Raw genomic sequence first — 57,671 nt, 5'->3', positions numbered from 1 at the left:
CAGAGCGACGGAATTACCGCGATAACCCAGGATACCGGAATAAACATCATGGTAATAGTCTGCCGTCAGTTGCAGGTGGTCATGCATAAACGAAATGTCTGTACCTACATCAAACTTGCTGCCTTTCTCCCATGAGATATAAGGATTAGCCAGCGTACCTTCATACTGGTAATACACGTTGGTATAACCTGTGCCTACCTGATAATTCTTTCCGATGTTACTGGAAGCATAGGTTTGTGAGTAAGCATAGTACAAGGCCGCATTCAGGTCAATATTGGCATTGCCTGTCTTTGCATAGGTAGCTCTCCATTTCCATCCGTTGATCCAGGAAAGATGCTCCCTGATGAAATCTTCACGTCCCATTTCCCAGCCAAGGCCGGCACCGTAAAACAGTCCCCATTGATTACCGGGTGGGTAACGGTTATTACCACTTCCGATAAGGGTTGCATTGATAAAATATTTCTGATCATAATCATATCCTGCCCGTATACCTGCATTCGTAGTATTGGAAGCCAGATCATAATTAGCTACAATTGATTTCCTGTCGTACATCGCCTGTGCATTCACACTGCTTTTGTTGAAAGTTCTGTCATAATTCAGACTAAACTGTGCGTAGGACTGCCGGGATGTGAATACGGTACGAAAAATATTGTTCTGGGCCGATGTTGATCCATAAACAACATAAGAGCTGTCGATGTAAGCATAGGAAGGGTTTTGTAAACTCCTGTCCAGCCCTGTAATGGACTGATAAGATAAATTCCCTTTCAATTTTGCACTGAGCCCCTGCAATACACTGTTGAGGTTATAATTCAGATCTACGTTCGCAAGGATATCATTGGTATTGTTCTGCGTGTATCCTGAGAACTGCGATCTTGACAACAGGTTATTACTATATGGGCCGGTATTACCTCCTATGTTATTACCTCCGAAAGAACCATTCGGATTATAGACAGGATATGCATTGTTTGGCGTAGAATATATTGCAGATAAAAGACTCGTATAGTCGTTGCCGGGTTCTCTTGTATTCTGAACACGGCCAAACAGTTGCAGGTCTACATTCAGGTTCTTATTTACCTGTACCGCAACATCGGAGTTGATGATATAGCGTTTTAAACTGTTGTTGGTACTGTAATTAACGGCAGGACTGGTCTTAAAAATACCTTCCTGGTCGAAATAGCTGAGGGAAACGGAATAGCGGGCGATATTGCTGCCACCGTTTACATTCAGTTTATAATTCGAGATAGGAGAATTATCCCGCAGCAGTGTTTTAAACCAGTTCACGTCCGGATGACCGTAAGGATCCGTATGTTGTTTATAGGCATTGAAATCGTCTGCGGAATACAATGCAGGCTTGCCATCACTGGTCAATGTTTCATTCAGCAGGTAAGCGTACTGATAGGCCGGCAATGGTTTAGGCATGCCCAGGGGCTGCTGTGTACCTGTCTGCGCGGTAAAGGTGATATGCGGGCGACCCGGCTCTCCCCTTCTGGTCGTAACCAGTATTACCGGGTGAGAACTGTTATTGCCCAGCAATAATGTAGATAAACCATCTTTCAGTACAGAAATGGATTCGATAGATTCCGGGTCGATGGAAGATATTTCTCTTTGTACCCCATCTATCACTGTAATGGGAGATTGTCCGCGAACGTTCAGGCTGATTTCTGCGTTATCTGTAGAACGGTTGTTGTTGGAATTTCCGTTCACCAATGTTTGCCCGATGACAGATGGAGAAGATATGTCACTCAGATTGAAGGATGTGAACCCGCTGTTTTGTTTGGTGTACACACCTGCCAGTTGCCCGGGGAAAGCGTATACATACAGGGATGCAGGCGTAGTGGTCAGTTGGTTGGTATAAATGGTAGATACGGAACCCAGTACTTTCGAACGATCTATCCGTTCGTACAACATATCCACCTGCTTCGGTGATTTTAGAAAGGCATCTGTCAGTTGTACGGTTATACTGTGATCTGCTTTTACTTCTTTTGTATAATAATCCTTCCAGGTAAATACCAGCATGCTGCCAGCCGGAACATCTATTTCAAAATGCCCGTTCTTATCTGTCAATACGGTATTGCTGTTATTTTTAGCACTGACCTTTACGCCGGCCAGTGGTTCATTGAATTCATTGACAACAGTCCCATTTGCCCATCCGGGATGGACAATCGTATCTTTGGGGGACTGAAAGGCGAATGTGGTTTGCGGAAGCACCCACAGACTGATAACACCGATCAGGCATATATTGTAGTACCAATAGCGCATAGAAATAATTTTGGTTGTCATCCACATTTAAACTTATAAGTAAAAGGAGCCGCGGTGTTCCCGTATCCGACCTGCTTTGTACCGGTTTTATCCGTAATAAAGTAGGTCATGTTGGTAACAGTCTGGTTATCGCTTACGCCAAAGAAAGACCGTGGCCAGATGGTAATCCCAAACCTGCCACCACCTAAGGGTTTCATGCGTGTTCTGTCTGTCTGCTCACAGATAGTGATGGTCTGACCATCATTGGTCGTACCTGTAGCGCACAGATACAGTTCATCATTTCCTGACAGCCCGGTTTGTACTACATTGGAGTCAAATGTGAAGGTAACCAGATCATTATCCAGGGATTTTGGCGGAGAGATCGTTGTCAGTTGCGGATTGCAGAAGTCAACCAGGTCGCCGCTGCCACCGGTTACCGAGAAACAGTCCCCTACGTATTCATTATAATATTCTGCCGTAGCGCCATAACCTCCATCAGTGAAATTATCAGAAGTAAAACCATTGGTAGTATTGGCCACCACATAGGCCAGCTTTACGATGGTGGGGTTATCGTCCGCACCTACTTTCAGATTAAGATTGACAGAACCGGTGATCTTGTCATTGTTAGCATAGGTGAAGGGCACATCCGACTGCATCACCACCCATTCCATATCATCTATCAGGTTGCCGGCAATACCAAAAGTAGCCCTCATATAATCCGGCCAGTTCTTCCCATCACTATGCGGGGCCAGGGTGGTCAGCGGAGTCATAGTGAAACTGCCATTCCCTTTGCTGCTGTTATAGGTAGCCGTCATGTTTTGTGTGCCTTTCCAGCCTTTAGGCATCAGTACCCCTATGATAAGTTTGTCCGACCCATCTGAATTACAGGAAATATCGAGGTCCAGTTGGATGGGAACAACATCCCCCACCTGGGCTGTAGCGGGGATGGTGACTTTGGTAATCTTTATATGGCAGAAGCTGAAGACTATTGCTACTATCAGCAATGCGGACAGCATCCAGATCTTCCGTCCTTTGATATTTAAACGTGGTAGCATATTATTAATCAGGTTTAATTTTCCCTTTCCAGTGTATAGATATAGGAATTCAGTTCACAGCCGGGAATGAAGGTGAGGCTCAGTTGCCTGATGCCTGCAATCGTCGGATAATTAAAGGAGGTTGATACAGCAGAACCTCCATCAGGCGTCATTGTCAGTTTAAACGGATAGGCCGGATCATCCAGTTTATATTTTCCGTTCTTATTCACAAGAAAAGGCAGCTTGTTTATCAGTATATAATTATCTGTAGAATCAAATTTTAGCCTGAACTGTGTAAAGTCGAAAGCAGTTGTAATATCTGTACCGTTCCTGGTAGCTTTAATGACTTTCCAGCTCCCGGTGACATTCTTTGGCGCTTCTGCTAGGGGCGCAATCTCTTCTACTCTGCAGGATGAGAACAGCCAGATGGCTATTATGAGTATGTAACGATTCATAACGTGAAATGATTAAAGATTAATAACCGGGATTTTGTATCAGTTCCGGCGACTTACCCGTTTCTGAAAGCGGGAAAGGCCACAGGTACATTGCCGGACGGAAATTATGTTTGGTAACATTGAACAGTTTATAGGTAGCAGCAGTTCCGTTGCGGTTCACTTCCATTCCCTGAGACTGGACGTTTTCCGTTTGCAGGGCTATCTTCCATCTTCTCACGTCCCAGAACCGGTGTCCTTCATAGGCCAGCTCTAAGCGGCGTTCATTTTGTATCCAGGTCCGCATGTCATCCTTTGTGAGCCCTATGGGCAGTTGATAGGGATCTAATCCTGCACGCTGGCGTATAGCCTCCACTGCTGCATACACATTGCCTGTAGGCCCTTCATATTCATTGGCAGCTTCTGCATAGTTCAGTAATACTTCAGCATAGCGCATCTGCGGTAATACCCTGTTGCTGCCAAAGCTGAGCGTACCGGCAATTGCCGCAGGGTCCAGCATTTTGTTATTATAAAAACCCGTGATGGTACCCTGATGTACAGCATCCTGTCCGGTCAGGACACCATTATAGTTACCTACATAGATGTTTACCGGTGCGGAGCCATTTGTTTGCCCGTTGCCTGTACGTACCAGTAGCACGGTCTGATCGTGGATGATACTGTAATCCAGTCTGGGGTCACGGTCTTTATAAGGGTTATTGGGATCATAGCCGGAAGCAGGGTCTGTAATAGGTTTACCGTTCTTCATGGGGAATGCATCTACCAGTCCCTGATAAGGGAATGAACCGGTACCGTTACTTCCTCTTGAAGGCGGCAGGCACATATTCTCCAGGTCACTGTTACCACCAGGCCGCATCAGTTCAAAAATATATTCTGTATTTACCCGGAGAGGAAACAATCCCTGGAAACTGGGATTCAACGAATAAACCCCTAATGCGATCACTGCCTGTGCAGCAATTTCTGCCTCTTTCCAGCGATTGATATCATAAGCAGGATAGCCTACCAGTGCCGGATCTACTCCTGCACCGCCAGCGTCGGAAGGCAGCGTAGTACCATTAAACAAAGGGCTGGCGGCATACAACAGCACACGAGCTTTTAATGCCAGGCAGGCGCCTTTGGAGGCTCTTCCATAATTGAGGCCCGTCTGTGTTGCTGGCAGTGTCAAAGCCGCCGCATCACATTCAGACAGGATATAATCTACGCAGTCTGCATAAGTGCTTCTCTTTGCCACAATGGGCACATCATATGTCAACAGGGTATCGCCTACCAGCGGAACGCCGCCGTAGTGTTCTGTCAGAATAGCATAATACCAGGCCCTCAGAAAGTGAGCTTCGGCAAGCATCTGGTTTTTGTAGGCTTGTCTTAACGGTGCGTTGGGAAGGTTTTTAATAAGCACATTCACCGCGCGGATGTTGCTGTAGCAGGTCTTATAAGGTTCTTCCCCGATAATGCCCGCATTCACCGTACCGGTAGCGAACTGTGTGGCCGGTGTGGAAAAAGCATGTGATGGCTCTGCCTCGTCGCAGGCAGCTTCCAGTCCTCCGCAGACAATATAATTATAAGAAAAGCGGCTGAGGCTTGTACTAAGTCCCACATTGGAGTAGATATTGGCAAGGAAACCAACCGTCCTGGAACTGTCGGAAAATACGGTTTTCTCATCCAGGTTAGTGGTGGTTGTTGCAGCCAGGAAGCCTTCTTTTCTGCATGAGGACCAGACCAATGCTGATGCCATAAGTACAAAAACAGGAAAGCAGCGTTTTAACATAAATAACGTGGTTTACTTGTATCAGTGAATAGTGGTATAGTGCTGTTTTATATATCCGTTCGGTCTACTGGTAAATGAACCGGTTTAGCAAATTGACATGACGTGTGTTCCCTTTTTCTGAATTCTTCTGCTGACTAGGTTGAATAACGTGTTATGACACTAAAAATACGACTGTTAAACCGGTTTAGCAAATTAAAATTTGCTATTTATTTTTCTCAAAAAACTGATGGAAGAACAAGGTGTGATACCTGATGGAATTCGACCAGTATTCCCAGGTATGTCCGCCTGGTCTTACGGTATAATCGTGTGGAATTTTACGTTCCAGCAATTTTTCGTGCAAATTATTATTATACGTATTGAAGAAATCATCTGTTCCGCAATCGATAATCAGATCGAGTAAGTTGGGCGTAAGGAGATACAGCATGTTGATCACGCTGTTTTCTTCCCAGCGCACATGGTTTTCACTGTATTTACCCAGTACCTGGTCGAGGTCCCAGCTTTCGGGGAATGGGCACAGGTCTACCCCGCCACTCATACTACCCGCCGCACCAAAGGTACCGGGATGCCGGAAAGCGAGATACAACGCACCATGCCCACCCATGCTCAGACCGGTGATGGCCCTGCCCATACGGCTGGCAATAGTGGAATAATGCCTGTCGATCCAACTGACAAGTTCGGAGGATATATATGTTTCATACTTTGAGCCGGCTTTTACAGGACTATCGAAATACCAGCTTGCAAAATCCCCGTCCGGGCATACAATGATCATATGATATTCATCGCTCAGGTGGGTCAGTTCCGGATCTTTTTTGATCCAGTCGCTGTAATTCCCGCTAAACCCGTGCAACAGGTAAAGCACGGGAAATTTACGGCCGGAATTATAGTCGCCCGGAGTGATCACCACCGCTTTGATATCTTTGTGCATATCCTTGCTGGAAGTGCTGACGGTATCCACTTTCGCGGCCATCCCCACTGCGGCTGCCAGTACGAAAAGCAATAATAAAAATGTTTGTTTCATATTTCCGGTTATCTGGCTGAGGCAATGGTAATTTTATGTAGCTGTGGTTTATTGATCTCATAAATTTTATCCGTCAGCACGTTCATTTCCTGTTGCCATGCCTCACGGAGCGCCTTATAACGGGCACGGGAAAAATTATCCCTGTTACCTCCAATAAATATATTAGTGGCCGCGTAGGCATTTACGGTATCCATGGCAGCATTATTATCTTTGAAGAGCATTCCTTTTTCTCTCAGTACATTGAATTCCATCCAGGCATACATTCTCAGTCTTCTTTCAATTTCCCAGCGTTCCTCGTTCAATTCACTGATCTGAATAGCCTGCTGGTATTCCGGTGTACGGGGATTCTCTGCCAGGTTTATTCCTGTATTTAGTTGTCCCGCATCATAAGTACCAACCTTTTCACCATCCATCAGCAGGTCATACCGACCAGCTTTCAGTCCGCTCACCTGCAACACTTCCTGGTTGAATTCTTTCATGAAAGGCACTTCTTTCATTGCATCCGACTGTTTACGCTTATTACCCCATCCACGGATAACAGTATCCAACGGATAAGGCAGTGACTGCGCAAGGTAACCGAAGCTGACACCATCAGTCGTACCCGTTACAGTACTGATCTTACAGTTTGCCGCCTGTTTCACTTGCTTTGTACCGGCATCAATATGCATCGTGGCCACAGGCTGACCCACCAGACCCTGTGCTTTCAGGAACAGGTATGCCATTACCATATGTCCGTCATTATCCGGATGGATACGGTCGCCCGGCGTGAGGCTAAAAGTAGAATCCTGCTGTTGTTCACGCTGATTGATAGCCATCATGGGATGGTAAAAATCAACAAAAGGCCAGTTGTTCTTTTTAGCCGCCTGTTCCTGAAAAGTCACCACTTCACTCATGGCCTGTGTTTTTCCGGGAAAGATATTTTTATCATTGAATTTTGCCGTCCCATCGTAAGGAGAGCCGCCGATGAAAATCTTCTTAATATCGGAACGTTTTTTCAGCTTATCCTCCACTATGCCGTAATTGTTATAGGAACGCTGTATCCTTTTCTGCATAGTGTCCTTTCCATCTGAGCGGTACCATTCAAAATAGCCGGTATCATTCATGCCCCAGGTAAGGGTGAGTACAGTAGGCTTTTTTGAAAGCACATCGTCTTCAAAACGATCATTGATCTGACCGATCACGTCCCCTCCTATTCCTGCATTCAAACAGGTGATCCGCCTGTCGGGGAAACGGGTCATATAATACAGCCAGATATAGGAATGGTAATGCCCACCATCGGTAATACTGTTACCAACGAAAACGACACGGTCGCCTTTCTGAAAAGGTGCAGGATGTTGCTGCGCATTTGCCTGTAAAGTGGTTGCAGCGATAAACAGAAGCAGTAGTTTCTTCATTTGGTTTAGATTAATTATTGATACCCCATTGCTGATTCGGCGTTGGACCCATTACCAGTTCCAGCACGCCTCCTTTGGCAACATCCCTGAAGTCTATGTGACACTTGCTGTATGGTTTGCCATTCAGCCGGGCACTTTGTATATAAATATTCTCCGCTGAGTTGTTGATCGTTTTGATAGTAAACTTTCCCATTTGAATTTTATCAAATACGGGGCTGGTAATTTCCTGACGGGTATCCCCCGGGCATACAGGATGTAAGCCAATAGCTGCCAGTACATACCATGCGGACATCTGTCCAACATCCTCGTTGCCTACCAGTCCTTCTACCTTATCATGATACGCCCTTCGGCAGATGGCTCTTGTCCATTTCTGTGTCAGCCAGGGTTGGCCAAGCCTGTTAAACAGGAAGGGCACATGATGTACCGGTTCGTTTGCATGATTGTAATAATCGTTCCACATCATATTCTCCGGCGCCTGTTCAAAGAAGTGTTCCAGGTCACTGATTACCTTTTGTTTCCCCCCCATCAGCGCCACCATACCATCCACATCCTGCGGCACGAACCATCCCTGCTGGTAAGGATTACTTTCCATGGTACCATACCAGGGTTGCATCCTTCCGGAATCCGGCCAGGGGAGCCATTTACCTTCTTTATCCCTGGGTCTGAACCAGCCTTTCTCCGTGTCAAATACATTTTTATAATTCTCTCCTCTCCGGGCGTACTTCTTTTCATCTTCCGGATGATGCAGCCATTGGGCCATGCGGGATACGCACCAATCGGTGTATGCATATTCCAGTGTATAGGAAAGACTGAGATCACCCGGTGTATAACCGAGGGTGCCATTGCCAAACTTTTCCTGGGAATTTACAGAAAGCCTGTAAGCCTCCGGCACGTTATAATTACGGATACCCTTTGCATAAGCATCTGTGATAACAGATACGGCGGGATTTCCCAGCATACAGCCGGAATAGGCATTCAGCAGTTCCCAGCGCTCCAGGTAATCCTTTTTTTTCTCTTTAGCCAGTGTAATAAGGGAATTGATCAGATCATTGATCAGTGATGGATGAATGAGTGTCTGCAGCGGCATCTGGCTGCGGAACACGTCCCATCCGCTGAAGATAGTACGTTTATTGAAAGTACTGCTGGTATGTACTTTTCCATCTCCCCCCATATATTTCCCATCTGCATCCTGTATGATACGGGGGTCTATCATTGTGTGATACAAAGCCGTATAGAATACCTTCTTTTCTTCTGTCGTACCACCGGATACTTTAATGCGGGCAAGCTCCCTGTTCCATTGGTCATGCGCTTTGTTGCGGACAGCATCAAAATCCCAGTTACGGATTTCCTGTTGCAGGTTATGAGCCGCTCCATCCATGCTGACGAAAGAGATACCTGCTTTCATCTGTACCTGCTCCCCTTCCTTTGTATCGAATCCGGTAAAAAAGCCCAGGTGTTTTCCTTCCTTCTCCTTTATTCCTTTTAATATCTCCGCCTTACCTATCTGCTGCTGATAACGATCACTCTCCACATCTTCCAGTTTGCGTGTCCAGCTATCCGGGATGTCTGCGCTCCAGACGCCATAGTTACGCAGGGGCTTGCTGAACACCGCATAGAAATACACGGTATAATCTGCATGTCCATCGCCATTCCCCCATCCACCGCCATCAGGGGTACATTTCATCCAGCCTGTGATAGTACTGTCGTTCAGCACCTTTACATACTGGCGTGTGGAAGTCCCACCTACACGACGGGCAAGATCGATCTGTATCCCCGACTGCCGACCGGCAGGGAAAGTAAACCTGAGCATGCCACTATGCGGAGCAGCAGTCATCTCTGCCTTAATATTATAACCGGACAACAACACGGAGTAATATCCGGCAGCCGCTTTTTCGCTCGATTTAAGGTAGTCTGAACGGTATCCTTCACCATGTGTACCCTGTTTGCCCGCTTTGGTCTTTAAAGGGCCCGTAAATGGCATTACGAGGAAATTCCCGAGATCTCCATTCCAGCCAATACCGCTCATCTGCGTAAACGCAAATCCTTCAATACTTGTATGTTCATAGCTATAGCCGGAACCGTTGTCGCCACCGGTAATCGTATTCGGGCTCACCTGCACCATACCATAGGGAGTGGTAGCCCCGGGGAATGTTTTACCCAGCCCATGATAGATACCCGCAGCACCCGCACTTGTACTGGCCCCGATAAAGGGATTTACCAGGCCGGCGGGCGACTGAGCCCTGCTTATCGTACAAATAAGTATACATCCTGTAATTAACCTGATCATAATACTCTTTTAATTTTAACGGTACGGATACCGAAAGGAGGCAGTTCCAGCAGTACCTGTTTTTTAATCACGGCAAGAGACGCACGTTGTTTGCCGTTTAGTTCCACCAGGGCAGCGCTGTTGATTTCCTTTGTAAAAGAAAGACTGGCATGACTATTCTTTGCAGAAGGATTGAACAGCCTGATCAGCATACCATCCCCTTCCCATATCACAGCGCTCACCTGCGCTCCGTTTGCCTGGAACATTGACTGCCCGGCCATGTTCCCGTTGAATACAAGCAATGGTTCATTCCATTTATTATTCTCCATGCTGATATGGCCCTGTTCCCAGTTGCCGGCATGAGGTACGATTGCGTAATGGACAGTGGTAGGTCCGTCAATGGTATAATTACGTCCCCACAAGCCCATGCCTGAATACTGAATATCCAGTCCCAGCGGGAAATCCGTACCATGTGTATAACTGGTCGTATGATCGCTGAACAGCGCCATTCCGTATTTACCATCCGTAGCATCTACCCAGTTCAGCAAAACGTTATTCCTGATACTATCCCAGCTATTGTAAAATGTATTTTCCAGTTTACTTTCCGTTACATCAAACGGCGCATCTTTAGACACGTGTTGCTGTTTGAATGCAGAAGGGAACACTGCCAGCAGTTTACAGGTATCGTTATAGAAAGGCTTGGCCGGTAATTCCCATTTATACCTTTCTTTCGCAAACGGCTGCCCTATACCGGTATTCTCTTTCCAGTCTATTTCCAGGTTATAATCGATCTTAGGGTCCCCTGCCGTCAATGTGATCGTCTGTTTAAAAGATTCACCGGCAATCAGTCCTTTGAGCAACAGTTTAATCCTTAGCGGGCCGGCCTCCTGAATAGTCACATTTACAGGTGATTCCATTGATGACCTGAAACCGCCTTTATCATAAAAATCCCCTCTTAGTTCATTAAACTTTTCAGCTGCAAATTCTTTGTTTTGCAGATGTTTGGCAATGAGGCTTTTAATGACACCACCATGTAACGTGTCTATCATTATCTTGTAGAGGTCTGTTTCCAGCAAATAACCAGTACCCGTTCGTCTAAGGGCGGGAGTTACTTTCTCCTGCTGTGTATGCAGAAGATGGTATACGGTACTCCCCATCGCAGGAACAGTTGCCAGGAATAAAATACCATCCTTTACCAATTGAGAAATTATCTTTTCCCCTTTGCTATCAGTAACCTGTGCATCATTCCATCCGGCAGGGAGGTTTGCAAAAACAACTTCTTTTCTATTTTTCCCCAGTGTATTATAAACCGTTATACCGGTAGAATAGTTCAAACCTGTTTTATTAATGCTATCGCATATTTTACGTGTAGACATTGTCCAGTCAGCCGCTTTATCCGCCCATGTATTTCCAGGGTTACCGTTATAAGGTACGATCCAGCAATCATGATGTTCCGCCAGCAGCAAGGTACGCCATGCCCTGTCAAAAAGCTGTTGGGGCCATGTTATACTGCCATTCCATACTTTCATAGCAGCCAGTTTTTCTGACTGTATAATTTTATTTTCGGCAAGCCGTACACGCTGCGCAAGCTGTTGTGTAATCTGTGAGCCCCAGACAAGGCTTACAAGTATATCTTCCTGTGATACCTTCCATGTAGTTGCACTATCGTGAAGGGTTATATTTTCAAAATAGTTGCGCCAGGTTGTATATGTAGCATTATCTCCCAGAAAAGGACCACCTTTCCATCCGGCATCCTGCAGCGTCATTCCAACAGGATGGCGAATGCCGTATCGTTGTGCAGCAGAAAGGTATTCCGGGCTATTATTCCATGCGATGGTCTGCCAGGTGGATTTATCAGACAGTGCTTCTATCGCATAACGGGGAGAAGTAAGGATAGCAGTACCATCCGGCCCTGTCCAATTTACCAGCTCTCCGCCGTGTGCTCTTGTATATCCGCCAAAACAGGTATTCGGATTTTTCAGAGAAGCATATCTGAAACCCAGTGATTTCAGTATTTGCGGCAGAGAACTGGTAAAACAGGGTTCTTCAGAGGAATAGGTAGAAAAAACGATATCTGGAAAATGTTGTTGTAATTTGTGCATGCCATACTGGAACTGCCGGATAATGCTTTCGCCTGAGATATTGAACATGTAACCCTGGGCATAGGAAGGATTGACATATTCGATCCTGCCTTCAGCAAATAACTTCCTGAAATCCTGGTAAGCTGTAGCATCTGCAACCATGGCACTATCCCATGTCTCCGGTTCAATTTCAATATTTATATTCCATTGAGGATGTTTGCGTAACTGGTCTGCCATAAATCGGGTGTTCCAGGCGGGGTAATGCCCCCAGACACCGCCGTGATAGCCATCGATATACCAGGCTTTCTGCGCCATTGACTGCGAGGAAAAACTGATCATTATCAACAGCAGATATTGTAATGTTCTGCCCATGCTTAATTAGGTGAAGGGTTGTCTGTTATTGCTAAAATCCCTAAAACACCCGCCGGTAGCAGAGAAAGGATACTTTTCATATACGTGAAATATGCTAAACTGATTTAGCAAATAAAACACAAAAGAATGTCTCACACAAGACCATTAACAAATTATTATAATCATAATATATATACGGCTATTCATAAATTGTTTAAAGCGCCGGCGAAACTTTATTTTTGTTATTACTAAACCGGTTTAGCAAAATATTATATTATTGTGGAAACATTTACCACTTATGAAGTCAACTGTACTGTTGCTAATATTCCATGTTATCGGTAGTTCTCTATATGGTCAGCAGCTTCATTGGAAAATAAGTCCGCAACAGAGTCTTCCTTCACTGATTGCCACTGCAGGCTTTCCTGATAAAGACTGGGTCCCCGCAGTGGTGCCTGGTACCGTATTCTATTCCTATGTGAAAGCAGGTAAGGAAAAAGACCCGGATTACGGGGATAACATCTATACTGTTGATAAAGAAAAATATAACCGGCCGTTCTGGTACCGGGCCGAATTCCCGGCCATGACGGTTAAAAATAATCAGCGGGTATGGCTGAAATTCAATGGGATCAATAAATACGCTGACATCTGGTTCAATGGAAAACAGATTGGTTACCTGCATGGGCATATACAGCGGGGAATCTATGATATTACTGACCTGTTGAATACCAAAGGCGCCAATGCCATAGCGGTATTGGTTTCTCCTCCCAGGTCCGATCATGATCTTGCCAACCGGGAAAGCCCTACCTACATTTGCAGTGGCAGCTGGGACTGGATGCCGGCAGTACCCGGACTAAACAGCGGGATTACCGATACGGTAGCGTTGACGGTCACTGGTCCTGTGAGTATCTCTGATCCGTGGATACGTGCAGATATGCCGGATACTACTGCAGCGACTATCAGGGTATCTGCACAGGTCATTAACTCCTCTCCTGTTACTGTTACAGGGAAATTAAAAGCAGTGATTTCCCCGGGGAATATTATCATTAGCAGCGACGAAGTGAGATTGGCGCCTGGAAGTAGCCAGGAGATCAGTCTACAGCCCCAGCATATGCAATATCCGCATCTCTGGTGGCCCAATGGCTATGGTCAGCAATTTTTATATAATTGTAAATTATCGTTCGAAACAGCAAGGATCAGTCAGTCGTTCGGTATCAGGAAAATATCTGCTGATACCACTTCTCTGAATGGTCCTATGCGGGTATACGTCAACCAGGTACCTGTATTGTTAAAAGGCGGCAACTGGGGTATGTCTGATTATATGCTGAAAGCAAGAGGAAAGGATTACGAGACCCGTATCCGCCTGCATCAGGCCATGAACTTTAATATGATCCGCAACTGGACAGGCGAGGTAACGGACAATGCGTTTTATGAATACTGTGATCAATACGGTATCATGGTATGGGATGACTTCTGGCTGAATAACATGGGCGGTATAGACAGCCTGCCTATGTTTAAGGATAACGTGATCGAAAAGCTCAAAAAGTTCAGGGACCACCCCTCTATTGTCATTTGGTGTGGTGCTAATGAAGGCGTACCCGGAGGCAATCCGGATGGAGATCTCAGCAATGCTATCACCACGGCCATCCATACTTATGACGGCGATTACAGGCTATATCTGCCCCGTTCCAATGCCGGCGTAGCAAACCCGAATTTCTCTATTTATGGTGGCAGCAGGAATCTTTCGGGTAGCGGTATATGGGCGAATACAGATCCTAAGACCTATTTTACCGATCCGCATAACGGCTACCTTTTCTCAGCAAACAGCTGGGGGATGCGCAGTGAACTGGGCATGGCCACTTTTGTAAATCCTGAGAGCTTCAAAAAATTTATGCCACCAAATTGTTGGGTAGCCCCTACTCCGGATTCCGTAAAGAGCAAAGATAACATGTGGGCAAGGCATTTCTTCAGCACAGACGGAGCAATGGGTGGCGGAGCAGATCCCGTAAAATATATCAATGATATTAACAGAAGCTATGGACAAGCAGTATCATTGGAAGATTTTTGTAAGAAAGCACAGTTGCTGAACCTCGAAACGATGAAAGCCATGTTTGAAGCATGGAACGATCATATGTGGCAGGATGCCTCCGGTATGCTGATCTGGATGAGCCAGTCGGCCTATCCCTCCATGATCTGGCAGACTTATGATTATTACTATGATCTCACCGGCGCTTATTTCGGGGCCAGGTCCGCCTGTGAACCGGTACATATCCAATGGAACCCTGCGTCCGGAATGGTGAAGGTCATTAACAATAAAAACTATTCACTTCATCACCTCACAGCATCTGCAACAGTTTATAATGCAGATGGCAAAGCGGTGAGCCAATATGAGAAAAAAACGACTTTACAGGTAAATGCGAGTTCTGTGAAAGATGTTTTTACCATGCTTACTGATACTGCGGGTCTTTCTGACGTTTACTTTCTTCGTCTGAAACTATACGCAGCCAATGGACAGTTGTTATCAGAAAATACTTACCTGGCAGGGAAGTATACTTCGCTGAATACACTGCCGGCAGCAGAGATTTCTATCAGTGCACCGTTAAAAACCAGCAAGGGGGTTATTTATACTGTTTCGAATCGATCAACACGATCAGTCGCTGCAGGCATACGGGTACAGCTACTGGATAATAAGGGGAAACAAATATTACCAGTGCTGATCAATGATTCTTATTTTACACTAATGCAGGGAGAGAAAAAGCAGGTGGAGATAGAGGTTGCTTCAGATCAGTTAAAAAACGGGTACAGACTTGATGCGAAAGCATATAATGAATAAAAATACTTTGTAATGAAATACTTTCTCATTGTAATATTAATTTTACTGACAGGAAACGGTTATGCCCAATCTCCCGACAGGCCATGGAATTCCAGTTGGATAGCTGCCCCCAATGATCCCGGCACTGAATACGGCGTTTATTATTTCCGCAAAAGTATTCACCTGGATAGTAAGCCAGCTTCTTATATAGTGCATGTATCGGCAGACAACCGTTATAAACTATATGTGAATGGCACCCTGGTTTCACTTGGCCCGGCGCGTGGTGACACTTATTTCTGGAATTACGAAACAGTTGATCTCGCACCTTATCTCTCTACAGGAAAAAATATAGTAGCCGCACTTGTCTGGAATGAGGCCCAGTACCGTCCCGAAGCGCAGATCAGCAATCGTACAGGTTTTATACTGCAGGGCAATTCGCTGACGGAAGAGATACTGAACACTGACAATACGTGGAAATGCATGCGCGATACAGGACATGTGCCTGTTCCGGGTTGGTTTTTTGCTGCCAGCAAAGGTGAAATGGTAGACATGAACCAGGCGGTTAAAGGCGATTGGACAGCCGCAGATTATGATGACAGTAAGTGGCCGCTTGCAGCGAAGCTGATGGACGGAAAGCTGAAAGGCACCGCATGGGGGATCGACTGGGCACTGGTGCCTTCAACACTGCCACCAATGGAAATGACTTACCAGCGTATTCCTGTATTACGCAGCGCTGTTGGTGTCACCGTTCCGCCAGCCTTTCCCGGAAAAAAGACGTCAGTAACTATCCCCGCCAATACAAACATTGCGATATTGCTTGACCAGACTTTTGAAACAAACGCTTACGTAACACTTAATTTCAGCGGTGGCAAGGACGCAGGTATTTCATTAGGTTATGCCGAATCACTTTTCGATAATAACAGCGCTAAAGGGAATCGTAATGATATAACCGGCAAACAGTTCATAGGGCGAATAGACAGCCTCATCGCAGACGGTAGCAAGGGACAGACCTTTACAACGCTGAACTTCCGTACCTATCGTTACATCAGGATACTGGTACAAACCAAAAATGATCCGCTGGTGCTGGATGATATTTATGGCACTTTCACCGGTTATCCTTTTAAACCGGCATCCGCATTTAATACAGATAACAACGAAATAAAACAAATACTGGATATTGGCTGGCGTACAGCGAGGTTGAACGCCTGGGAATCCTATACGGACTGTCCTTACTATGAGCAGTTGCAATACATTGGCGATACGCGTATACAAGCTCTGATATCTTACTATAATACCAGCGATGACCGGCTGGCACGTAATGCCCTCACACAGATCGACCATTCACGCCTCGCCGAAGGCATTACCAGAAGCTGTTACCCTACCAAAGGCACACAGATCATATCCACCTTTTCGTTATGGTACATCTGCATGTTGCATGATTACTGGATGTACCGGGGCGATAATGACTTTATTAAAAATAAACTGGTTGGTGAAAGGGCCATACTGGATTTTTTCAGCAAATATCAGCAACCCGATGGTTCCGTAAAAAACACCCCTTACTGGGCGTTTGTAGACTGGGCCGGTAATCTGGCCGGCGATGTTAAAGGTGAGGATGGCTGCGCGGCTGTTTATGACCTGCAACTACTTTGGGCGTACCAGTGGGCGGCGGAAATGGAAGCAAAAATCGGTATGCCCGATTATGCCAGGATGTATAATCAAAAAGCCGCACAGTTAAAGGCTACCATCCAGCATAAGTACTGGGACCCGGTTAAAAAACTGTATGCTGATACTAAAGAAAAGACCGGGTATTCACAGCATGCTAATTCACTGGCCATACTTACAGGCATAGTGCCCGCTACGGATATGCCAGCTGTCGTTAACGGGCTGTTGAACGATAAAAGTTTAACCCAATGCACTGTTTACTTTAAATACTACCTGAATCAGGCGCTGATAAAAGCAGGCCGGGGGAATGATTATATGAGCTGGCTGGGTATCTGGCGTGAAAACCTAGCCATGGGCCTTACTACCTGGGCTGAGTATTCCGACATCAACACTACCCGCTCTGATTGTCATGCCTGGGGTGCAAGTCCTAATATCGAGTTTTACCGTACCGTTTTAGGCATCGACAGTAATGCGCCAGGTTTCAGTAAAATAAAGATTGAGCCTCATTTAGGCACTTTGACAAATGTAGGCGGCGAGATCCCCCACCCTGATGGGAAAGTTGCTGTCAAATATCTTTTAGAGGGTGGTAAGTGGAAAATCAATATTAGTCTGCCGGTGAAAACGTCGGGTGTATTTATGTGGAAAGCTAAAACATATGCGCTTAAGCCTGGTGCTAATTCATTTGTGATTTAAGTACGATGGTATTTTAGGAGGCTGATTCCGGGTTTATATAATGAGTTTTTGAACAAAAAGAGAAATATTTAGTTATTAAGAGACGAACGTTGATAGTAACAGGATGTTATAATCGGTACAAGTCAAAACGCCTTGAAGTAACTAGTATTTCTCCCAATTTCTCAAATAAATACATTACACCATGGACCTCAAAAAGAAGTTAGCACAACTTGGCAAACAGCCAGACATGATCCTCATCATTACCGACGAGCAGCGGGCTACACAACATTTCCCTCCGGGATGGGAGGCAGAAAATCTGCCAACGCTTACCTTTCTCAAAAAGAACGGTTTTAGTTTCGACAGGGCTTTCTGTAATACCTGTATGTGTTCACCCAGCCGGACAACTTTATTTACAGGGATTTATCCCGCTAAACATAAGGTTTCCCAAACACTGACCATAGGTGGTCCCTTATCGCCTTCGGAACCTACTATCAGTACATCGTTGCCCAACATAATGAATGTACTCTGGAATGATGGCTATGATGTGCAGTACCGCGGTAAATGGCACATGAGTAAAGGTGTTGCAGGCAACGGTGCTGTCACCAATTACGATACCCTGACACCTGCGGATATTTCTTTATTTGGCGCCATGGGCTGGGTAGCGCCGGATGCAGGAGAAGATGTGAACCCTTTAAATTTTGGAGGAGGATTTGCCAATCATGACGCCAGGTATGTGGCAGAAGCGATCAAATACCTGCAGACGGTAAAAGCGCAAAGGGCAGCAGGCAACCACAAACCCTATTGCCTTATCGTATCGCTGGTGAACCCTCACGATGTGTTGGCTTATCCCAAAACAGCAGGAACCTCAGGGTATCACGCTGATACCTGGTCGGGAAGAAAAATCGGGTTGCCCGACACTGTGAATGAGCATTTACTGGCTAATAAAAAGCCGATGGCGCAGGAACAAATCTTATTGGGGATGGATGCCTTGTTAGGACCTTTGCCTACAGTAGAACAAAAGTTAAATTATATAAACTTCTATGGATACCTGTTAACCCTGGTTGACAAAGAGATCGGTAAACTGATCAAAGAATTGTATGCCAAAGAAGGGAACGGAAAAAGCCTGGCTGAAACTGCCATTGTTACCTTTACCTCAGACCATGGAGAAATGGGACTTGCACACGGAGGACTGCGTCAGAAAACCTTTGTAGCTTACGAAGAAGCATTACGGGTTCCACTGGTCATATCCAACCCTGTTCTGTTTTCAGGTCACCCTATTCAGAATTCAATGGCCCTGGCTACGCTGGTAGATATCATGCCTACGTTCATGGAGATTGCCAATGTATCAAACCCTCCAACAGGACTTGCAGGCACCAGCCTGTTGCCGGTCATGGAAGATGGCACTCCTGTACAGGATAGTATATTATTTACTTACGATGATACAAAGGCAGGATCCAACAGTCAATGGTCTGCAGTAAATGCAGCAAATCGTATCCGCTGTATCCGTACAGAGAAATGGAAGTATAGTTATTATTTTGATGCAGCGGGCGCTTATTACAACCAGTATGAGCTGTATGATCTGGTAAATGATCCTTCTGAATATACCAACCTCGCATATGATCCGGCATACAAAGAAGTACGGACCGAGCTGCAAAAACAATTGCATCAGCTGGAAATAGATAAGTTAAGGGTGTTGACATCCAAGGAAACGGAAAACGTTCAGGAACCACAGTTGGACAATATCACGGCTTAATCATTTCTAATTAAAAGAGCTTTCAGGTCTTTGGACTTGAAAGCTCTTTTAGATTTTAGTTAGGGAGAGCAGACACTTATAATTGGATTTAACAGGGTTTAAAAAAAGTCATTTAAAGTTACCGGTTTTACGGGACTGCACTATAGTAATAAGATCTACTGTTTACTGGATAATAATTTTCTGCCCCAGCCATACAGAACCGTTAAATACCTGTATAATATAAATACCCGGCCTTATACCGCTTACATTTATACTGGTTGATCTGATACCTTCGCCATATATAATCTGCCTGGTTATTTTACCCGAAATATCAATAATTTTCACCTCTTTAATAGACTGGCTGGCGGCGGCCGTTTTAATCGTATTATTCAATAAGATGTTCAGGTTATCAGTCGCTGGAACAGGATACACTTTAAAAGTTTTAGTGGACGTTTCAATGGACGCTGTCCCTTTAAGAGACAGTATGCTATCCTCTGCAACTCGCTGCCCATGTCCCGGAGGGAAGCATATCTTATCGCTAAGCGCCCTAACATTCAGGTGATAAGCTGCAGATACATTACCCGAACATCCTACGGCCCTGATATAAACACTCAGGCTCTGATCACAGGCAACATAAAACCTGGGGGGAAGAGACATACTGGTCCAGGTTGAATTATCGTAAGAATACTGGTAAGTTACCCCAACAGGAACATTTATTGCATAATAAGTGCCGGAATTTGCGCAATACCCAATAGTTCCCGGGCAATCGCCTTTCCAGGAATATTGTGGTATGGGTGGATTCGTAATACTAACGGTAATAGTTTTGGAAAAATGCATGGTGGTACCGCATGATACGGATTGGGATTTTGATACAGTGAATAGGATTACATAAATCGGGCATATAGAAAGGCTAACTATCCGGTTATAAGGAGATTAAATGGTGATACTAATTAACGTTTTTTTTTTGACACTGCAAGCCAGGTTATATACATATTTTAAGCTTGTATAAATAACGGTGTCATCAGGGATTAATTGATAATTTGTTACAACCCTGATCATATCAGACCTTGAAAAGTATTATGTGATCTTGTTCAAAACCGGACAGTGCAACATCAAAATCTTACCGGTTCATTTCCTCTGTAAATGCTTTGTACTTTGCAGGTAAGCCAGGATCAAGTCGAAAATAAAAAGGGATAGGCTATCCCTTTTTATTTCAATATAGAAAATATAATTACTTATTGTGCTCGTTTAACAATACATTCCAGTTCAGCCATAAAGTTTTCAGCGTCCTTTTGAGAACGGATTACCTGAGCTAAACCATCAACATGAACAGGCTTAGATGGCACAGGCTTTGAATCGCTGCCCTGATCTCTCTGTGCAGTTTTCTTATACTGATCTATCTTCTGTTGAATATTTTGATTCATGATTGTGCGAATAAACTATTGCTGAAAAGTAATAAAGCTGTAAAATTTCATGGCAGGTGTTAATGAATGAGCAATAAATATAATAAAAAAGACCCCAATTTTTTAAATTCAGTATCTTCTGCAATGACTCAGTTTAAATGTTATGACAGCGTAGATTGGCAGATGTTGTTGATCATAAATACACTGCATCTGACTGTTTAGTTCCCTGATTTAGCTTTGGAATATGGGTTCAGGATTTGTTTTTCAATTTAACTTCACCTAATATTCACGTCAGATAAGGTGTATTTATTGATCAACAACATCCAGCGCGAAGATTATGTAATCAAATTGAGTTACTACCGTATCTTCAAAAATGTATCTTTCTAATTCTTTATTAAAGGATTTTAAAAGTAAAAGAGATTGAGGTACAATCTCCTTTACTTTTTATAATTACGGTATAAATTCCTTCAGCCAATCCTTCACATTAAACGATGGGCAAGCCTTGTGCACACCGGGGAAATCCCTGTGCCCCTGAATAACAGCCGCAGGATACTTTTCTCTCAGTACACAAACGATATAGTACATAGCCGCTTTCTGGCTTAACGTCCGCGTATCCTGAGGATTATTATCTCCATCTACACCGCCAATGTAACTAACATGAATGCAGACATTGTTGTAACCCGCAACACCATTTGCAACCAGCTCTTCATCTAATAACTGCCGTATAGTACCATCTGCAGGTAAGATGTAGTGGTAGCCGGGATTCTTCCAGTGAAGCTGTGTTCTCCAATAGTTCTGTATGGCGGCAACCGGTGTTAAAGGCGGCGTTGCCGTACAGTGGATAACGATATATTTTATGTTTCGCATAATCAGAATTTTATAAATGAGTATTGTAACGAGATCCCTACAGAAGGTGTAAACGTTTTTCCATTCCATCCGTAACCAGCGTATGGGCCGATTGAAAAATGTTGCCTGTTTATCATCCTCAGCGCAGTAATACCTGTTAAGTGAACATTTGGATTCAGACTATAAGCATCTACGTAAGTTTTTTTATGCCGCTGATAAGCGGTGATGATAATCGAATCCGTGAACCGGTAATTAATAACCGGCTCTTTTCCTATTTCGCCTGTAAGGTCCAGCCAGCGGTCATGGAAGCGTAATTTGTATATTGTAGTAGAATCCGGCAGATAGACGGTGTCTACTGCTGGATGCAGGAAGCCCGAAGCCGTGGTGCTGATGGCGGTTGCTTCCTGGACTTCCTTCTGCTTCGTCTGGCTCTTTACAGCGTTTAAAAAAACGGATGGTACTTTTATGTTGCCGGTCATTTTGCTGAGAAGTTCAACCGCCCTTGCCAGTGCTTGTAAAAATTACGGATGCATTAAGTGTATCATTAGATTATCTGGCAGGTATCATAGAAAAAAATCCTTCTTATGATAAAGATTCTATCTCCAGAGAATTGGTGCTGCTGTTAACTAAAATAGAGAGTTACCCAAATCGGATGTAAGTATCATAGAAGCTGTTGTAGATGCATTCAGTAAATGCCCAATTAAACGCTGCAAAATAAAGGGTTTCATCAATACATTCAGAATCAATTAATTAAGTGTATTTGACCTCTAATTTAAGGGGGCTTGTAACCTACTGATATTCAGTGCTTATGGTGATATAAGCCCTATATAAGCCCACTATAAGTCCTATACAACAGCTCTACGAGCCCACCTTATTTAGAGTGGGCTTATATAGCAATTATATTTGTCTTAATAACAGATTTTGGGTAAATTGTAGCAGAGACCCCACACAATATGGCCCAACTTAGAGGAGGTATCGATTTCACCGGAAGAATCGGAGGTTTATCCGCCTACAAAAGAAGAGATATGGATGGTACGTTTGTCCGAAGCCCCGGCGGAGCATCCAAAAAGAAAATCAAAACAGCTAAAAGTTTTGAAAGAACGCGGGAGAACAATCTCGAATGGAAAGGTTGCGGAAGAGCAGCTGCCAGAATCAGATGGGCAGTGTTGTTTGTACGGCATCTTGCAGACCACAACATTGCACCTCAGTTTTCCAAATTATGCAAAGTGATGCAGTTGCAGGATACTGCAAATCTGAGAGGACAACGGTCTATTCTGCTTTCGAAGCACAGGGAGCTCCTGGAAGGATTCCGCATTACGCAAAAGAACCCTTTTGATGGTGTGGTAAGACATCCGTTGAAATGTGAGATTATAAGAGAAACCGGTAGTGCATGGGTACAGTTGCCTAACCTGATGCCGGAAATAAACCTGTTCATTCCCTGGCAGTATCCGTTGTTCCGGTTCGTAATTTCACTACAGGCTATTACAGATTTGCACTATAACTATCCTGTGTTTACAAGGAAAGACACTGACGCTGCTCCGGCTGCTTATACAGCGTGGCAACCAACAGGACAGAATTATACAGGAGAACGTATCGAATTACAATTAGAAGGAGGACAGAAGCCGGATGACTCCTGGACGTTCATACTATCTGTCGGACTTGAAATGGGTACCCCCATCAGCAACAATGTTGTAAATACGATGAAATATGCAGGCTGTGCCAGGATATTGGCATTAGGGTAATCTTCTTCTTTTTCATAGTAAAAATCAAGTAGATGGTTTGTAAAAGAAGATAAAATCCAAAATATTTGTTTCAACTAACACATATTAAAATAAAATAATATAATTTGATTTAAGTTATTCAATGGCGAAATCTTGTAATGATTTTAATTCATTAACTTTACCCATCGACGAAAATTTATTATACTAGATGATTACACAGGAAGAATTATTAGCATTGTTACCCACTTTAGAGACTGATAGCGTTGAAAAAACTATTTCTTTAACCAATCGGGATAAGTTTGGTGAAGCAATCTGTTCTTTTTGCAATGATCTGGCAGGGAACAGGAAGCCCGGTTATTTAATCATTGGTGTACATGATGATGGTAAAATTGCTGGAATTAGTGTTGATGAAAGATTTCTTCAATTGCTAATGGATTTTCGTACTGATGGACGAATTGTTCCACCTCCAGCCATGACTGTCAAAAAATTTACTTTTGACGAGGGAGATATTGCAGTTGTAGAGGTCCAGCCATCTCATGTTCCTCCTGTGCGTTTTAATGGTAAAGTCTGTGTAAGGGTGGGACCACGCAAAAGCATTGCTAATGAAGCCGAAGAAAGAATTTTAAGTGAAAAGAGATCCTCTTTTGTCCGTTCATTTGATACCTTACCCTGCTATGGTAGCGACCTTGAAGATCTAAGCGTAGATATCTTCAAATTATCTTATTTACCTACAGCTATAGATAGGGAAACTCTTGAAGCAAATGGAAGGGAAATTAAACAGCAGCTTTCTTCCTTAAAATTTTACGATCCAAAGGCTGATATGCCAACTCATGCAGGAATTTTGTTATTCGGTAAAAATCCATTATTTTATTTACCAGGTTCATATGTTCAATATGTACGATTTGTTGGTACAGATGAAGTGAGTGACTTTGATTTTGAGTATAGATTTCATGGAGATTTAACTACACAAATGAGAGTGATGGACGATTTTATAAAATCACAAATTGCTAAGCGTGTACAAGTAAAATTGGGTGAAGAGTATTCATCAATTTACCCGGCATCTGCAATTCAAGAGTTACTTTATAATGCAATTATTCATCGTGACTATCAATCTAACGCTCCAATAAAATTTTACGAGTTTTCTGATCGTATTGAAATTACCAATCCTGGGGGACTATATGGTGATGCACGTCCTGAAAACTTTCCCAATAAAAATGACTACAGAAATCCAACATTGGCAGAAGCCGCCAAGAATCTTGGATTTATAAATAGTTTTAATGTAGGAGTTAAAAGAGCTATTGCTGCACTCATAAAGAATGGATCGCCTGAACCTAGATTTATAGTAGACCAGGCAACTAGTTTTGGAGTTATCATTTACAAAAAGCAATAATGAAAACTATAGCTTTTTTTAACAATAAAGGAGGGGTTGGCAAGACAACATTAGTTTATCATATTACGTATATGCTGGCGGAACTTGGCTATAAGTGTTTAGCTGTAGATTTAGATCCTCAGACAAACCTGACATCAATGTTTTTAAATGATGAACGGCTACAAGAAATTTATGATAATGACTCGTCAAGGCCAACTATATTAGAAAGCATTAAACCAGTTAACAGAGGGATCGGAGATATTCTTCCTGCTCACATTGAAAAAATCAACGATAACATTGGACTAATCCCTGGAGACCTGGAGTTGTCGCTTTTTGAAGACAAACTAAGCAGTAGCTGGCTGAGTTCTCTAAACTATGATGAAGCTGCCTTCAGAACTGTGTCATCATTTTATAGAATCATAAAGGAGGCAGGCGAGCGATTTGATGCTGATTTTAGTATTATTGACATGGGACCAAACTTCGGAGCAATAAATAGGGCTACCCTGATAGCGGCTGATTTTGTAGTGGTACCAATGGCTGCAGATTTGTTTTCTTTGCAAGGATTAAAGAACCTTGGTAATAGACTGGAGGCATGGCAGAGAGAGTGGTCAGATAGATTTAGTCGAAATCCAGAACCTTCATTAGAACTTCCTACTGCAGCTATCGCACCATTAGGATACGTAGTAATGCAACACGGGATCAAAGAAAGCAGACCTGTAAAATCATATTTAAAATGGGCCAATAGAATACCTAACGTATTCAGACAATTTGTACTAAGCAATAAGGCTGTCATTAGCATAAATATCAATGATGATGTATATTGTTTAGCCTTATTAAAACATTATCACAGTCTGATCCCCATGGCAATGGAAGCCAGAAAGCCTATATTCCTTTTAAAGCCTTCCGATGGTGCCATTGGCGCACATTTAGGTGCAGTAAAAAACAGTTATGATGATTTCGAAAAATTGACCAGGAAAATAATTAATTACATGAGTATTAGCGGGACTGATAAAGACTGGCGATCATTAATGTAAATGAATAAACTCTGTACATGTTTAAATTGAGGAATTGGATTCCCTCTGATTAAGAGCTTTTTATCAGGACCAGGTTCAAAAAAAGGGAAGCCCTTTTTTTGAACCTATCGCAAGAAGCTTAATCTCACACTCTCACATAATGTAATCCCACTACTCCGCTTTTTAATAGTGTTGCTTTTACCAGCTTAAGATTGGTTTTGTTTTTTATATTTTGATATGCAGGTATACCACTTCCCAATAGTACCGGGTTAAGCGTAAGCTGGTATTCATCAATTAAATCAAGCTCCATAAACGAATGCGCCAGTCCAGGACTGCCAAATATCACGAGGTCTTTCCCTGGTTGTTGTTTTAGCTTATTTATTTCTTCGGCAATGTTTTCATTTATAACTATAGTGTTGTTCCACGCTGCTTTTTTCATGGTTTTGGAAAACACAATTTTTGTTGCTTTATCTACCCATTGGGCGTGTGCCTTACTATGTTCGCTTGCATCGGGATTATCGAGCACTTTAGGCCAGTAACCTGCCATCAGTTCATAAGTTACCCGTCCATATACAGGAGAGCCAACAGTAGCCACTATTCCGTCAGCATATTGCTGCAATTCACTGTCATAAGAAATCCAATCCAGCCCGCCGTTTGCATCTGCTGCAAAACCATCGAGCGATACATGCATAAATAAAACCAGCTTTCTCATAGTACTATTTTTTAATTGTTATTTGTATTGTTCAGGACCTGACAGATATGGATTAAAAGCCAAAAGATAATCTTACAAATCTACGGTCAAAATCACTCCACCTGCAAGCTCTTCACAGGATTCGCCGTTGTTACTCACCCTGACAAAGATCGGGCAGGTTGAGCTTACGGCGGAGAACAGCAGTAGCAGCACAGCGGAAAGAAAACGAGGCATGCTGATCTATTTATCTGAATATAACCCTTATATGCGGTAAGTTTGTGCTACGATTCCTTTCGGGAAAACCTTTACGTCCGCCAACTTCAGGTAAAACGGCATTTCCAGACCAGTGAAAATTGGCAATCCCGAACCTAATGCGACAGGATGAATGGCCAGATGATATTCATCGATGAGACCCGTTGCGATGAGATTCTGCATAAATCCCGCGCCCCCAATTGCTACAATCGGCTTCCCGGACCCGGATTTAAGTTCCCTGATCCCTTCAGTAAGATCGCCATCGAAAACCCGCGCCTCAGCCCAGGAAGCCGCAGTTGTCGTATCCACAGGATCGATGCCCTTAAATCCTTTTTTTGTAAAGAGGGCCTTGGGAATATTGTTCATCGGCTCGGCAAACGGCCCGGTCGCAGTCGGCCAGTAAGGCGCCATTGTCTCAAACGACTTCCTGCCCATGATGATTAGCCCAGCCTCCCTGATCTTCCCGACACTCCAGGCCAATGACTCCTCGTCCCCTGTCTTGAAGACCCAATCATTCCGGCCATTGGAATCGCATACAAAACCGTCGAGAGAGACCGACATCTTCATGATTAACTTTCGCATAATAAATTGATTTGGTTCACAAATGTACCCAGCACTTTTCGAAGCTATGAGGGGTGAAAACGTCAATCTGAGGGGGCGATTGCGTCTTAAACCAACTTTTCTACCATGATCTTGATTAATGGTGGCGCGTAGACTGGACTATGTTGGCGGTAAAAAAAGTTTTTTGTGGCATCACACTAAATTGCCAATATTATTAGCACTATAATGCTAATAATATTAGTAATTTTATGAAAATATTTGAGATGATAGCAGCCGCAGATAAAATAGAGTTGATAAGAGGACTGCAGCAGCAGATCCTTTCCCTGCAGGGCATGAAAGGGCCATTAGAAGGAGTGCAGTTTAATTTTGGACTTGGACCACTGGAACGCGCATTTCCGGGCAATACCTTTCCAACGGGAGCCATACACGAGTTCCTGAGCAATACTCCCGAAGATGCTGCGGCTACGACAGGCTTTATGGCAGGTCTTGCAGGCCGTCTGATGCAGCAGGGAGACGGTGTCTGCCTTTGGATCAGTGCCAATCGGGCAGTGTTTCCGCCGGCTTTAAAGATGTTCGGCATAGATCCGGAACGGGTAATCTTCATTGACATCACAAGGAAAAAGGATTTATTATGGGCCGTAGAAGAAGCTTTGAAATGCGAATCAATGGCAGTTGTCGTAGGGGAATTAAAAGAGACAGGCTTTACCGAATCCAGACGCCTGCAGCTTGCTGTTGAGCAAAGCAGGGTAACAGGGCTTATGCATCACTTTAGCCCCCGTAATATTACCGCTACAGCCAGCGTTTGCCGCTGGGTGGTCAAGCCGGTTGCCGGCGAGCAGGAAGCTGGCCTGCCAGGCGTTGGCAGCCCTTGCTGGAACGTGACCTTACAAAAGGTCCGAAATGGCAAACCGGGGACATGGCTGATAGCCTGGTCTGCAGGCAGGTTCCGGAATGTAAAACGGGATGCTGTTGCTGCACCTGATCATCAACTGCCAAAAACCGCCTGATATGTCCAGGCGTTTTATTACGATATGGTTCCGGCACCTGGTAACGGACCGGATAATGCTCCGCAAACCGGAGCTTAAAGGCCTCCCCTTTGTGGTCGCAGTACAGGAGCGTGGCCGTAAGGTGATCACAGCGGCCAGCGCTGCGGCGCAGGCCCTGGGTATTGACTATGGTATGGTAGTCGCAGATGCAAGGGCCACTTTACCTTCTTTGCAGGTATTCGATGAAGATCCACAGCTAGCTGAAAAGCTACTGCATGCACTCGCGATATGGTGCCTCCGGTACACTCCGGAAATAGCGGTTGATCCACCGGACGGGTTAATCCTGGATGTAAGTGGCTGTGCCTATTTATGGGGAGGCGAACGCCCTTACCTGAAAGAGATCGTTACTAAACTGAGAAGTGCAGGATATGATGTCCGTGCCGCTATTGCAGATACCATCGGTACCGCCTGGGCGGTCTCCCATTACGGCCAGGTATCACCGATCGTTGAACCGGGAGCATTGCTTGATGCCCTGCTACCTTTGCCACCGGCAGCCCTGCGGCTGGAACAGCCAATACTTGAGCGCATGCATAAACTGGGCCTGTACCGCATCAACAGTTTTATCAGCATGCCACGACTGACGCTGCGCCGGCGCTTTGGCCAGCTCCTGCTGGACCGGCTGGACCAGGCACTGGGCCGTTCACAAGAAATAATTGAACTCATCCGGCCTGTTGAGCTGTACCAGGAAAGGTTGCCCTGCCTTGAACCGATCCGTACGGCCACCGGTATCGAAATAGCGCTTAGAAGACTTCTGGAAGTATTGTGCCTGCGTTTACAGAGAGAACAGAAAGGCCTTCGGGCCGCAGTATTCAAGGGGTTCCGTATAGATGGTAATATTCAGCAAATCGAGATTGGCACGAACCGCCCAACCCGCAATGTTGAACATTTATTTAAACTCTTTGAACTGAAAATTTCCACGATAACACCTGCTTTGGGTATTGAAGTCTTTATACTGGAAGCCCCTGTAGTTGAAGATCTCTCCCAGGTACAGGACTCGCTGTGGAATACAGGGGCCGGTCATCAGGCCGGAGTCGCAAACCTGCTGGACCGGCTGGCAGGAAGGCTGGGTATGGGTGCCATACGTCGTTATCTTCCCGATGAGCATTACTGGCCGGAACGATCCTTCAGGCTGGCTGCTTCGCTGGAAGAAAAACCCGCTGCTGACTGGCGGCTGGACAGGCCAAGGCCGATATGCCTGCTGTCGAAACCGGAGCTCATAGAAGTGACAGCACCGATACCTGATTACCCACCGATGCTGTTCATCTATAAAGGGAAAATACATAAGGTCATCAAAGCGGACGGACCGGAACGGATAGAGCGGGAATGGTGGCTGGAAAATGGTTTGCACAGGGACTATTATGCGGTCGAGGATGAACAGGGAGCACGGTACTGGATTTTCCGGTTGGGACATTACGATGAACACAAACCGGAATGGTTTATACATGGAGTTTTTGCGTGATCACGATTTGATGAGTTATGGATTATACAGAATTACAAGTCACTACGAATTTTACCTTCTTACGGGGAGGCTCACACCCGGAAGAGTTGGTAGCGCATGCAGCTTCTCTGGGCTATAAAAAGATTGCCATTACTGATCATAATACGCTGGCCGGTATTGTGCGTGCGCATGTTGCTGCCAGTGCAAACGGTATACAGATTATCCCTGCCTGCCGGCTGGATTTACTAGACGGCCCGGGCCTCTTAGCATACCCGACATCTATAGAAGCTTACGGCCGGCTTTCCACCTTGCTTTCCGAAGGCAATCTGCGGACCGAAAAAGGCAAGTGTGAATTATACAAAGCGGATGTTTACAAATATGCGAAAGGGACAAAGTTTATTGCCGTTCCACCGGCAGCATTGAATACATCCTTTGATTATGATCCAAAGTTCAAGGATACACTTAATGAATACCGGCAGGCCTTCGGAAAGGACCTTTACCTGGGTGCATCCCGAACGTACCTCGGCGATGACCAGAAAAAATTATACCGGTTATCAGAGTTATCTGCCCGACTGAATGTTCCTCTAGTGGCGGCCAACGATGTATATTACCACAATACGGAGCGCAGGCAGTTACAGGATATCCTTACCTGTATAAGGGAAAAGCGAACCATTCATAATGCCGGTTACCTTCTTCACCCGAATGGTGAACGTTATCTAAAACCCATTGGTGAAATGCAGCGGCTATTCCGGCAATATCCCGATGCAATAAAACGAACACAGGAAATAGCAGAGGCCTGCACCTTTTCACTCGATGAGCTGAAATATGTTTACCCTGAAGAAATTACCAGCGAAGGACGCACACCGCAGGAAGAACTTGTGTTTCTGACCTGGCAGGGTGCAAAAGAAAAGTTTGGCAATGACATTCCCCTAAACGTTAAAGAGACCATCCAGTATGAGCTGGATTTCATGGACCGAAAAGATTATGCGCCTTACTTCCTGACGGTTTATGATATCGTACGTTTTGCCAGAAGCCGTAATATCCTTTGCCAGGGGCGCGGATCTGCGGCTAATTCGGTTGTTTGTTTTTGTTTGGGCATAACATCCGTTGACCCTTCCAAATTCAAACTGCTGTTCGCACGATTTATGTCTGATGCACGTGACGAGCCACCCGACATCGACGTGGATTTCGAACATGAAAGGCGCGAAGAGGTCATGCAATACGTCTACAATAAATATGGCCGGAACAGTGCAGCCATTGTTGCAACAGTAACACAGGTGCATTGGAAGGGTGCTGTACGGGACGTGGGCAAGGCGATGGGCTTATCCGTTGACGCAGTAGACCAGTTGGCCAAATCCGGTTATGAGCTTTCAACTGAATGGTTGGAAGGGAAGGCCGGATCAAGTAACGGCTTTGACCCGAAAGATAAGCACCTGCTTAAAGTATTGGAGCTCACGCAGCAGTATATAGGATTTCCGCGCCAACTCGGTCAGCATACCGGGGGCTTTGTGATTACCAGGGGTAAGTTATCCAATCTGTGCCCGATCCTGAATGCCCGCATGGAAAACCGGACGAATATAGAATGGAATAAGGATGATATTGAGGCATTAGGTTTCCTTAAAATAGATGTACTGGCATTGGGCATGCTGACCTGTATCAGGAAGGCATTTGATCTGGCGAAAGCACATTATGACCTTGACCTTACATTGGCAAAAATCAATGAGCAGGAAGACCCAAAAGTTTATGAAATGATTAGCCATGCGGATACGATCGGCGTATTCCAGATTGAAAGCCGTGCGCAGATGTCCATGCTGCCACGGCTGAAACCAAAAACTTTTTATGACCTGGTAATCGAGGTAGCCATCGTAAGGCCAGGGCCGATCCAGGGCGACATGGTACACCCTTATCTCCGGCGCCGTAATGGTGAGGAGCCAATAGAATACCCATCCAAAGAACTGGAAGAGATCCTGGGCAGGACATTAGGTGTTCCCTTGTTCCAGGAACAGGCTATGGAGATCGCTATCGTAGCAGCAGGATTTACACCGGCGGAAGCTGATGGCCTTCGCAGGTCCATGGCCACGTTTAAGGCAAAAGGCCTGGTGAGCCAATATGAGAAAAAGCTTGTTGATGGTATGGTGTCCAAAGGTTATACAGAGGAATTCGCACGCCGGGTATTTAAGCAGTTGGAAGGCTTCGGCAGTTATGGTTTCCCTGAATCCCATGCGGCAAGTTTTGCATTACTGGTCTATGTTTCAAGCTGGATCAAATGTTACTACCCGGACGTATTTGCCACGGCATTACTCAACAGTATGCCGATGGGATTTTACCAGCCGGCACAGATTGTTATAGATGCCCGCAAGCATGGCGTGGAGATCCGGCCTGCGGATGTAAACCTTTCAGATTGGGATAACAGGCTGGAAGAAAAAGCGGGTAAATACTGTGCTATACGGCTCGGTTTCCGGCAGATAAAGGGAATACGGGAAGAAGATGCTGCCGCGCTGGTATCTGCCCGTAATAAGCCTTATACGAGCATTCCTGCGCTAAGGGACGCAGGGGTATCACAAACGGTATTGGAGAAACTGGCGGATGCCGATGCTTTCCGCTCCATGGGCATGGACAGGAGGCAGGCACTCTGGGAAGCATCGTCCCTTAGCGACCGGCCACTGGGCCTGTTTACCGGCCAGCCCTCTGAGAGTACCTTTGAAGAGCAGGTACAGCTACCTGAAATGTCAGCTTCTGAACATGTGCTGCAGGACTACGCTTCTACAACGCTGTCTTTAAAAGCCCATCCGGTCAGCTTCGTGCGGCAGGGATTGATAAAACATCATGTCCTTTCCACCCAGGAACTCACTCTTCTGCCGGACGGAGCTTGGGTAAGGGTAGCCGGGCTGGTATTAGTAAGACAAAGACCAGGCACGGCCTCCGGCATCTGCTTTATCACGGTGGAGGATGAAACAGGCATTGCCAACCTGGTGGTATTTCAAAAACTGTTTGATAAATACAGGAAGGAAATCGTGACTTCGAGGCTGCTTATGGTAGAAGGCAGATTGCAAAGAGAGGGCGAAGTTACGCACGTCATTGCAAAACGTTGTTACGATATGTCAGGGCTGTTACAGAAACTGGTTACACCGGAGGGGGATATGCCACAGATCTCTGCGTTCTCCCTCACGGACGAAAAAAATGCAGACCGTCAACCGGTTAAAAGTAAAAAGACACAGGCAGCTAAGATGGTACAGGGAGAGATTTTCCCTTCAGGCAGGAATTTTAAATAATCAATGTTCGCTTGTCAGGTATGGAATATCCATATTTCTTATTCATTATTTGTTGTAGCCTCCTCCCCCGTTTTGTCCAACTACAGGTTAAGGATGCTGTTATTTTCCTGATAATAAAAAGGGCCAACCTTTGGTCAGCCCTTTTTATACAGTCCTGATGTATTAAATACAGCATTTAGATTGATGTAACGCGGTATACACTGTTCCCGGTATTGGATACAACGTACACCTCTCCGCTTTCAGTTTCTCCGAAATCCACAATTCCGGTCGGGGAAAGTGTTTGAGTAGTAACATCCCATCCGGAGCCATTAGAAACAATCTTATAAAAAATGCCTGAATAGAAATCAGCACTCAGGTAACAGCCCTGCAAAGCAGGATATGCAGCCCCTCTGTAAACCACCCCTCCTGTAATACTTGCAGCAGGATTTTGTGTAGCATAAACATGCACAGGGAAGATATAATTTGTTCCCGTACATCCTGAAGAGTTATATGTGGCGTTACCTTCATAACAGCGCCATCCGTAATTAGCGCCTGATGTAGCAGCAGCTGCACGGAAATCAATTTCCTCCCACGAATCCTGCCCTACATCACCTATCCACATATCCTGGGTGGCTTTATCAAAGCTCCAGCGGTAGGGGTTACGCAGCCCATAAGCATATACTTCATTTGAAAAAGGATTGCCCGCAGGAACAGTATAATATGGCGCAGTGGCAGAAGTATTAACGGCCAGGCGCAATATTTTACCCAGCAACACAGCAGTATTCTGTGCATTGTTGGGAACATCTCCACTACCACCACCGTCGCCGGTAGATAAATACAGGTACCCATCACTACCGAAGTGAAGCTCTCCTCCATTATGGTTTGCATTGGTAGGATGCGGGATGGTCAATACGATCACTTTTGATGCAGCGTCCATCGTATTCGGACTACCACTGTTTACATGATACCTGGCAAGCTCAAGATTGCCTGCCGTATTAGTATAATAAACATAAACAAAACCATTCACTGAATAGTTAGGATGAAAGGCCATACTGAGCAGACCTCTTTCACCACTGTTACTCACATTTGATACGGTGCCAAATACAGAAATAAAATTAAAGGTAGAATCATATACTCTTATAGTGCCTGCTTTCTGCACAATAAAAACACGTTTACTGCCATCACCGGCATGCACAAACTGCATAGGAGCGCTTAAACCGGAAGTTATAACCGACGTCAGCGATATCTGAGGTACCACAGCCACGGCCGAATCCTTTTTAATAACGTCATCTTTTTCTGTTTTACAGCTTAGCATTAAAACTGTCATAAGAGCTATGGACAATAGCTGTTTGGGAAATACACTTAATGGATTCTTCATACTTTGAGGGTTAAGATTAAAATTTAAAAAAGGGTTTCATCAGGACTGATTCATTGATGGTTTCCGTACATGCTATACTATTATAAATATACCCAATTTATCAGGAGCATCTCCCCCTCTCAGAATATAAAAATTAACTCATTAAATCACCGGTATCTTACAGATAATTTTTATGATTTATGTGAATAAGAAATTTCGGATTGGACAACAAATCAGCGGACCGGCTGGTAATATGTTACAATGGAGTTATTGATGCACCCATGTTCGACAGGTATAATAAAGCAGAACGGCGAACTTCATCCGCTGAAAGTTTTCCAGGTCTTTCATTGGTCATTGCCCGCAAAATTATAACCAATGTTTCGTAAATTAACTTTCCTTAAACCCAATACAATGACAAAACGAGAAATAACTTTTATTTGCATCACTGCACTGATAATGTGTATCCCAATGGCCATTATTGCACATAAGGACCCGCAGCCTCCCTTATCATCTGCTATATACGACTGGAACGATATCAAAGCAGTGCCTACTAAAACAGGAGAAAAGCGCCAGTTCTTTCAGGCCCCCACACCGACACTAGATGAATTGGAACTGCATGTAACTACGTTGAATCCAGGAGAGGCTCCACATCCTCCGCATCAACATCCCGAAGAAGAACTGATCATTATAAAAGAAGGGGTAGTTGAATCGACCGTAAACGGCATTACTAAACGTATTGGTCCAGGCTCCGTCATTTTCCAGGCATCTAATCAATTGCATGGTCTTAAAAATGTGGGGACTACCAAAGCGGTGTACCATGTTATTAAATGGAAAACAGAAAAGACGCCTAAGGCTAAATAAAGTAGTTATGTACTTGCAGCGTCACACGATTTGTTGAACCCATTGACTTCGCCAGGCCGGCGCCTCGAAAGGATCCGCAAAATACTGCGTCTCGTGCACGACTTTACCGTTGCGAAACTCCATAATGCTCACGGTGTATGCCCGTTGCTCCTCGTAGGTGATTGTGTATTCTGTGATCCAGAGATCGCCATTTCCGAGGATTCGCTTTACATTGAAGCCTGACGGCCTACCCGGATGATGACTTCGCAAGGCCTGCAAATTGCTCCGTCCGAGGATTCGTTCGCCTGACTGGGGATAATCACAGATGGCGTCATCATCGTAAATATCATGTTCCGCATTTGCATCGCCGGCTGCCGATGCATGCCAGTGTGCATTCAGGGCTTCTCGTATTTGTTCTTCATTATTTGTTGTCTTCATTTATTTATCTTTTTATGTCCTCCTTTCTACATTTAATTAAAAAGAATGGAAAATTCTCGGTAACCTCGGTGATGTCAAATAATCCAGCTTTGCCAAACTCTTCCCTGATCGATTCTCTATCATAAAAGAACATGTTAACTCCATCGAATATTTCATAACGGTCTTTGCTGACAAATTTGCCTTTACCATAGGTATGGGCTTCTTTTGAAATAACTGTAAAAACCATGTAGCCATTCTCTGTCAGTTGACTATAGCAGTCGAGGATCAGTTTCGCTCTTTCGCTACTGTCCAGTAAATGAATTAAAGCATAGCAGAATATCCCATCGTACAGGCATTTATCATATGGCATATCTGTTACAGAACCATGATAGATAAGCATCTCTGTTCCGTAATGTTTTCCTGCCATTTCAATAGCAGTTTGTGATATCTCAATCCCTGTTACCGCTATTCCGTTGTCTCTGAATATTTGCGCATTCCGTCCGTAACCAATTCCAGGTATGAGGATATTTTTGACGGATTTTTGAAGAAAAAAGTCCTTCGTTAATACTGCCGAATGTGATGGTTCGAAACCCCACATTTCCTGTTTTTCGATAAAGTTTTTTTCCCAAAATTCAGTTTTTCCGGTTTCATTTATCATAAGCACTTTTTATTAAGCCCGCAAGTTACGTATTTACTGACTTGCCTGTGACAACCGCTTATTATATAGTGTATAAAATTTGAGAAAATGGAATTTATGGCGGTTTTACTGCGACCTGTCAGATTATTTTTTTATTTTTAACTACCTCCCTTCAGGTAAAACTATAATTTTAGATAAGGCGAATCGTGTTTGAATGATTTATTAAAACTGTAATAAAGGTGTGTTTTAGTTTAAACTTATTCCAACTTAAGCATTATGAAAAATATAGCAGATTTCCACCGTTCGATAGCAGCAATAGATTCCGGTAGAACGGCTGAACTGGCGGACCTGATTTCCAAACACCCCGATCTGGTTAAGGACAGATTGCACACAGAAGGGCAAGGTTATTTCAAAGACCCTTATTTGCTTTGGTTTGTAGCCGATAACCCTATCCGAATCGATAAACTGCCACCCAATATTATAGAAATAACCCGCTTATTAGCAGATGCGGTAAAATATGAAGCGCCAGACACCTATCAGGATCAAATTGACCATACACTTGGTTTAGTAGTGTCCGGTCGTATTCCGCGTGAATGTGGAGTACAGATTGCGATGATTGATTTACTGATAGATGCGGGAGCTTTACCCTGTGGCGCAATGGTCGCATTAACAAATGGAAATGTGGAAGCCGCACTACATTTAGTTGACCGCGGGGATAAGCTTACTTTAGCGGTTGCTGTTTGCCTGGAACGTATAGACGATATAAATCATTTAGCGGCACAGGCAAGTAACGATGAAAAGCTGACAGCACTTACAGCCGCAGCATTTTATGGAAAAGCAAACATGGTTAAACGCCTGCTGGAAATGGATATCGATCCCAATGGGTTCCCGGAGGCTATCTGTGGCTTCCATAGCCATGCTACACCTTTGCACCAGGCAGTGAGTTCGGGCTCCCTGAATTGTGTAAAACTGTTAGTTGAGGCAGGTGCAAGGCTTAATGTTCAAGATAAGATTTACAAGGGAACACCACTGGGATGGGCAGCCCATATGCAATCTGATAGCTTTTCTGAAGAGGCTGGGGAACAAAAATTTGCCCGGATTGAAAGTTTTTTGCGCACCTCAGAACAAACACTTTAGCGCTATTTTTCAACCCGGGACATTACCCGATAAATCTTATGTAAAACAATGTCAAACCTTTCCTACATTTCCCCATTTTTTATTGTTTCAAGCATAAAAGATGCTGTATCATTTTATGTAAATCAACTTGGATTCGGAGTTCGGTATATTGGCCCTGAAAACGATCCTTTTTTTGCTATTGTGGGCCGCGATTCTGTTTCCATTATGTTGAAGGCAATTGCTGATGACATAAAACCGGTCCCCAATCATACCCGGCATGAATGGGCCCGCTGGGATGCGTACATTTTTACGGAAGACGCTGACACCTTATTTGAGGAATACAGTTCAACCGGTATAATATTTCGCCAACCCCTCCGGGACGATGACGATGGGCTGCGCGGATTTGAGGTAACAGATGCTGATGGCTATGTTCTTTTTTTTGGAAGCCCCAGCCCCTGATCAATCATTTTTACAGCTAATAATCACCCATATTTTAAGTTTAGTGATAATTGTCCTGCATGATAAGCCGTATGTGAAATAATTCTGCCAATAGCTTCCGCTTTCGTCTTTGTGCCAAACTCTTTGGTGATTACTGATTCCTGCCAATTTCTTTCTGCTTGTTTTTCAATAATCGCTTTCAGATTATCAAAAGCATATTGCTGGTATTTCAATAACTCGGCCAGGTTAGTCCATTCACCAGTATCATGTTGTGCAATAACAGTTTTAGCGGAAACTTCTACTTCGCTTGCACCGAATACGTTTTTAGCAAACAATAATTCTACATCGCCAATATGACGAATGAGAAACCCTGCACTATTTTTAGTATTGACCAGTTTTTTAGTCAGGTCTGTTTCTTTTATGTCTTTTAATAAATTGGTAAATCTTGTACGGGCTTCCATCCAGGTTTGCAAATATGCTTGTGTGGTGGTCATGTTTAATTCTTATAAAATGATATTAAATAAATAACCAAATAAAATCGTCTTCATCGCAAATGAACGATTAATACAGGAATTAAAATGTGATTTGGGTTACATTGAAGAATGACAATGGTCAATTATTACACCGGCCCATTTAATGAGGATAGTTGAAAAAAAGGTTTTAGCGTTAAAACGCTTTCATCATACTTTTCCTTGAGATCTGCAATACTGCCAGCTTACGTGCAGTAGCGGATGCGATCCCTTTTACCGATTTCCTATAGAACCAAGATGGGTAAATTTAAATCCTTCGGTCCGCTTCAGGCCATAACCCATCACCCTGTCCAGGCTGCTATGTCCCAATAACACGAGACCTGCCAGCTCAACATATGGCTGCTGGAGCAACAACCCGATACCCCATACAATAATGGCTATCAGTTGATGATGAAAGAGGTTATAGATAAATGCTCCCACCCTGTTATTGACGGCGTATCCGACCATGCTGATGTCCGGTGCTAAAAACAACAGTATCCATGCCCACCATGCAAAATGTATGGGTAACATGTTGAGTAAAACAACTGACAGGAAAAAAGGAACAATCGCTTCTGCTTGTAAGAGATATTTCATTGTGTTCATGTTTTGATAGAACAAAGATCGAACACCGGGTCCTTACAAACGTTAACAAAAGATAATAAAAAGAACGACGGGATTATTTTTCCAGCAGCCGTTTACGGATACGGCTCAGGCTTACGGGCGTGATGCCGAGATAATTGGCAATATAGTGTTGTGGGACCCTCTCGATGATCTTCTGTTTATTTCCTTCTAATAACTGGAGATAACGTTCTTCAGGACTCATCGTGAGCAATCCTGCCATGCGGTCTTCCAGCCCGATAGCGAGGTACTCGGCCACGAGCCGCCCGAACCTTTCCCATTTCGGTGAATGATCATACAGGGTTTGCAGATGAGCATAGGAGAATGCCAGCAGCCGGCTATCTGTCAGGGCCTCGATGGTCAGCAGAGAAGGTGTACCGGTTATAGCGCTGATATAGGAACTGACAAGGTGACGCTCAAAGTAGAAATAAGTTGTTTTCTCCTCTCCGTCCCGGGTATAATAATGCCGCATATTTCCTTCAAGCACGATCCCCATATCCTGTTCCTTTCGTCCTTCACTGATCCATTTTTCGCCCCTTGCCAATGAACGGTATCGGAGATGAGGTGTTAAAAGTTCCCATTCCTGGTCAGTCAGTGGTACAAAGCGCTGTATCGCGGTCCTTAAAACGTTCAGGTCATTTGCTTCCATAGAGGACACAAATTAAGGAATTATCAATAAACCGCTATGCTGCCGCATTTGTTTGCAGCATGCCTGTCGTTTTTGAAGAGTAAACCATCAGGAAGCATCTTTGAAAAGATCCATCAAAAACTGAAGATTATTTTCTGTGTGGAAGCCTTCTGTTAATCGCAGGGTCATTTCCGTTATACCTCCTGCACGCTTACACATTTTTTCTTCGAAGGAAGCAATGGCCTGCTCAATGGTATTAAATTCCCCGCAGCATAACGCTTCATATAAGTCCAGTGCATCGGCCAGCGCCTGATTGGCCCCTTCGCCTGCATAAGCCGGCATAAGATGGGCAGCATCTCCGATCATTGTGAGATTTGGTAGCGCCTTCCAGTGCTGATCGGTCGGGAAATGGTACCACTGACGTGGGGTGATACTGAGTGCATCAGTAGCAAACAGCTCTTGCCATTCGGGGCTCCAGGCAGCAAATTCCTGCTTAAACCACGCAGCGATCGAAGCCCTGTCCGTAAGGTCGATACCTGAGTTTTCCAGCCAGTTTTCCGGTGTTTTTAACCCGATCAAAAAAGTAAGTGTGCCATCACCTTTGGTAATACAGAAAATGGTTTTGCCTTTTTCCAGCGCAAACAGACTACCACCATTTATGAGCTGCCAAAGCCTGGGAACATGCTTTTCAGCATCGGAAATTTTCCCTTCAATGGCTGTTACACCCGAATAGACCGGACGGATATTTGTTATATATTTCCTTAACCTGGAATTTGCTCCGTCTGCCGCAATCACCAGGTCTGCATAAACGCTGGTGCCGTTTTCGAAGAATATGTCCCAACCGCTCCCTGAAGGTTTGATTTCAGTAAATCTGGCATTCCAGATCACGTTTTCCTTTTTCAGTGAGGCGATAAGCATATCCCGAAATGGACCGCGGTCTATTTCCGGGCGGAAATGTTCATGTCCAAAGGCTACCTCAGGTTTATCCACACGCTCATCGAACAAGATATCCATCCGGCTGTTAACGACCACTGCTTTATCTGCGCCCGGACGATAATTCTTCTTGAACTCATCCAGCAATCCGGCGACGGTCATGGCTTTTAATCCTGTATCCATGTGGAGGTCCAGTGCAGATCCCTGCGGACGTACATATTGGTCAGCATCCCTTTCATAGACTTTTATGTCCACGCCCTGTTCCTGTAATAGCCTTGCGAGGGTCAATCCCCCGGGGCCACCACCGATGATAGCCACTTGTTTGTTTTGTAATAGCATATGTTTCTAAATTTGATGCCGGCAAAATTATCTTTACCTTTAGAGACAAAATAGCCATATATGCTATAAAAATAGTCGTAAATGAAAATATCGGTAACTGATAAACATGGATCGGGAATTATATTGGAATTTGCCCGGGCTATTGGAGCAAATATTCAAGGGCGTTTTTTCCACATTCCGGAAAGTAAGGGAGGAGGATATATCACCGGTTTTTCCTGGGAAAACGGCCTGCGAATGATGATGCGTAATTATTATCTGCATGAAGAAATTTTGCTGGAGCGCACCAATGAGCTTGCTGAAGGACAGGATGATATTATTTTTTTGCTGAGCGGCATTTTCCCCTATTCCGTACAACAGGAAAAACAGCTAATGCCCGAACAAGCCAGTGTATTTATTTGCGCACACGCCGTTTCTTCAGTGCTTACCATGCCTTCAAACACCTTTTTCAGAAGTGTGACGATTGCGGTCCCGCGGCGATATCTGCTTCAATTCTTCGGGAGCATACAACACCCGGTGGTTATAAGTATTTTGGAAGCCAAAGACAACTTTGCATATGAAACCAGCATTTCGCCCGAAATGATCAGAACCGCCAGCGAAATCCTGCATCCAACTGTACCGGAAAGTTTGGAAAGTCATTACTGCAAGCTGAAATGCGAAGAACTGCTTTGCTACATTTTTGCGTTGCTGATGCAACGGGAAGCTGTGCCAACAAGCAGCATGCATATTAATGATATAAAAGCTATTTACGCCATCAAATTCCGTTTGCAGTCGCTCCTGGACAAACCACCCCACATCGCTTCACTAGCCAGAGAAGCCGGCATGAGCGAACCTAAAATGCGAAAGCTGTTCAAGCAGACCTTCGGAAAGGGTGTTTTTGAATATTACCAGTCGATGCGGATGCAGGAAGCAGCAAGATTACTAAAGGAAAAGCGATTGACAGTTTCTGAGGTGGGGTACCAACTTGGTTTTACCAACCTGAGTCATTTTTCAAGAGTTTTTGAACAGCATACAGGCATGAAACCGAAGAAGTATTCGGTGACATAGCCGCGGTTAAACCTGTTGCTAATTCATGAGATCATCCGCCACTGACCCGGCTTTTTTCAGTATCAGAGGCACCACTTTGTCTTGCTTTCAGGGTGGCGCCTTTATTAAATCTGTAACTGAATGTGATCATCAGTAACCGGCTGTCTAAGTAATTATGATAGGTGGACGATGTGTTTGTAAGATTAACGATCCTGCCCTGTGGCTGGAAGGCGTAAAAGATGTCATTAAATAATACTTTGATGTTGCCATTCCCTTTGAACAGTTTCTTTTGTACTGCTACCCTCATGGTCCATAAACGGTCCGTGAGAAATTGCCCGCTAGCCATGTCTGTTCTGTAAAAACCGGCTATCTCCGCGCTCCATAATTTATTAATGGTGAACTGATTATTCATGTTCAACATCCAGTAAGTGGCATCAGTATTAAGCTGGTTATTGTACAATAAGCCGCTGAACTTATTATTGATCAACTCTGTATATAGTTGCTGGACGGTCCACCAGCCGGTAATTTTGAAGTTTGTACTGACGGTGATACCAAAGTTGCGCTGCGTGCCAATATTGCCTGGCCGGCTTGTAAAATACCCATTGTTCACTTCAATCGTTTCCTGAATTACATCCTTTATGCGACTGTATTGCAGGGTTGTGGTAATGCGATTTTTGTAACTATGGGACAGTTCAAAATTCTGAGAAAATGCAGGCTGTAAAAAGGTGTTACCAGCGAAGGACGTATACTTATCCAATGGATATAAAAACGGATTAAGATCCTGATAATTGGGTCTCTTTATCCTTCTGCCGTAGGTAAATCCCAGTTCATTCGTGTTGGTAGTGTCCAGTTTATAAGAGAGATAAAACGTAGGGAAAAGACTATTGTACTTCCGGGTAAATAAGGAATCTGGTTTCTCAGGATTCCCCAGCTGGTGACCCTTTATCTCTGTGTTTTCAAAGCGAAGCCCTGCCTGTACGGATAATCTCCTGAAATCTTTGTTGAAACTGATGTATGCCGCTTTAATCTTTTCATTGTATTTAAAGTAATTAGTAAGATCATAGTTCACCGTATTTTCACCATTGTGCTGATCGAAAAAATCTGCTTTGTTATCAGTATTGATAAAGCTGGCTTTAAAGCCCGCTTCCCAGCTCCCACCTTTTTTAAAAGGATTCTTATAATCCAGCATTGCAGTCCGGATATCTATATCCGTGGGGGAGGTGCTCAGTAATGCAGCACTGCTAAACAATGTATGGTCCGGAAGAGAAACGTTGGTTTGCAGCAACTGGTTTGATGTTGATCTGTAAGCGATGTAGTCTGTATTTGCTGTTATTTCCTTACCTGTACTGTCAAATTTATACGAGTAGTTCAGATTAATACTCCCGCTCCTCCATTTTTCATCCTGCCGGTTGGAAGAAGTGATAACAGAATCTGTCACTTCTCCGGCATTCAGCATGTCTGCCAGACTTCTGGACCGGGAATCAGACGGATTTGAGACGCCATTAAGTACTATGCCGAAGGTTGATTTTTTAGAAATATAGTAGTCCATCCCCATCCTCACGTTTCCACTTTTTCTCCTGTTTTTGATATAGGATTCCTGAACGAAAGCGCCATCGACATTTCCATCTGTCTTAAAATATGTTCTTTTGATATTCAGGTCCTGGTAATCGTTGGTCATGTTAAAGCTGCCCACGCCAAAAAAGTTCACCTTATTTAAGCGGTAGTTGAGAGTAAGGCTATTGAGGGAACGCGCATAGCGTCCTTGTCCGTAAGTTGTGCTGAAGCTTCCATTAAAGCCTTTGACCTTTATCTTTTTCATCCTGATGTTTATTACACCAGCATTGCCTGCGGCATCATATTTTGCAGGCGGGTTCGTCATAATCTCGACTATATCAATGGAGCCGGAAGGCAAGGACCTCAGGTAGTTTGCAAGTTCCTGCGTTGACATATAAGTGGGTTTATCATCGATAAATACAACCACGCCCTGTTTTCCTTTTAAACTGATAACGTTTCCATCTACCTGTACACCAGGTGCTTTTTCCAATACTTCCAGTGCATTCGAGCCCGCATTGGAGATCAGTACGTCAGGATTGATCACTACCCGGTCTATTTTCCGCTCTATAAATGGCTTTTGTGCAGTGACGCCTACTTCTTTCAGGTTTACCGGATTATTGCCTCCACCAAGGTCTATTACAGGAAGTTCCACAATGGAATTAGCATCAGAAAGGGTTATTGGAGTCGTGAGATAATTTCCTCTGCCAAGGTAACTAACGCCCACAAGAAAAGTATCTGGCCTGAGATTATCAATCTCGAATTTTCCGGTTTCGTTGGTGATAGCCCCTTTTACAAGTGTATTATCCTTTGCCCTGAACAAAGAAATGGTAGCTCCGTCTGCAGGCTTTTTCCCTACAGTAATCAAACCGGAAATTTTACCGGACCCTGATTGAGCCATCGTATAGGGGCACAAAAAGAATAGCCCTGTGGCAAGCGCCGCAAAGAAGATAGTTTTCATAAAAATGGGTTAGCAATGAATCTTAATGGTAATTTTTAACTGCGTCTTTTACAATAGGACCGATGGTAGCCTGTTGTTGTTTAATCTCTTCATCGGACATCTGTTTGCCTTTATAGTAAACAGTTAGCGGAACAGCTTTTGCCATGACCACTTTATAACCTTTGTCATAATAACTGTGGGTAGCGCTGTCCGCCGGCGTGATATCATTCTTCAGCCCACCAAGACCAGACAGTGATCCCTTTAATCCGGTAATATCCTTTATCCGGGGATGGCCCGGATCAGCATTTTTCACATGCGTGATATTGCCTTTTAATCCACCGAGAGGTTTTGCCAGTATTTCATCACAGTCTTTCATCCACTTCTTAATAGTGCTGCGCTTTTCTTCCAGTTGTGCGGGAGAAGCTGGCTGTCCATCAATAGTGAGAGACCTGATTTCTTTTTTGTTTGCGAGTACTACATACAAGACGTTATTACGTCTGAAGGTATATTTATAAAAGGATACACCGTTGAGCGTTTCCTCTACTCTTGTGCTGGTATTTGATACAACTGGCATAATGGTATCTTTTGGTTGCTGTAAAACAATGGGGTTATGCTGATGCACATTCTTTACGCGAAAAGACTGCATAGTGAACATCAAAATCATTGCTATCAGGGGAAAGCAACAACTCAGGATTGCCTTCTCCGCCCTGTTGACAGGTTTATTTTTCCGGTGCAGAATACGTTCTGCCCTGCTGAGTAAATGATTTTTTGTACCCGGGAATGCAAGAGCATGCTGAGGAGTTCTGCTCAGGTCAAATTCACGGCAGGATACAAGTGCGTGCACCAGTACACTTCTTTTTGGGAGATATTCTACAGCAGCATCATCACAACAGTTTTCCCTTTCTTCACGGATGCGTGCGGACAGCCATAACAGGAAAGGATTGAAAAAGAAAAGCGTTTCTATCAACTGCTGGAAAATGTTTACGATAAAGTCTTTCCGGCGTATGTGTGCCAGTTCATGAAGCAGGATGGCCTCTATCTCATCTACGGGTAACTTTGTGAGCATGCCCACAGGAACGAGGATGACCGGTTTCAGGAAGTTAACGACCAGAGGTACACTCACCACAGCGGATTGTAGTATAAGCACGGGTTTTGAAATACCCATTTTCAATATTAAAAGATCCAGTCTTGTTATCCATTCTTCGCCGACAGTTGTTGTTTTCTGCCTGTGAATTCTGTTGATACTATAGAGGCCTGCAAGCAACTGTATACTTTTAATCAGAATAATGAATATCCAGATCAGGACTACCGTCTGTGCATGGTCATTAAGAAAGTTGTTTGCCGTTGTCAGAAAACCCGCCTTGTGCTGCAATCCGTCTTTTATGGTATTACCAACTTCTGTAAGCATATAAACAGGCCCGTTAGCAGAAGAAGCATCTTCCGTTATACCGGTTGTGTTTCCAAGTCCGCCTATAAAGGTTATTATAACAGCTCCCGTAAAGATCAGCAGTATTGCCACCAGTAAGTTGTAGCGCAGCGCCGCTGTTCTTTTCCGGGTAAATGCGAGTACAAGTACGGCCAGTATTGTTGCTGCAATTCCAAGCCACAGAGAATGGATGAGGGTCCAGCAGATGGATTTGATGTATGTAATATCTAACGGGTTATTCAACATATGAGGGTTCATGAGATGTCTGTTTTAGATTAACAACTATTCCATATCAAGATCTTTCAGCAGTTTTTTGATTTCATCCAGTTCTGCCTTAGATGTTTTTTTATTTCCGAGCAATTGCATCATCAATTTTGACGCTGAGCCTTTATACATACTGTTAACAAAACGGTCCAGCAACACGGTTTTAGTCTTCTGCTCCTCTTCTGCCGGCATGTAGGTATGCTGCATGGAAGATTCATCTCTTTTAAGAATGTTCTTCTTAAGCATTACCTGCATCAATTTTAAAGTAGATGTATATTGAACCGCTACTTTCTTTTCATTGTTCAATATATCATTTACATACCTCACAGTAGACGGACCATGCTCCCAGAGCACCTGCAAAATCTCCAACTCGGATTTTGTAGGCTCATTTATCTCGTTTTCCTGATTAATCTCTTTCATGATCCTAAGGTACACCTTTCTTCGTACGAAAGAACAATTAGGTTAGTTTTTTTCTGTTAAAAATTTATGTAAGGATGTCGCGCCCTTTCCTTTTACTACGGTAAAATGGTTACCGGGCAGTATAACTACCTCTGATTCAGTGCTATAAGACACCCATTCCAGATAGTCATTTTCCTTCAGCCTGGTTGCGGACGCAGGAGCAATAATCAGGGGAGCGCTGATTTTCTGCTGAGGATGGTATGTAATAAACATGTTATGAATACGCACATCCAGCTGATTCAACAGATGATCAATATTTGCCGGCGCAGGGCTTACCGTTTTCAGGAATGCCCTTATATGGGGCACTATCTGCCCAATACTGAGTTCCTTCAGTTCTGCCTCCAACTTATCACCCCAGTTGAGATATTCCTCGTTAAGGAGCCTGTGGGCACTAAATACGTCGGCTGCTGTCTGCATTACTATGCCAGTTGTAATATTACCGGCTTTCATATCTGCCGCGACGTCCAGTAAGGCGATCCAGCCGACAATTTCTCCTGCTGTTTCCAGTTGCCGGCCCATTTCAAACGCGACATGTGCACCGAATGAATGTCCGATAAATCTGTACGGCCCCACTGCCTGAACTTTCCTGATACGTTCGATATTGAGGGACGCTATATCAGCGATATTATCAAGCGGCTTTTCTCCCGGGTATATTCCTTCCATCTGAATACCATATACCGGGCAATGCACAAAATGAGCCGCCAATTCCTCATAGTCATCAGAAAGTCCGATTGAACCCGGTAATATAAATACGGGAGCTCCCCCAGTAACGTTATTCAATTGAATGAGATGGGGATGCTGTATTTCCGGCTTAAGGGTATGGATAAGCGCTGATTGATCTCTTACCGTCTGCGCATTAAAGAGTTCCTTCAGCGTGAGTTCTATCCCGTACTCTCTCAACCGGCTCAACATCTGCACCATACTAAGGGAATGCCCGCCAAGCGAAAAGAAGTTGTCCAGCACACCTACCTGATCCAAACCAAGCAGATCCTGCCAGATAACAGCGAGCATTTCTTCGGTACTGTTTGCAGGACCAGTATGCTCACTTTTCAGCATTCCCGGCGGATAAAGTCTTACCAGTGTTTTCTTATCTGTTTTACCATGTGAAGTAAGCGGGTATTTATGTACGGGGATAATGCCGGCCGGATGCAGATAAGATGGCAGTTGTTCTGCGACAAAAGCCATCGCCCTGCTTATCAGCATTCCTGTCCGGGTCAGATCAGGATATTTTTCTTCTTCTATCTGAATATATGCATATAACTTTTCCGCATGTATTATTATTACTGCGTCTTTTACATCATCGACTTTCAGCAGGCAGTATACTATTTCTCCCGGCTCTATACGGTAACCATTGATCTTTACCTGCTCATCGATTCTGCCCAGAAAGGCCAGATTCCCGTCCAACAGCCATCTTACCTTATCTCCCGTGCGATACATCCGTGCACCTGATCCTTTACTGAACGGATCTGTCAGGAACTTTGCAACTGTCTGCCCCGGCTGACCGAGATAACCACGTCCCACCTGCGAGCCTCCAATACATAACTCTCCTTCTGCCCCCGGCGGACAAAGCACTTCAGGGTTATTGATATCCACTACATACAGACTTGTGTTTGCCAGTGCGGTACCGATAGGCAGACTCCCATCTGTTAAAGGCAAAACGGCATTTGTGTTAAACCGGTAAATACTACAACCAACTGTTGTTTCCGTAGGCCCGTATTCGTTAATGACTTCCATATCCAGACCCGCGTCTGCCAGAAATTGTACATGACGTGTATGTAATGCCTCACCACCTGCTATAATCTTTCCTGTAAGTGCACGGAGCCCCTCTGCTCCCACTAATGCATCCAGCACGGATAAATGCCCCGGCGTTAGTTTAATAAAATCATAAGGCGCATGTTCAGTCAATGCAGGGTCTTCAAACGCCTCTATTCCTTCCCCCCTGCCCAATACCAGCAATCTTCCGCCAAGCAACGGAACGAATAAGGCAGTCAGGGATGCATCGAAAGTATATGACAGGTGCATAAAACTGCCGGCACCTTCACCCTTTCCGCCATATAGCGCCAATCCGTTCAGTGCATAATTTAAGAGTTGACGATGTTCTATCATCATACCCTTTGGAATACCGGTACTACCAGAAGTATATATCACATAAGCCAATGTGCGGTCTGATACATTACGTGACGGTACTCCGGAAGGCTGCAGACTAATCTGCGACCAATAAGTATCAAAGCTTATCACCGTAACGCCATCGGGCAAGAACTCTTCTGTGAAAGCATCCGCCAGTACAAAGCGGGCATCTGTATCTTTCAGGATATACTCCAGACGGGCCGCAGGATAATCCGGGTCTAAAGGAACATAGGCGCCACCAGCTTTAAGTATACCCAGTATACCTGTTATCAGATTAACAGAACGGCGTAAACATAGCGGTACCAGCATTTCCTCTTTTACTCCCATCTTTTGTAAAAAATGAGCTACCCTGTTGGCTGCCGCGTCCAGTTCCGCGTAGGTAAGACGCTCTTCTCCAAAGATAATTGCAGGTGCATCCGGGGTTGCCTGCACCTGTGCCTCAAAGAGATCAAGAATATTATTGTTGCCGGGGAGTATTAGTTCAGGTCCTTTTCTTACAGATAACAGCTGATACGTTTCTTCGGGTTCAAGTATCGTAAGGCTGCCTATTGATTTATTAGCATTTGCCACTACTGCTTCCAGCACATTTTCATAGTGATCAAGCAAACGTTCTATTGTTTCACTCCTGTACAGATCACTACAGTATGTAAGCAACAGGTAAAGTCCTTCCGGCGCTTCCGTTACTTCAACGTTAAGATCAAATTTTGATGTAATCTCTCCGCTGGCATTATCCGTCACCTCTACTGTACCAAGGTTTAAGTCATCTCCTTCAGGCATATTCTGTAAGGTAAATGTTACCTGGAATAAAGGTGTTCTGCCAAGATCCCTTTCAATGCCCAATACCTCCACAACCTTCTCAAACGGTACATCCTGATGTTCATAAGCGGCCAGGGTCACTTCTTTCACCTCTTGTAACAGTTCTGTAAAGCTGGCCTGTTCCTTTACATTTGTGCGAAGTGCGAGCGTATTGATGAAGAACCCGATTAGATTTTCCACTTCTTTCTGCTGCCTCCCGGCAACCATACTACCCACAGAAATATCAGACTGTCCGGAATAACGATACAATACAATTTTAAACGCTGCCAGCATAGTCATAAAGAGCGTTGCGCCCTCTTTTGCAGACAAGGCCGTCAAGCGTTCACTTAGCTCCTTATCAAGCCTCCTGCGGGCTATTCCGCCCCTTATACTCTGTACTGCAGGACGCGGAAAGTCTGTGAACAATGAAAGGGGTCTTATGCCTGACAACTGTTCTTTCCAGTAACTAAGTTTTCCGGTCAGGACCTCTTCTGATAAATAGGTACGCTGCCAATGAGCGTAGTCTGCATACTGTACCCGTAACTCCGGCAGGACAGCCGGCCGGTTTTCCATACTGGCTTTGTATAACTCCACCAGTTCATTTACCATAATACCAATGGACCATCCATCAAAAACAATGTGATGCAGGATAATAGCAAGTACATGTTCCTTATCAGAGATTTTCAGCAGCGTGAGCCTTATCATAAAATCTTCTGCAAGATTAAAAGGTTGAGCTATCAGTCCGCAGATATATTCATCCAGTCCGCATGTCAGTTCTTCCTCATTGAGCCGCAGCATTTTCCAATTGCTTACAGGCATCAAAGACTGCATGACATTCCCCTCTTCTTCCGTGATTACGGAACGTAATACCTGATGACGATTAATGATCTCCCTGAAAGAAGCCTCCACCACATCTGCATCCAGATCACCATGTAAACGGAATACCCATGGCATATGATACTGCACACTTCCTGTAAGTTTATCAATAAACCACAAACGTTCCTGACCATAGGATAATTTCATTTTCCCGTTATGTGCACCGGGCTGGATAACCGGTAACAGGACCCCATTGTTTGTTTCTTCTATCCTTTCTGCCAGCTTTGCAACAGTGGGGAACTCAAAGATGTCCCTGATCGTAACCTCCTTTGCAAGCTCATTACGAATAGATGATAGTATCCTTACAGCAAGGAGTGAATGACCGCCCAGGTCAAAATAGTTATTATTAACCCCTACTTTTTCAAGATCCAGCAATCTTGCCCATATAGCCGCAATAGCTTCTTCCAAAGCATTCCGGGGAGCTTCATATTCCACTATAAAAGTATTGCGAAGCGCAAGTGCAGGCAGGGCTTTGCGATCTACCTTCCCGTTACCTGTCAGGGGTATTTCCGGCACTTTGTATATGACTACAGGCACCATATAGGCTGGCAAACGCTCCTTCAGAACAGCGACAGCTTCCGTACTCTGAAATACCTCGCCGCCCGTCACTACATATCCCACCAGTTGCTGCTGCCCCATATCATTTTTAAGCACTACAACGACGGCCTGACTAACATCCGGCAATTGCTCTATCATCTGTTCTACCTCTCCCAGTTCTATACGATATCCACGTATCTTCACCTGGCTGTCTTTTCTTCCGAGGAATGCTATGTTTCCATCTTCCATCCACCGGGCCATATCCCCTGTACGATAAAGACGGACTTCTTCTCCCCCGTCAAAAGATATTCCGGTAAATTTTTCTGCTGTAAGTTCAGGCTGATTCAGGTACCCTCTTGACAAACCGGCGCCACCTACATATAATTCGCCGGCAATTCCCAGCGGGCATAAACGATGATACGCATCCAACACGTAGGCAATACGATTTGACAAAGGACGGCCTATCGGTATTTCTCTGAGGCCCTGCATCTGCGGCACCTCATAAGTAAGTGAAAAGGTCGTGTTTTCCGTAGGACCATATCCGTTAATAACCTTCAGATCAGGGTAATACCTTTTAACACGGTCGATATGTGAAGGAGGAAGGCGGTCTCCTCCTACCATTATTGTACTGAGATGAGAAAAGACGGTGATATCGGCTTCTATTACCTGTCCAAACCAACCGCTGGTAAGCCACATTGTATTTACATGTTCCTTAGTGATCATCTCTTCCAGAGATGTTACATCGAGCAAATCCTGCTGGCTGCACATCACCAGCCGGCCTCCATTTAACAAGGTGCCCCAGTATTCTATTGTGGTAGCATCGAATGAGGGAGAACCAGTGGATAAAAGAGTAGTATCAGGCGAAAGGTCAACATACGATACGCCTTTTACGAGGCTTACAATATTTCCATGTTCCACCATTACTCCTTTAGGCTTACCAGTGGAACCTGAAGTATACATAATATATGCAAGTGCATCTGCATTGACAGTCACGCCCGTTGGCGTATCCGGCAGTTGCAGGAGATGTTCTTTTTCCTCAATGAGGTTAATTACACGGACGTTTCCCGCAGGAATGTATTGTGAGGTTGTGATGAATACCGACGCGTTAACATCATTGAGCATGTAAGAGATACGTTCTGCGGGATAATCAGGGTCCACGGGTACATAGACCGCTCCGGTTTTCAACACCGCTATGATTGCGATGATAAGTGCTGCGGAACGCTCAATACATACAGGTACGAACATCCCCTCCTTTACACCCTGTGCAAGCAGCAGATGCGCAAGTCTGTTACTCTCTTTATCCAGTTCATGATAAGTGTACTGCCGTTCCCCGTATACCAATGCAATCGCGTCCGGAGTAGTTTTCACCTGATAGCTGAAGAGATCTGTGACCGATTCATTTTCCGGATATTCCGTTTTTGTTGTGTTAAATGTAAGCGCAAACTGATGGTCTTCCAACAGAGAGGATAATTTCAGATCGAAGATTGCAACATCCGGCGCTTCAACAACTGCCTGTAAAAGATTTGTGTAATGAATGAGCATCCTGTGAATGGTTTCCGCCTTAAACAGATCTGCACAATAATTCATCGAAAGATATAATCCATCTGCAGACTCGATGGCATCAAGGTCCAAATCATATGCACAGGTAGCATGGTCCTTTATAACCGGGAAGAATTGTACGTCCGGCATTTCCAATGGTTCAATCCGGGGTGTATTATGCAGCGCGAACACCACCTGGAACAAAGGAGAACGACTCATATCCCTTTCCTGGTCCAATGCCTGTACAATTTTCTCGAATGGAATATCCTGATATTCATAAGCACTTAATGTCACCTCTTTCACCGCTCTCAGAAGGTCCCGGAATGGCTGTTCTGCATCCAGGTGTGTACGGAGTGCAATGGTATTGACGAAACAACCAATGAGCGTTTCCACTTCTTCCTGATACCGGCCGGCAACGGGAGTACCGATACAAATATCCGTCAGGCCGCTATAACGGAATATCAGCACCTTAAAGACACTGAGCAGTGTCATAAATAAAGTGGCTCCTTCACTGCGGGAAAGCGTGTTCAGTTTATCGAGCAATTCTCTCCCGATATGCCATTGTACATTTGCACTATGGTAACTCTGAATGGCGGGCCTCAGATAATCCAGCGGTAGTTCCAGCGGCGCAACATCATGCAGTTTCTGTTTCCAGTATGATAGTTTATTTTCCAGCAGTCCGCCTGACAAATGGCTGCGTTGCCAGATAGCGAAATCTCCATATTGTACCGGCAATACCGGCAATGCGGGAGTCTGGTCCTTTATTGCAGCAGTGTACAATGCACTCAGTTCAGCCGCAAGGATACCTACGGACCAGCCATCAAAAGCAATATGATGAGTCTGCGTAACCAGCATATAGCTATTCTCTTCCACCAACCTGATGAGCGTTACCTTTAACATGTGGTCTTCGGACAGATCAAACTTATACCCAAGCATTCTGTTAATATAACGATCTACTTTTCCGGCCCCGTTTCCTCTTATGTCTTCTTCGTTTATTATATTCATCTGCCAGAGATCTGCTTCCTTAATCACCTGATAAGGTATTCCATTCTCTTCCTTTATGACAGAACGGAGTATATGATGCCGGCTGACAATCGCTTTAAACGCTGATTCGAGTGCATCGGGTTTTAATTGTCCCATCAGTCTGAATACCCATGCGACCTGATGCTGCGTCCCTTTTTGCATGTTATACATAAACCACAGTCTTTCCTGTCCGAATGAAAGTGGCATAGAAATGTTTGCCGGATATTTCGTGATCACCGCCTGCTTTACGTCTGTATGCTGTTCCAATCTCAGTGCCAATGAAGTTACATCCGGGTGATCAAATACTTCCTTTATTGCAATCTCTTTACCGAACTGCTTGCGGATAAGTGCAATTAAACGGATTGCCAGCAGCGAGTTGCCACCCAACTCAAAGAAATTATCGCTGATACCAATCTTTGGTACTTCCAGTAATGCCTGAAAGGCGAGGACCAGTTTTTCTTCTGTTTCGTTGCGTGGTTCCTGATATTGCTTCAGAGAGCGCAGGGAAGTATCTACCGCAGGCAGCTTTTTCCTGTCTATTTTACCATTTACGGTCAATGGCATTTCATCTATTCTGAATAATATGGCTGGTACCATATAATCGGGCAGCCTTCTGCCAAGCAATTCTCTTGTCAGCACCTCGTCAAATTGTTCATCCGCCACCACGTATGCTATCAATACCGGATTATGATGTTTGTCCTCACGCATTATTACCACGGCCTGTTTCACTCCCGGCGTCTGCTGTATCTGCATTTCCACTTCTCCCGGCTCAATACGATACCCTTTTATTTTCAGCTGATCGTCGGTCCTGCCAAGGAAAGCGAGGTTACCATCTGCCTGCCATCTGGCGATATCACCTGTACGGTACATCCTGCCTGGTGCAAAAGGATCTTCTACAAATCTGGCAGCGGTAAGTTCCTCCTGATGCAGATAACCTCTGCCCACCTGTTCACCGGCAATACAAAGTTCACCAGCCACACCTACAGGACAAAGTATGTTGCTATTATTGACGTCAACGATATAAACCACCGTATTATCCAGCGGTTTGCCTATAGGCAGGCTGCCTTCCCTGGTTGTTGGACCAGTGGCCGTATTGATACTCCATGTAGTGCATCCTACAGTCGTTTCCGTAGGGCCATATTCATTGATAATTTCAATGTCGGTCCCTGCATCAAACAGGAACTGTAAATAACCTGCATGTAATGCTTCTCCGCCTATTACCAGTTTCCGGGTAAGATTGCCTACACCATCTGCCCCCATCATCGATTCCAGCAACGGTAAATGCGCGGGGGTTATTTTGATAAAGTCATATGGCGCATTGGCTGTTAATGCCGGATCTTCAAATGCATTTACGGAGTTGCCCTGACCTACAACGAGTGATCTTCCCTGTAAAAGAGGAACAAATAACGCTGTTAACGAAGCATCGAATGTATAGGATAAATGCAGAAAACTTCCCGCGCCAGCTCCCGCAGCGCCATACATACGGATGCCATTGGATACATAATTCAGCAGTTGCTGATGCTCTATCATTACTCCCTTAGGCATTCCTGTACTACCTGAGGTGTATATCACGTAAGCCAGGTTGTTTGGCCTTACGTGTACGTCAGGACTAGTGTCCGGTTGCATGCTGATCTGCAGCCAATGTGTATCTAGGCTGATTATGTTGATATCCGGATCCAATATATCTTCTGTTCCCGCATCTGCCAGTATAAAACGCGCGCCTGTTTCTCTGAGTATATAAGTGAATCTTTCGGCAGGACAACCCGGATCTACAGGAACATATGCAGCACCGGTCTTCATGATGGCAAGAATACTCACGATCATGCCTGCGGAGGGTTGCAGGCATACAGGCAGCAGCATTTCTTCTTTTACCCCCAGCTTTATCAGATAGTGAGCCAGACGATTAGCACGGGCATCCAGATCTCCATAGCTGAGCCGTTCATTGCCACAGATCAAAGCAATGGCCGCAGGATTTTTCGCGACCTGCTCAGAGAAATAAGCGGTTATCGAAGTATGAACAAATGCATGTTGATTTCGTTTGCCGGCACTAAAGGAAGCGATGATATCACGATCCTCCTCAGGAGACAGCAGACGGAGATCTTTCAGTTCCAGGGCAGTGTTGCCGGTTATCTGTAACAGTATATCCTGAAAGTGCCGGTTGATCATTATCAGGTCCGCATCACTCAACAGGCTGTTCTTATAAATGAATTGAATAACCGTATCCGCAGTCAGAGCGATGCGGATACTAAGCGGATAATTAGTTGACTGCTCATACATCTGCAGGCCAGATACCTTCAGCTGCGGTATTGATGCAGATGTGGCAGATTCATTCACCGGGAAATTCTGGAATGTGATCATAGTATCAAATAAATCCCCCTGCACTCCTATCCATTTCTGGATATTACCTATCGAGGTATGATACTCACGGGCCCGCAATTGTTCCCGCTGAATATTCTGCAGCCAGCCAATCACTGTTTGCTGTCCGCTAAAGTCTGCATGTAAAGGAATGAGATTGATATAGATACCAATCCTCTTTTCCACGTTGGGCAGGTCCGCCGGGCGGCCGGACGCAGTTACCCCAAAAGTGACATGCTGTAAACCAGTATACCGGTGCAGCAGATATGACCAGACACCTTGCATTACAGTATTCACTGTGATGCCGTGTTTTTGTGCGTACGACTGAATTCTCTTCGTCTGCTCTTCCTCAAATACAACTGTTTTTTCACAATAACTTTCTACACCCTTGTTGCGATCTCTGCTGAGATCTATAAAAGGAAGCAGGGTACCGGTGTCTACTCCCTGCATGTAATTCTTCCAGTACTGTTCTTCCTGCTTTTTGTCTGTCTTTTCAATATAACGGATAAAGTCTTCGTATCTGTCTTCCTCTCCCGCCGGTATCTCTTTTCCTGTAGCGAGGAGTTCGTAGCATGTCAGGAATTTATTAATAAGCAAGTGCATAGACCATCCATCAATAAGAATATGGTGGTATGTCCATGACATTATATAACGCGTATCTCCCAGCCAGAACAAAGTGACCTTCATTAAAGGCGCCTGTCTGAAATCAAGTTGCGTGTTCCTGTCCTGCAACTGTTGCTGTTTCATCACAGCATCACGTGTAACGCTATCCATCTCGCGCAGATCTATGATCTCAACAGGCATCTTTCTATCTGCATAAACGCATTGAACAGGGATCTCAAAAGCATCTACCTGAAAACCTGTACGTAAGATGCTATGCCGTTGCAAAAGCAGGTCCCAGCAACGGGAAAAAATATCAATATTCAGATTATCAAATTCACAGGTAAGCTGTTCTCTGTAAGCGCTATTTTGTTTGTCATACAGGCTATGGAACAACAATCCTTCCTGCATGGGTGATAAACGGTAAATAGCAGTAACATTCTCTTTCTTTTTAGTCCCCTGCGGAACTGTAGAGAGATACTTTATCAGTTCCGCTTTATTCTCTTTAATATAGCTGATGATCTCTGAAGCATCGGCTACACCCTGTAATTTTTTACTAACAGGAGCATTCTTCTTTCCACGCAGCACCAGGTTCTCATTTTCAACGGCCAGATAAAAGTCTTTTGATTCAAGATTCTGAACAAATTCTTTTATACTCATTTTTTTTGTTTTTCTTTTTTAGAAGATCATGATATCGTTGGTATCAGCGTCATTTTCGTTCAGGAAGCTATCCAGTTCTTCGTAACTGATCTCTTTGCCAAGACCATAGTCTGAAGGTGTAAACACAGCCCCTGTTTGTGATACACAATGAGTGATCAAGGCGGTGAGAGCAGTGATATAATTTGATGAGAGCTGTGCTATTGTACTGTCTTCATAATGACGTTTGCTATAGTTCCAGTGAACAAATAACTCGCCGCCTTGCACCATGCTGTTCACATTTATCTTTACTGACTGCCGGTTACCTGATGCCACTCCGGAGCCTGAAGGTTCGTCGGCCGGCATCAGCAGGCTTTTACCACTGCTGCTATCTAACTGACCTAAGTAATTAAATAGCAGGTCCCATTCTGTAACGCCTGTTTGTTGCAATCCATAACCCAGCCCTTTGTCGGGGATGCTACGCAGTTGTTCTTTTATACCTTTTAATAAGCTACCTGTATCTTCTTTATTTTTCAATAACACCGGGTACATCGATGTAAACCAGCCAATGGTACGACTTACATCTACTGATGAGGAGATATTTTCCCTGCCATGACCTTCCATTC

39 protein-coding genes (1 of these 39 running past the window's edge) are annotated in these 57,671 nt (G+C 44.5%); 13 read left to right on the top strand and 26 right to left on the bottom strand.

Annotated features, from left to right (window positions below; translation table 11 throughout):
- The 8 genes from GO495_RS20125 to GO495_RS20090 all read right to left on the bottom strand — a co-directional run.
- On the bottom strand, positions 1-2,259 hold the 5' portion of the coding sequence (locus GO495_RS20125; protein WP_157301525.1) for a SusC/RagA family TonB-linked outer membrane protein. It extends 852 nt beyond the left edge of the window; the window shows 2,259 of its 3,111 coding nt (coding positions 1-2,259); it begins with the start codon at positions 2,257-2,259; its stop codon lies beyond the left edge, outside the window.
- Positions 2,260-2,276: 17 nt separating this feature from the next.
- Positions 2,277-3,293, bottom strand: coding sequence for a DUF4961 domain-containing protein (locus GO495_RS20120; protein WP_157301524.1), 1,017 nt, complete (start codon positions 3,291-3,293; stop codon positions 2,277-2,279).
- A 14-nt stretch (positions 3,294-3,307) separates the two neighbouring features.
- On the bottom strand, positions 3,308-3,727 hold the full coding sequence (locus tag GO495_RS20115) for a DUF5004 domain-containing protein (protein WP_157301523.1): 420 nt from the start codon (positions 3,725-3,727) through the stop codon (positions 3,308-3,310).
- Positions 3,728-3,746: 19 nt separating this feature from the next.
- Complete coding sequence (locus tag GO495_RS20110; RefSeq protein ID WP_157301522.1) at positions 3,747-5,486, bottom strand: RagB/SusD family nutrient uptake outer membrane protein; 1,740 nt, start codon at positions 5,484-5,486, stop codon at positions 3,747-3,749.
- A 202-nt stretch (positions 5,487-5,688) separates the two neighbouring features.
- Positions 5,689-6,504, bottom strand: coding sequence for an alpha/beta hydrolase (locus GO495_RS20105; RefSeq protein ID WP_157301521.1), 816 nt, complete (start codon positions 6,502-6,504; stop codon positions 5,689-5,691).
- Positions 6,505-6,512: 8 nt separating this feature from the next.
- The gene (locus tag GO495_RS20100) at positions 6,513-7,898 is read right to left on the bottom strand and encodes an SGNH/GDSL hydrolase family protein (RefSeq protein ID WP_157301520.1); all 1,386 of its coding nucleotides are present in this window, start codon (positions 7,896-7,898) and stop codon (positions 6,513-6,515) included.
- Between the two features lie 10 nt (positions 7,899-7,908).
- Positions 7,909-10,185, bottom strand: a complete 2,277-nt coding sequence (locus tag GO495_RS20095; RefSeq protein ID WP_157301519.1) for a GH92 family glycosyl hydrolase — start codon at positions 10,183-10,185, stop codon at positions 7,909-7,911.
- Positions 10,182-12,617 carry a glycoside hydrolase family 38 N-terminal domain-containing protein gene (locus tag GO495_RS20090; RefSeq protein ID WP_157301518.1) on the bottom strand — a complete coding sequence of 812 codons (2,436 nt, stop codon included), beginning with the start codon at positions 12,615-12,617 and terminating at the stop codon, positions 10,182-10,184. The genes GO495_RS20095 and GO495_RS20090 overlap by 4 nt, the downstream gene beginning before the upstream one ends.
- 277 nt (positions 12,618-12,894) lie before the next feature.
- On the opposite strand from GO495_RS20090, the gene GO495_RS20085 reads away from it, so the two are divergent.
- The 3 genes from GO495_RS20085 (at position 12,895) to GO495_RS20075 (ending at position 19,492) form a co-directional block, all read left to right on the top strand.
- Positions 12,895-15,426 carry a glycoside hydrolase family 2 protein gene (locus GO495_RS20085; protein ID WP_157301517.1) on the top strand — a complete coding sequence of 844 codons (2,532 nt, stop codon included), beginning with the start codon at positions 12,895-12,897 and terminating at the stop codon, positions 15,424-15,426.
- A gap of 12 nt (positions 15,427-15,438) precedes the next feature.
- Positions 15,439-17,760: an alpha-L-rhamnosidase-related protein gene (locus GO495_RS20080; protein ID WP_157301516.1), complete on the top strand. Its 2,322-nt coding sequence runs from the start codon at positions 15,439-15,441 to the stop codon at positions 17,758-17,760.
- Between the two features lie 181 nt (positions 17,761-17,941).
- Positions 17,942-19,492, top strand: coding sequence for a sulfatase family protein (locus tag GO495_RS20075; RefSeq protein WP_157301515.1), 1,551 nt, complete (start codon positions 17,942-17,944; stop codon positions 19,490-19,492).
- 162 nt (positions 19,493-19,654) lie between these two features.
- On the opposite strand, the gene GO495_RS20070 is transcribed toward GO495_RS20075, so the two are convergent.
- The 4 genes from GO495_RS20070 to GO495_RS20055 all read right to left on the bottom strand — a co-directional run bounded on the left by GO495_RS20070 (position 19,655) and on the right by GO495_RS20055 (position 22,199).
- Entirely contained in the window at positions 19,655-20,308 is a 654-nt protein-coding gene (locus GO495_RS20070; RefSeq protein WP_157301514.1) for a T9SS type A sorting domain-containing protein, read from the bottom strand.
- A gap of 398 nt (positions 20,309-20,706) precedes the next feature.
- Positions 20,707-20,895 (bottom strand): hypothetical protein, encoded by a 189-nt coding sequence (locus GO495_RS20065; protein ID WP_157301513.1) that lies wholly within the window; start codon positions 20,893-20,895, stop codon positions 20,707-20,709.
- Positions 20,896-21,324: 429 nt separating this feature from the next.
- Positions 21,325-21,741 carry an N-acetylmuramoyl-L-alanine amidase gene (locus GO495_RS20060; protein WP_157301512.1) on the bottom strand — a complete coding sequence of 139 codons (417 nt, stop codon included), beginning with the start codon at positions 21,739-21,741 and terminating at the stop codon, positions 21,325-21,327.
- Positions 21,742-21,743: 2 nt separating this feature from the next.
- Positions 21,744-22,199, bottom strand: coding sequence for a hypothetical protein (locus GO495_RS20055; RefSeq protein ID WP_157301511.1), 456 nt, complete (start codon positions 22,197-22,199; stop codon positions 21,744-21,746).
- A 474-nt stretch (positions 22,200-22,673) separates the two neighbouring features.
- Between GO495_RS20055 and GO495_RS20050 the strand changes: the two genes are divergently transcribed.
- The 3 genes from GO495_RS20050 (at position 22,674) to GO495_RS20040 (ending at position 25,844) form a co-directional block, all read left to right on the top strand.
- Complete coding sequence (locus GO495_RS20050) at positions 22,674-23,462, top strand: hypothetical protein (RefSeq protein WP_157301510.1); 789 nt, start codon at positions 22,674-22,676, stop codon at positions 23,460-23,462.
- Positions 23,463-23,649: 187 nt separating this feature from the next.
- Positions 23,650-24,831 carry an ATP-binding protein gene (locus GO495_RS20045; protein ID WP_157301509.1) on the top strand — a complete coding sequence of 394 codons (1,182 nt, stop codon included), beginning with the start codon at positions 23,650-23,652 and terminating at the stop codon, positions 24,829-24,831.
- Entirely contained in the window at positions 24,831-25,844 is a 1,014-nt protein-coding gene (locus tag GO495_RS20040) for a ParA family protein (protein WP_157301508.1), read from the top strand. The genes GO495_RS20045 and GO495_RS20040 overlap by 1 nt, the downstream gene beginning before the upstream one ends.
- A gap of 124 nt (positions 25,845-25,968) precedes the next feature.
- Here the strand turns inward: GO495_RS20040 and GO495_RS20035 are convergent, their stop codons facing one another.
- Positions 25,969-26,535: a dihydrofolate reductase family protein gene (locus GO495_RS20035; RefSeq protein ID WP_157301507.1), complete on the bottom strand. Its 567-nt coding sequence runs from the start codon at positions 26,533-26,535 to the stop codon at positions 25,969-25,971.
- 240 nt (positions 26,536-26,775) lie between these two features.
- Positions 26,776-27,348 carry a dihydrofolate reductase family protein gene (locus GO495_RS20030; RefSeq protein WP_157301506.1) on the bottom strand — a complete coding sequence of 191 codons (573 nt, stop codon included), beginning with the start codon at positions 27,346-27,348 and terminating at the stop codon, positions 26,776-26,778.
- 227 nt (positions 27,349-27,575) lie between these two features.
- Here GO495_RS20030 and GO495_RS20025 point away from each other — a divergent pair, with 227 nt between their 5' ends.
- The 3 genes from GO495_RS20025 to GO495_RS20015 are packed head-to-tail and all read left to right on the top strand — an operon-like array spanning position 27,576 to position 33,083.
- A complete protein-coding gene (locus GO495_RS20025) occupies positions 27,576-28,334 on the top strand; it encodes an ImuA family protein (protein WP_205691294.1) in 759 nt (252 codons plus the stop codon).
- Position 28,335: 1 nt separating this feature from the next.
- Positions 28,336-29,832 carry a Y-family DNA polymerase gene (locus GO495_RS20020; protein WP_157301505.1) on the top strand — a complete coding sequence of 499 codons (1,497 nt, stop codon included), beginning with the start codon at positions 28,336-28,338 and terminating at the stop codon, positions 29,830-29,832.
- A gap of 17 nt (positions 29,833-29,849) precedes the next feature.
- On the top strand, positions 29,850-33,083 hold the full coding sequence (locus GO495_RS20015; RefSeq protein ID WP_157301504.1) for an error-prone DNA polymerase: 3,234 nt from the start codon (positions 29,850-29,852) through the stop codon (positions 33,081-33,083).
- Positions 33,084-33,258: 175 nt separating this feature from the next.
- Here GO495_RS20015 and GO495_RS20010 read toward each other — a convergent pair whose 3' ends face one another.
- Complete coding sequence (locus GO495_RS20010) at positions 33,259-34,440, bottom strand: PQQ-dependent sugar dehydrogenase (RefSeq protein ID WP_157301503.1); 1,182 nt, start codon at positions 34,438-34,440, stop codon at positions 33,259-33,261.
- A gap of 390 nt (positions 34,441-34,830) precedes the next feature.
- Here GO495_RS20010 and GO495_RS20005 point away from each other — a divergent pair, with 390 nt between their 5' ends.
- Complete coding sequence (locus tag GO495_RS20005) at positions 34,831-35,280, top strand: cupin domain-containing protein (RefSeq protein WP_157301502.1); 450 nt, start codon at positions 34,831-34,833, stop codon at positions 35,278-35,280.
- Between the two features lie 21 nt (positions 35,281-35,301).
- Here the strand turns inward: GO495_RS20005 and GO495_RS20000 are convergent, their stop codons facing one another.
- A complete protein-coding gene (locus tag GO495_RS20000) occupies positions 35,302-35,697 on the bottom strand; it encodes a nuclear transport factor 2 family protein (RefSeq protein ID WP_157301501.1) in 396 nt (131 codons plus the stop codon).
- 4 nt (positions 35,698-35,701) lie between these two features.
- The gene (locus GO495_RS19995) at positions 35,702-36,334 is read right to left on the bottom strand and encodes a class I SAM-dependent methyltransferase (RefSeq protein ID WP_157301500.1); all 633 of its coding nucleotides are present in this window, start codon (positions 36,332-36,334) and stop codon (positions 35,702-35,704) included.
- A 255-nt stretch (positions 36,335-36,589) separates the two neighbouring features.
- On the opposite strand from GO495_RS19995, the gene GO495_RS19990 reads away from it, so the two are divergent.
- Together GO495_RS19990 and GO495_RS19985 are read left to right on the top strand one after the other, a co-directional pair.
- Positions 36,590-37,450, top strand: a complete 861-nt coding sequence (locus GO495_RS19990; protein WP_157301499.1) for an ankyrin repeat domain-containing protein — start codon at positions 36,590-36,592, stop codon at positions 37,448-37,450.
- Positions 37,451-37,498: 48 nt separating this feature from the next.
- The gene (locus GO495_RS19985) at positions 37,499-37,888 is read left to right on the top strand and encodes a VOC family protein (RefSeq protein ID WP_157301498.1); all 390 of its coding nucleotides are present in this window, start codon (positions 37,499-37,501) and stop codon (positions 37,886-37,888) included.
- Positions 37,889-37,911: 23 nt separating this feature from the next.
- Here the strand turns inward: GO495_RS19985 and GO495_RS19980 are convergent, their stop codons facing one another.
- From GO495_RS19980 to GO495_RS19965, 4 genes are all read right to left on the bottom strand, one after another.
- The gene (locus GO495_RS19980) at positions 37,912-38,361 is read right to left on the bottom strand and encodes a DinB family protein (RefSeq protein WP_157301497.1); all 450 of its coding nucleotides are present in this window, start codon (positions 38,359-38,361) and stop codon (positions 37,912-37,914) included.
- Positions 38,362-38,610: 249 nt separating this feature from the next.
- Positions 38,611-38,970 carry a DUF4260 domain-containing protein gene (locus tag GO495_RS19975; RefSeq protein WP_157301496.1) on the bottom strand — a complete coding sequence of 120 codons (360 nt, stop codon included), beginning with the start codon at positions 38,968-38,970 and terminating at the stop codon, positions 38,611-38,613.
- A gap of 82 nt (positions 38,971-39,052) precedes the next feature.
- Positions 39,053-39,643 (bottom strand): Crp/Fnr family transcriptional regulator, encoded by a 591-nt coding sequence (locus tag GO495_RS19970; RefSeq protein ID WP_157301495.1) that lies wholly within the window; start codon positions 39,641-39,643, stop codon positions 39,053-39,055.
- Between the two features lie 87 nt (positions 39,644-39,730).
- Positions 39,731-40,894: an FAD-dependent oxidoreductase gene (locus GO495_RS19965; RefSeq protein ID WP_157301494.1), complete on the bottom strand. Its 1,164-nt coding sequence runs from the start codon at positions 40,892-40,894 to the stop codon at positions 39,731-39,733.
- Positions 40,895-40,975: 81 nt separating this feature from the next.
- On the opposite strand from GO495_RS19965, the gene GO495_RS19960 reads away from it, so the two are divergent.
- Positions 40,976-41,938 (top strand): helix-turn-helix transcriptional regulator, encoded by a 963-nt coding sequence (locus tag GO495_RS19960; protein WP_157301493.1) that lies wholly within the window; start codon positions 40,976-40,978, stop codon positions 41,936-41,938.
- Between the two features lie 31 nt (positions 41,939-41,969).
- Here GO495_RS19960 and GO495_RS19955 read toward each other — a convergent pair whose 3' ends face one another.
- From GO495_RS19955 to GO495_RS19935, 5 genes are all read right to left on the bottom strand, one after another.
- The gene (locus tag GO495_RS19955) at positions 41,970-44,429 is read right to left on the bottom strand and encodes a TonB-dependent receptor (RefSeq protein ID WP_157301492.1); all 2,460 of its coding nucleotides are present in this window, start codon (positions 44,427-44,429) and stop codon (positions 41,970-41,972) included.
- Between the two features lie 22 nt (positions 44,430-44,451).
- Positions 44,452-46,092, bottom strand: a complete 1,641-nt coding sequence (locus tag GO495_RS19950) for a M56 family metallopeptidase (protein WP_157301491.1) — start codon at positions 46,090-46,092, stop codon at positions 44,452-44,454.
- 24 nt (positions 46,093-46,116) lie between these two features.
- Positions 46,117-46,518, bottom strand: coding sequence for a BlaI/MecI/CopY family transcriptional regulator (locus GO495_RS19945; RefSeq protein ID WP_157301490.1), 402 nt, complete (start codon positions 46,516-46,518; stop codon positions 46,117-46,119).
- A 42-nt stretch (positions 46,519-46,560) separates the two neighbouring features.
- On the bottom strand, positions 46,561-57,069 hold the full coding sequence (locus tag GO495_RS19940) for a non-ribosomal peptide synthetase (RefSeq protein WP_157301489.1): 10,509 nt from the start codon (positions 57,067-57,069) through the stop codon (positions 46,561-46,563).
- A gap of 18 nt (positions 57,070-57,087) precedes the next feature.
- Positions 57,088-57,671: condensation domain-containing protein (locus tag GO495_RS19935; RefSeq protein WP_205691293.1), on the bottom strand; the 584-nt coding region annotated here is incomplete at its 5' end.

It is taken from the genome of Chitinophaga oryziterrae, from assembly GCF_009758125.1.
In the GTDB taxonomy this organism is placed as follows: domain Bacteria; phylum Bacteroidota; class Bacteroidia; order Chitinophagales; family Chitinophagaceae; genus Chitinophaga; species Chitinophaga oryziterrae.
This window is presented reverse-complemented; position numbering and strand designations above follow the sequence as displayed.

Excerpts from the sequence above, each read along its gene's own strand:
- GO495_RS20120 (WP_157301524.1), bottom strand. The coding sequence starts at position 3,293 with ATGCTACCACGTTTAAATATCAAAGGACGGAAGATCTGGATGCTGTCC.
- GO495_RS20115 (WP_157301523.1), bottom strand. The coding sequence starts at position 3,727 with ATGAATCGTTACATACTCATAATAGCCATCTGGCTGTTCTCATCCTGC.
- GO495_RS20110 (WP_157301522.1), bottom strand. The coding sequence starts at position 5,486 with ATGTTAAAACGCTGCTTTCCTGTTTTTGTACTTATGGCATCAGCATTG.
- GO495_RS20105 (WP_157301521.1), bottom strand. The coding sequence starts at position 6,504 with ATGAAACAAACATTTTTATTATTGCTTTTCGTACTGGCAGCCGCAGTG.
- GO495_RS20100 (WP_157301520.1), bottom strand. The coding sequence starts at position 7,898 with ATGAAGAAACTACTGCTTCTGTTTATCGCTGCAACCACTTTACAGGCA.
- GO495_RS20095 (WP_157301519.1), bottom strand. The coding sequence starts at position 10,185 with ATGATCAGGTTAATTACAGGATGTATACTTATTTGTACGATAAGCAGG.
- GO495_RS20090 (WP_157301518.1), bottom strand. The coding sequence starts at position 12,617 with ATGGGCAGAACATTACAATATCTGCTGTTGATAATGATCAGTTTTTCC.
- GO495_RS20085 (WP_157301517.1), top strand. The coding sequence starts at position 12,895 with ATGAAGTCAACTGTACTGTTGCTAATATTCCATGTTATCGGTAGTTCT.
- GO495_RS20080 (WP_157301516.1), top strand. The coding sequence starts at position 15,439 with ATGAAATACTTTCTCATTGTAATATTAATTTTACTGACAGGAAACGGT.
- GO495_RS20075 (WP_157301515.1), top strand. The coding sequence starts at position 17,942 with ATGGACCTCAAAAAGAAGTTAGCACAACTTGGCAAACAGCCAGACATG.
- GO495_RS20070 (WP_157301514.1), bottom strand. The coding sequence starts at position 20,308 with ATGCATTTTTCCAAAACTATTACCGTTAGTATTACGAATCCACCCATA.
- GO495_RS20065 (WP_157301513.1), bottom strand. The coding sequence starts at position 20,895 with ATGAATCAAAATATTCAACAGAAGATAGATCAGTATAAGAAAACTGCA.
- GO495_RS20060 (WP_157301512.1), bottom strand. The coding sequence starts at position 21,741 with ATGCGAAACATAAAATATATCGTTATCCACTGTACGGCAACGCCGCCT.
- GO495_RS20055 (WP_157301511.1), bottom strand. The coding sequence starts at position 22,199 with ATGACCGGCAACATAAAAGTACCATCCGTTTTTTTAAACGCTGTAAAG.
- GO495_RS20050 (WP_157301510.1), top strand. The coding sequence starts at position 22,674 with ATGGCCCAACTTAGAGGAGGTATCGATTTCACCGGAAGAATCGGAGGT.
- GO495_RS20045 (WP_157301509.1), top strand. The coding sequence starts at position 23,650 with ATGATTACACAGGAAGAATTATTAGCATTGTTACCCACTTTAGAGACT.
- GO495_RS20040 (WP_157301508.1), top strand. The coding sequence starts at position 24,831 with ATGAAAACTATAGCTTTTTTTAACAATAAAGGAGGGGTTGGCAAGACA.
- GO495_RS20035 (WP_157301507.1), bottom strand. The coding sequence starts at position 26,535 with ATGAGAAAGCTGGTTTTATTTATGCATGTATCGCTCGATGGTTTTGCA.
- GO495_RS20030 (WP_157301506.1), bottom strand. The coding sequence starts at position 27,348 with ATGCGAAAGTTAATCATGAAGATGTCGGTCTCTCTCGACGGTTTTGTA.
- GO495_RS20025 (WP_205691294.1), top strand. The coding sequence starts at position 27,576 with ATGAAAATATTTGAGATGATAGCAGCCGCAGATAAAATAGAGTTGATA.
- GO495_RS20020 (WP_157301505.1), top strand. The coding sequence starts at position 28,336 with ATGTCCAGGCGTTTTATTACGATATGGTTCCGGCACCTGGTAACGGAC.
- GO495_RS20015 (WP_157301504.1), top strand. The coding sequence starts at position 29,850 with ATGGATTATACAGAATTACAAGTCACTACGAATTTTACCTTCTTACGG.
- GO495_RS20010 (WP_157301503.1), bottom strand. The coding sequence starts at position 34,440 with ATGAAGAATCCATTAAGTGTATTTCCCAAACAGCTATTGTCCATAGCT.
- GO495_RS20005 (WP_157301502.1), top strand. The coding sequence starts at position 34,831 with ATGACAAAACGAGAAATAACTTTTATTTGCATCACTGCACTGATAATG.
- GO495_RS20000 (WP_157301501.1), bottom strand. The coding sequence starts at position 35,697 with ATGAAGACAACAAATAATGAAGAACAAATACGAGAAGCCCTGAATGCA.
- GO495_RS19995 (WP_157301500.1), bottom strand. The coding sequence starts at position 36,334 with ATGATAAATGAAACCGGAAAAACTGAATTTTGGGAAAAAAACTTTATC.
- GO495_RS19990 (WP_157301499.1), top strand. The coding sequence starts at position 36,590 with ATGAAAAATATAGCAGATTTCCACCGTTCGATAGCAGCAATAGATTCC.
- GO495_RS19985 (WP_157301498.1), top strand. The coding sequence starts at position 37,499 with ATGTCAAACCTTTCCTACATTTCCCCATTTTTTATTGTTTCAAGCATA.
- GO495_RS19980 (WP_157301497.1), bottom strand. The coding sequence starts at position 38,361 with ATGACCACCACACAAGCATATTTGCAAACCTGGATGGAAGCCCGTACA.
- GO495_RS19975 (WP_157301496.1), bottom strand. The coding sequence starts at position 38,970 with ATGAAATATCTCTTACAAGCAGAAGCGATTGTTCCTTTTTTCCTGTCA.
- GO495_RS19970 (WP_157301495.1), bottom strand. The coding sequence starts at position 39,643 with ATGGAAGCAAATGACCTGAACGTTTTAAGGACCGCGATACAGCGCTTT.
- GO495_RS19965 (WP_157301494.1), bottom strand. The coding sequence starts at position 40,894 with ATGCTATTACAAAACAAACAAGTGGCTATCATCGGTGGTGGCCCCGGG.
- GO495_RS19960 (WP_157301493.1), top strand. The coding sequence starts at position 40,976 with ATGAAAATATCGGTAACTGATAAACATGGATCGGGAATTATATTGGAA.
- GO495_RS19955 (WP_157301492.1), bottom strand. The coding sequence starts at position 44,429 with ATGAAAACTATCTTCTTTGCGGCGCTTGCCACAGGGCTATTCTTTTTG.
- GO495_RS19950 (WP_157301491.1), bottom strand. The coding sequence starts at position 46,092 with ATGAACCCTCATATGTTGAATAACCCGTTAGATATTACATACATCAAA.
- GO495_RS19945 (WP_157301490.1), bottom strand. The coding sequence starts at position 46,518 with ATGAAAGAGATTAATCAGGAAAACGAGATAAATGAGCCTACAAAATCC.
- GO495_RS19940 (WP_157301489.1), bottom strand. The coding sequence starts at position 57,069 with ATGAGTATAAAAGAATTTGTTCAGAATCTTGAATCAAAAGACTTTTAT.